Source organism: Piscinibacter defluvii (assembly GCF_004011805.1).
Taxonomy (GTDB): Bacteria; Pseudomonadota; Gammaproteobacteria; order Burkholderiales; family Burkholderiaceae_C; genus Piscinibacter; species Piscinibacter defluvii.
The window spans coordinates 225,935-283,605 of sequence record NZ_ML137197.1 but is presented as its reverse complement, the minus strand read 5'-3'; the positions used below and the strand labels follow the sequence as shown (position 1 = coordinate 283,605).

Sequence of the window (57,671 nt, the reverse complement as noted above, 5' to 3'; positions counted from 1 at the left end):
GCCGGTCGCGCGCCGCTTCACGATCTTCGTCGCGGTGTCGATGCTTGCCTTCAGCGCCCAGGACCTGATCCTCGAGCCCTTTGCCGGCGTGGTGTTCGGGCTCGGCCCGGGCGCGACGACGCAGCTCTCGGGCGTGCAGCACGGCGGTGTGTTCGCCGGCATGCTGGCCGCCGGCCTGGCCGGACGCCGCGCCTTCGGCTCGCTGCGCGCCTGGACGGTCGGCGGCTGCCTCGCCTCGGCGCTGGCGCTGGCCGGCCTGTGCATGGCCGGCTTCGTCGGCGGCGCGTGGCCGCTGCATGCGACGGTGTTCGCGCTCGGTGCGGCCAACGGCGCGTTCTCGATCGCCGCCATCGGTTCGATGATGCGGCTGGCCGGCGCCGGCCGGCGCGGTCGCGAGGGCACGCGCATGGGACTGTGGGGCGCGGCGCAGGCGATCGCCTTCGGCGGCGGCGGCCTGCTCGGCGCGGGGGCCAGCGACCTGGTGCGCCTGGCCGTGCCCGCACCCGGCGAGGCCTACGCGATCGTGTTCGGTGCCGAGGCCTTGTTGTTCGTCGTCGCCGCCCGGCTGGCGGCGGCCATCGAGCCCGCCGCGGCGGTGCAGGGAAAGGCAGGCGATCCATGGCAGCGACCGGTCACACCTACGATGCCGTCGTGATCGGCGGCGGGCCGTCCGGCGCGACGGCTGCGCACCAGCTGGCCCGGCAGGGCCGCAGCGTGCTGCTGCTCGACCATGCCGGCCGCATCAAGCCCTGCGGCGGCGCGATCCCGCCGCGGCTGATCCGCGACTTCCAGATCCCCGACCACCTGCTCGTCGCGCGCATCCGCTGCGCGCGCATGGTGGCGCCGAGCGACGCCCGGGTCGACATTCCGATCGAGGGCGGCTACGTCGGCATGGTCGACCGCGGCCCGTTCGACGAATGGCTGCGCGAGCGCGCCGCACAGGCCGGCGCGGTGCGTGTCACCGGCCGCTTCGAGCGCTTCGAGCGTGATGCCGACGGCACGGCGCGGCTGCACGTGCGGCGGCCCGACGGCAGCGCGGCGAGCGTGCGCGCACGCTGCGTGGTCGGTGCCGACGGCGCGCGCTCGGAGCTCGCGCGCCAGGCCATCCCCGGCGCCGAATGCGGGCGCTTCGTGTTCGCCTACCACGAGATCCTGCGCACGCCCGAGCAGCCGCCGGCCAGCTACGACGGCGCGCGCTGCGACGTGGTCTACCGCGGCGTGTTCTCGCCCGACTTCTACGGCTGGGTGTTCCCGCACGGATCGACGCTGTCGGTGGGCACCGGCAGCGCCGACAAGGGTTTCTCGCTGCGCGGCGCCACTGCCGCACTGCGCCGCGCCAGCGGCCTGGAAGGCGCGCAGACGCTGCGCCGCGAGGGCGCGCCGATCCCGCTGCAGCCGCTGCCGCGCTGGGACAACGGACGCGACGTGGTGCTGGCCGGCGATGCGGCCGGGGTCGTGGCGCCGGCCTCGGGCGAGGGCATCTACTACGCGATGGCCAGCGGCCAGCTGGCCGCCGAGGCGGTCGAGGCCTGCCTGCGCAGCGGCGACGCGCGCGCACTGGCGCAGGCGCGCAAGCGCTTCCTGCGCGCCCACGGCCGGGTGTTCTGGGTGCTGGGCCTCATGCAGCGCTTCTGGTACGGCAGCGACCGGCGCCGCGAGCGCTTCGTCGCGATCTGCCGCGACCGCGACGTGCAGCAGCTCACCTTCGAGGCCTACATGAACAAGCAGCTGGTGCGGGCCCGGCCGCTCGCCCACGTGCGCATCTTCTTCAAGGACATGGCGCACCTGCTGGGGCTGGCCCGTGTCTGACGACGGCCCCGGCGCACACCCGCAGCGGCCGCAGTCGAGGCGCGCCGTGCTGGTCGCGGCGCTGGCCGCGCTCGGCGTGGCCGTGCTCGGCGGACTGTCGACCGACCTGGGCGACTGGTACGCGCAGCTGAAGCAGCCGCCCTGGAAACCGCCGGATGCACTGTTCGGCCCGGCCTGGACGCTGATCTTCGCGCTCACTGCGCTGTCCGGCGTCATGGCCTGGCGCCACGCCGGCGCGCGGCAGCGCAGCGGCATCCTGATCGTGTTCGCGCTGAACGGCTTCCTCAACGTGCTGTGGAGCCTGCTGTTCTTCCGCCTGCGCCGGCCCGACTGGGCCTTCGCCGAGGTCACGTTCCTGTGGGCCTCGATCCTGCTGATGATGGTGGTGTGCTGGCGCAGCTCGCGCCGCGCCGCGCTGCTGCTGCTGCCGTACCTGGCCTGGGTGGCGTTCGCGGCGCTGCTCAACCTCGAGGTGGTGCGGCTCAACGGCCCCTTCTGACCATGCCCGACCGGTTCGACTGGCTCGACGCGGCACGCGCCGCCGACCTGATCGCGGGGCTGCTGCTCGTCGAGGCGGCCTGGCTGCTGTGGCGGCACCGGCGCACCGGGCGCGGACCGCGCGCCGCCGAGGTGCTGGCGATGCTCGGGGCCGGTTTCGCGCTGGTGATGGCGCTGCGCGGCGTGGCGAGCGGCCTCGCCTGGCCCTGGACCGCCCTCTGGCTTGCAGTGGCCGGGATCGCCCACATCTGCGACCTGATCCAGCGCATCGGAGGCTCACGACCCGGGGCATAGAATGCCCCGACGATTCCAGCTTCCGAGCCCGACACAGGAGACGGCGCGTGAACCAACGCTCGGGCACTACCAGCGACCTGGAGGCTTTGTCGCCCTGGGTCAACGAACTGGCGCAGACCTTCGTCTCCCTGTCCAGCGACATCGCCCTGGTGATGGATGCCAGCGGCGTGATCACCGGGGTGGCGCAGTCCGTCGGCACGCCGATGGCGCCGGAGGCCGCACAGTGGGTCGGCAGGTCCTGGGCCGACACCGTCACCGCCGAGACGCGGCGCAAGATCGAGCTGCTGCTGGGCGACGTCGCGAGCACCGGGCTGGCGCGGCGCCGCGAGGTCAGCCACCCGGGCGGCGCGGGGTCCGACATCCCGGTGGCCTATACCGCCATCCGGCTCGGGACCCGCGGGCCGGTGCTGGCGGTGGGGCGCGACCTGCGTGCGATCGCGGCCATCCAGCAGCAGTTCCTCGACGCCCAGCAGGAGCTCGAGCGCGGCTACTGGCGCGCGCGCCGGGCCGAGACACGCGATCGTGCGCTGCGCCAGGTGGTCACCGACGCGCTGCTGGTGCTCGACGCCGAGAGCGGCATCGTGCGCTCGACCAACGCGGCGGCGCAGCGGCTCGGCACGGACGAGTCGCCGCTCGGCCGACCGGCCGTGCAGCTTTTCGACGCCCATTCACGCGCCGCGGTGGACGAGTTGCTCGTCACCGCGCGCAGCGGCGGCCGCCCGGTCGAGTTGCGTGCCCGGCTCGCCGGCGCGCACGCCTACGTCAGCGTGGCGGCCACGCCGTTCCGGGTCGGTGCCTCGCAGCGGCTGCTGCTGCGCCTGCGCGACCCGACCGAAGGCGAGCCGTCGGCCGCCGAGCGCCGCCGCCAGGCCGACCCGGGCGACGCGGCGGTGGTGATCACCGATGCCGCCGGCCACGTGCGGGCCTGCGACGAATCCTTCGCCGCGCTGATCGGCCAGCCGGGCGAGGCCGCGCTGGTGGGCCGCCCGCTGTCGGACTGGCTCGGTGACGACCGGCAGCCGCTCGACGTGCTGCTCGCCGACACGCGCCGCGAGGGCCTGGCCGAGCGCGACGGCTTCGCGCTGCGCGGCAGTGCCACGGCGCACGGCGCGCACGTGTCGGCCAGCTGGCTCACCGAGGGCGACCAGGAAGGCATCGGCCTGGTCGTGCGCCCGGGCGACGCGAACGGCCTCGCGGCCGCGCCGCAGCGTGCCTTCCTGCAGGCCTGGGAGGCGCTGGACGGACAGCTGGGTCACACCAGCCTGACGCAGATGCTGCGCGAGGCGGCCGTGCTGGCCGAGCGCCACTTCATCCAGGCCGCGCTGCAGCGTTGCGGCGGCGACGCGGCGGCAGCGGCCGAGCTGCTGGGCGTCAGCCGCGACAATCTGGCCCGGCGCCGGCGTGGCCGGCGCACGCCCCGCAAGTCGTGAACGACCAGTCTCCCGCCTTCGGTCAGGCCGACCTGACCAACTGCGAGCGCGAGCTGATCCACCTCGCCGGCTCGGTGCAGCCGCATGGCCTGCTGCTGACGCTGCAGGAACCCGCGCTGACGGTGCTGCAGGCGAGCGCGAACGTCGCCGGGCTGCTCGGCGCACAGCCCGGTGACCTGCTGGGCCGCAGCCTGCGCGAGCTCGGGGCCGAGGTCGACGCGACCGTGCGCGAGCTGGCGCGGGACCCGCAGCTGGGCGAACTGGCGCCGCTGCGCACCACGCTGACGGTGCGCGGCACGCCGCAGGTCTTCGAGGGCAGCCTGCATCGCGTGCCGGGCCAGGGCCTGGTGGTCGAGCTCGAGCCCGAGCCGGGCGAGCCGGTGTCCGCCGACCTCGACGGCGCGCTCGCGCGGGCCCTGCAGCGTTTCAACGGCGCGGCCACCGTCGGCACGCTGGCCGACGCGGTGGTGCGCGTGTTCCGCGATCTGACCGGTTACGACCGGGTCATGGTCTACCAGTTCGACCCCGACGGCCACGGCAAGGTGATCGCCGAGGCACGCGACCCGCGCCTCGAGTCGCTGCTCGGCCATCACTACCCGTCCACCGACATCCCGCAGCGTGCCCGCGAGCTGTACCTGCGCAACCGCGTGCGCGTGCTGGTCGACGTCGACGCGCCGGCCGCGCCGTTGCAGCCGGCGCGGCTGCCGGAGGGGGCCGAGCTCGACATGTCGATGTGCAGCCTGCGCAGCATGTCGCCGCTGCACCTGCAGTACCTGCGCAACATGGGAGTCACCGCGACGCTGGTGGTCTCGCTGGTGCGCGAGGGACGGCTGTGGGGCCTGGTGGCCTGCCACCACTACGCGGCGCGGCGCCTGCCTTACGCGCTGCGCGCCGCCTCCGACCTGCTCGCCGAGGTCATCGCCACGCGCCTGGCGGCGATCGAGAACTACGCCTACGCGCAGGTGGCGATCCAGGTGCGCCGGCTCGAACAGCGCCTGATCGAGGCCACCTCGACCGAGGGCGACTGGCGCCTGGCGCTGCTGCGCAACCCGCGCACCCTGCTGCAGCCGCTGGACGCGAGCGGCGCAGTGCTGTTCCACGACGACGAGGTGCTGACCACCGGCGAGGTGCCGTCGACCCCGCAGCTGCGCGCGCTGCGCGACTGGATCGAAACCCGGCCGCGTGAGGACCTGTTCGCCTGCTCGGCGGTGGAACAGGCCAACCCGGCCCTGTCCGCGCTGACGCCCACCGCCAGCGGCGTGATCGCGGTGCGCCTGTCGAACCACCGGCCCGACTACCTGATGTGGCTGCGCAAGGAGCAGCTGATGTCGGTCACCTGGGCCGGCAACCCCGGCAAGCCGATGATCGACGACGATCCGCTGCAGCTCTCGCCGCGGCGCTCCTTCGCGGCCTGGTCGGAGATGGTGCGCGGCACCGCCGCACCCTGGACCGGCGGCGAGCTGGCGCTGGCGCGCGCCATCGGCACGGCGCTGAACGACATCATCGTGCAGGTCAACGCGGTGCGGCTGCTGATCGCCGAGCACCAGCTCGCCCGGCTGCGCGCGACGGTCGGCGGCGCCAACGAGGCGGTGATCGTCGCCGATGCCGACCACCGCACGCTGTTCGCCAACGAAGCCTTCCACCGCCTGACCGGGCGCGACGCGCGCGCGCTGCCCGACCTGGACGCGCTCGCGGCCTGCTTCGTCGAGGCCGACGCCGCGCGCCGCCGCCTCGCCACGCTCGGCAACGACGGGCGCTCCTGGCGCGCCGAACTGACCCTGGCGCTCGAACCGCCCGTGCCGGTGGCATTGCGTGTCGAGGTGGTGCCGGCGCGCGACGGCACCGTGCTCGGCCACATCCTGGTGCTGGAGAACCTGACGGCGACGCGCCGCGCCGCGCAGGCGCGCGAGCACCTGGAGCAGGCGCTGGCACGCGCCCGGCCGCTGGCCACGGCCGCCGGGCAGGACGAACTCGGCAGCGCCATCCTGGCCAACGCCAGCCTGGCGGCGATGGACATCGCGGACGGGCCGTCGGCGCCCTCGGTGGTGCCGGTGCTCGAGGAGCTCGAGGCCTCGACCCAGCGCGCCACGCTGCTGTACGAGCGCATCCGCCGCTTCCGGCGCGGCCGCTGAACGCGCCGCCCCGGGGCCCCGTTCAGCGCATCGCCTGCAGTTCGGCGAACAGGTGCTCGTGGCGCCCGAAGGCCGCCAGCGCCTCGTCCAGCGGGGCCTCGCGCTGCGGCGCATCCACCACCAGGGCGTCCAGTCCGGCGCGCAGCCCCTGCGCGAGCGAGTCGGGCGGCGCCTCGAATCGGTAGAAGCGCGTGCCGGCCTCTCCGGCCAGGCCGAGGCTGCGCTGCACGATGCGGCCGAGCACCTGGCCGCCGCTCAGGTCGCCCAGGTAGCGCACGTAGGCATGGGCGGCCAGCAGCAGCGGCTGGGCGGCGGCGAGTTCGCCCAGGCGCCGGGCGTAGCCGATCGAGGCGGGGCGCGGCGCCAGTTCCTCGCGCCAGCGCGGGCCGTGCAGCAGGACCAGGTCTTCGCCGAGCGCCTCACTGCGCGGCAGGGCGGGGTGGACCAGCGGCGCGAGCGCGGGCTGCGCGCCCAGCGCCGCCTCGAGCGCGGCGTAGACCTCGTGCAGGCTGCGCAACAGCAGCGTGTAGCCGGCCCGGTCCAGCCGCCCGGCCAGCAGGGCCCGCACGAAGGGCGTGCCTTCGACGCGCCGGTGGGCAGCGGCAGTGCGTTCGCGCAAGGTCGCGCTCAGGGAAGCCATGCGGGGATTGTCGGGCCAGCCGGACCGGCCTCCGCGGGGACCGGGAACGACCTTGTCGCAGGTCAGGTTGCCTTGAGCTCAAAGCGATTTGGAGGATAATCAAATCGCTTTGGCGACCGAACAAGACGGAGGAGACATGCTGGATCCGAAGCACGCGCAGGGCGCGGACTGGGTCGCGCCGGACGAACAGCTCGGCCGGCTCTGGCGCGCGCTGCGCGACCGGGTGGCACCCGACGGCGCTGTCCATTGGCCGGCCTTCGACGCGCGCCTGCGCCGCCATCTCGGCACGCTGCGCGACGAACTGGCGCGCCTGTACGGCCAGCGGCTCGATTTCGAGCCGGTGCTGGTCGACCTGCTGGCCGGCGTCTACGCCCAGTGGTGCGAGCGGCCGCCCGAACTCAAGGCGCTGGACGACACACGCGAGCACGATCCGGACTGGTTCCAGTCGCAGACGATGCTCGGCGGCGTCTGCTATGTCGACCTGTACGCGGGCCACTTCGCCGGCATCGCGGCGCAGATCCCGTACTTCCGCGAACTCGGGCTGAGCTACCTGCACCTGATGCCGGTGTTCAAGTGCCCCGAGCCGCACAGCGACGGCGGCTACGCCGTCAGCAGCTACCGCGAGACGCACCCGAAGCTCGGCACGATCGCCGAACTGCGCACGCTGGCCGGCCAGCTGCGCGAGGCCGGCATCTCGCTGGTGCTCGACTTCGTGTTCAACCACACCTCCGACGAGCACGACTGGGCCGTGGCCGCGAAGGCCGGTGACCCGGCCTACCGCGACTTCTTCTTCATCTTCCCCGACCGCACCGAGCCCGACCGCTACGAGCGCACGCTGCGCGAGATCTTCCCCGACGAGCACCCCGGTGCCTTCTCGCAGCTGGAGGACGGCCGCTGGGTCTGGACCACCTTCCACTCCTACCAGTGGGACCTGAACTACGCCAACCCGAAGGTGTTCGCGGCGATGGCCGGCGAGATGCTGGCCATCGCCAACCTCGGCGTCGAGTTCCTGCGCATGGACGCGGTGGCCTTCATCTGGAAGCGCCTGGGCACGTCCTGCGAGAACCTGCCCGAGGCGCACACGCTGCTGCGCGCCTACAACGCGCTGGCGCGCATCGCCGCGCCGGCGCTGCTGTTCAAGAGCGAGGCCATCGTGCACCCGGACGACGTGGTGAAGTACATCGCGCCGGCCGAGTGCCAGATCTCCTACAACCCGCTGCAGATGGCGCTGCTGTGGGAGAGCCTGGCCACGCGCCAGGTCGCCCTGCTGCAGCAGGCACTCGAGCGGCGCCACGCGCTGCCCGCCGGCACCGCCTGGGTCAACTACGTGCGCAGCCACGACGACATCGGCTGGACCTTCGCGGATGAAGACGCGATCCAGCTCGGCATCAGGGGCTTCGACCACCGGCAGTTCCTGAACCGCTTCTACGTCAACCGCTTCCCCGGCAGCTTCGCGCGCGGCGTGCCCTTCCAGGACAACCCGGCCACCGGCGACTGCCGCATCAGCGGCACCTGCGCCTCGCTGTGCGGGCTCGAGCAGCACGACCCGCATGCGGTGGCGCGCATCCTGCTGCTGCACGGCGTGGCGCTGGCGGCCGGCGGCATCCCGCTGATCTACCTCGGCGACGAGGTCGGCACGTTGAACGACCCCGGCTACGTGAACGAGCCCGGCAAGGGCGACGACAGCCGCTGGGTGCACCGGCCGCGCCGCGACGCGGCGCGCTACGCGCAGCGCCACGACGCGGCCAGCGACGCCGGCCGCATCTACGGCGGGCTGCGCCGGCTGATCGAGGTGCGGCGCTCGCTCGACTGCTTCGCCGGCAACCGGCTGATCGCGTTCTGGAGCAAGAACCCGCACGTGCTGGGCTTCATGCGCCCGGCGGCGCGCGGCAGCGTGCTGGTGCTGGCCAACTTCAGCGAGCAGCCGCAGCGCATCGAGGCGCATGTGCTCTCGGGCATGCCGGCCGCGGCCGAGGAGCTGATCGGCGGCGGCCACGCCGACCTGCGCCGCCCGCTCGAACTCGCGCCCTACCAGATGCTCTGGCTGGACTGCCGCACCGCTTGAGGCATGCTGCGTGCTTGACTGACGTCCGTCAGGCACCTTCGCGAAGGCATCTCATGACTGCATCCCCTCCTGCCCCGGCCGAGGCCGGCGGCCTGCACCGCATCGTCGTCGTCGGCGGCGGCGCCGGCGGTCTCGAGCTGGCCACGCGGCTGGGCAACCGGCTCGGCAAGCGCGGCAAGGCGCACATCACGCTGATCGAGAAGGCGCGCACGCATTTCTGGAAGCCGCACCTGCACGAGATCGCCGCCGGCAGCGCCGACCTGCATTCGCACGCCACCGACTACCTGGCGCAGTCGCACTGGCACGGCTTCCGCTACCGGGTCGGCGAGATGGTCGGGCTCGACCGCGAGAAGCGCGAGGTGATCGTCGCGCCGGCGATCGACGAGGAGGGCGAGCCGATCACCGTGCCCTACACACGCGGCTACGACACGCTGGTGATCGCCGTGGGCAGCCAGACCAACGACTTCGGCACACCCGGCGTGGCCGAGCATGCGATCGCGCTGGAGACGCCGGCCGATGCCGACCGTTTCCACCGCCGCCTGGTCAACGCCTGCTTCCGCGCCCATGTGCAGCGCGTGCAGGGCATCCCGCTCGAGCCGCGCCAGCTGCAGGTGGCCATCATCGGCGCCGGCGCCACCGGCGTGGAGCTGTCGGCGGAGCTGCACAACGCCACCCGCACGCTGGTCTCCTACGGGCTGGACAGCATCGACGCAAAGCGCGACATCCGGCTCAACCTGATCGAGGCCGGCCCGCGCATCCTGCCGGCGCTGCCCGAGCGCATCTCGGGCGCGGCGCATGCGCTGCTCGCCCGGCTCGGCGTGCAGGTGCGCACCGGCGCCAAGGTCACCGCGGTCGCCCCGGAGGGCGTGACGCTGGCCAGCGGCGAGCTGATCCCCGCCGAGCTGGTGGTGTGGGCGGCCGGCGTGAAGGCGCCCGACTTCCTGCGCGAGCTGGCCGGGCTCGAGACCAACCGCCTCAACCAGCTGGTGGTCGAGCCCACGCTCGCCAGCACGCGTGACCCGAACGTGTTTGCGCTCGGCGACTGCGCGGCCGCGCCCTGGCTCGGCCACCAGGGCAACGTGCCGCCGCGCGCCCAGGCCGCGCACCAGCAGGCCACCCACCTGGCCAAGCAGATCGAGCGGCGCCTGAAGGGCCAGGCACTGCAGCCCTGGACCTACCGCGACTTCGGCTCGCTGGTCTCGCTGGGCGAGTACAGCACCGTGGGCAACCTGATGGGCTCGCTGGTGGGCGGCAACCTGTGGGTCGAGGGCCTGTTCGCGCGCTGGATGTACCTGTCGCTCTACAAGCTGCACGAGCTGGCGCTGCACGGCTTCTGGAAGACCGCGCTGGGCTCGGCCTCGCGCATCCTGACGCGCGGTACCGAGCCGCGCGTGAAGCTGCACTGATGACCCAAGACGCCCTCGACACGCTGCGCGCGCAGGTCGACGACATCATCCTCGCGCGCCAGGACCCGGGCACCGGCCTGCTGCCGGCCAGCACCGCGGTGACGGTGCACGGCGACTACCGGCATGCCTGGGTGCGCGACAACGTCTACAGCATCCTGGCGGTCTGGGCGCTCGCGCTGGCGTACCGGCGCGCCGGGCGCGGCGCGGCGGCGGCGCCGCTGGAGGACGCCGTCACGCGCCTGATGCGCGGCCTGCTGGCGGCGATGCTGCGCCAGGCGCACAAGGTCGAGCGCTTCAAGCACACGCAGGATCCGCTCGACGCGCTGCACGCCAAGTACGACACCGCGCACGGCGAGCCGGTGGTGGGCGACGCCGACTGGGGCCACCTGCAGATCGACGCCACCGCGATCTTCGTGCTGATGCTGGCGCAGATGAGCGCCTCCGGGCTGCGCCTCGTGAGAACCGCCGACGAGCAGGCCTTCGTGCAGAACCTGGTGCACTACCTCGCGCAGGCCTGGCGCACGCCCGACTACGGCATCTGGGAGCGCGGCCACAAGCGCAACGAGGGCGTGGCCGAGCGCAACGCCAGCTCGATCGGCATGGCCAAGGCGGCGCTCGAGGCGATCGCCGGTTTCGAGCCGCTGCCCGGCGTCGCGCCGCCGGTGCAGGTGATGGCCGGCGACATCGCGCATGCACGCGACACGCTGGCCGCGCTGCTGCCGCGCGAATCGGTGTCGAAGGAGACCGACGCGGCGCTGCTGTCCATCACCGGCTACCCGGCCTTCGCGGTCGACGACCCCGAGCTCGCAAAGCGCACCCAGGCCACCGTGCTGGCCAAGCTGCAGGGCCGCTACGGCTGCAAGCGCTTCCTGCGCGACGGCCACCAGACCGTGCTGGAAGACCATGCCCGGCTGCACTACGAGCCCGGCGAGCTGCAGCAGTTCGAGCACATCGAGTCCGAGTGGCCGCTGTTCTTCACCTACCTGCTGATCGATGCCGCGCTGGCCGGCGATGCCGAGGCGGCCGCGCATTGGCGCACGCGCCTCGAGGCGCTGATGCAGGAGTGCGACGGCCAGCGCCTGCTGCCCGAGCTGTACGTGGTGCCGGCCGAGGCGGTCGAGGCGGAGCGGGCCAGCCCGCACAGCCAGGCGCGCGAACCCAACGCCAACGTGCCGCTGGTGTGGGCGCAGAGCCTGTACCTGGTGGGCGTGCTGCTGCACGAGGGCCTGGTGCACCCCGAGGACCTGGACCCGCTCGGGCGCCGCCTGGGCGACGCGGTGCGCCCCGAGGTGCGCGTGCAGGTGCTGCTGCTGGCCGAGGACGAGCTGGTGCGCTCGCGCCTGGCGGTGCAGGGCCTGGCCGCCAGCACCGCGGCCGAGCTGCAGCCGCTGGCCGTGATCGACGCCGCCGAGCTGGCGCAGGCGCTCGCCGGCCTGGGGCGCAGCGAGGCGCTCGGCCTCACGGGCCGGCCGCTGCACCCGCTGTCGAGCCTGACCACCGGCCAGCTGTTCGAGCATGCCGGCGGCCAGGCGCTGTGCCTGCCCCCGCTGTGCCAGCGAGGCGGCTTCTACCTGGCGCTGGACAACCGGCTGCTGGTCGAGCAGATCGGCTCCGAGCTGGCCTACCTGCACCGCCACTGGCGCGGCGACGGCCAGCCGCTGCTGCTGCTGCCGATCGGGGCCGAGCTGCTGGATGCTCCGGGCGCCGACGCGCTGCTCGGCTTCCTGCGCGAGCTGGCCGCGCGTGGCGAGGGCCCGGGCGGCGGGGTCGACCTGGCACCGCCCGCGCCGCAGCTCGCGCGCGCCGTGCGCTGTCGCCTGCCCGGCCTGCGCCTGGCGGCCACGGGCAGCGCGTCCGCCGACACCGGCGCCGGCACGTCGCCCGACTGGGACGAGGCGGCCACGCGTCCGCTGTCGGCACCGCGCGCCGCCGCCATCGCCGCCGAGACCGGCGCCGACCTGCTCTGGCGCACCTTCGCGCGCAGCCGCAATCCGTACGAGCAGGCCGAGGTGCTGGCGGCGCTGGCGCGCCGCGACGACACCGACCGCGAGGCGCTGCGCCGCCACGCCGAGGCGCTGTATGCCCGTGCGGCGCAGCGCCGCCGCTGGGGCTTGGTGCGGCGTGCCGCCGGCCTGCTGCGTCTGCACGACGACGCGCTCGAGGACGCCGTGGCGCAGCTGCTGGCCGCGGGCAAGCGAGTCGCGCTCGGGCGTGCCTATGGCGCCGGTGCGGTGGTCGACCGGCCGCTGTCGCGCAGCGAGCTGGTCGAACGGATCGAGCGCTTCGGCGGCGACGATCCGCGCGGCCGCGCGCTGATCGAGGAGGTGGTGCTGCTGCTGGGACTGCTGGCCAAGGCGGACGCCACGCTGTTCGAGGGCACGCTGACGCTGCGGCCCTGGCAGTCGGTGCGGCTGCTGACCGCCTGGCTGGCGCGCGAGCACGGCGTCGCCTCGGCCGAGGCCTTCGAGCACCTGCTCGAGCTCAGCCCGCATGCGGTGCTCGGCCGGTTGCGCGAGGTGTTCGCGCGCGAGCAGGAGATGGCCGCCAACGTGCTGCGCATGCAGTCGCTGCACCGTGTCGGCGGCGGGGCGGCGCTGGTGCACGTGCAGTTCCCGCCGGCCTTCGACCCGGCGCTGCCCGACGGCCCGGGCGAGGGCGGCTGGGCCGCCTGGCGCGAGACGGCCGGCGCGATCGGCCGCACGCCGGCCGACTTCCACGCCCGCGTCTGGGCGCTGCTGCAGCATTGCGGCGGCCTGGTGATCGGCGACCAGCTCGACCGCGCCAACCGGCTCGACAGCGCGCTGGCCCGCGCCGACAGCACACCCGGCGAACACGGCTTCGCGCTGCAGGTGGACGAACTGCTGCAGCGCATTGCCGCGCCAGAGTACCGCCAGCTGTGCATCGAGGCGCTGCTGGCGCTGTCCGACATCACCGAGGCCAATCCCGAGCTGCGCATCGGCGAGGCGCTGGTGCTGGACGTGCTGATCGGCATCGCCGTGCGCCTGGGCTGGCAGGAAGGCCGCGCCGACGCCGACTACAACGAACATGTCTCGCAGGCCTGGCAGGCGTTCTACGCGGCGCCGCCGCACCGCGTGGCCAACCTGGTGATGGCGGCGGTGGCGCATCTGCTCGAACCGGAGGCCGACACGGCATGAAGCCGAGGCCGCGGCTCAATGCGATCGCCGGGCCGATCCTCGGCGAGTTCCTGCTCGGCATGAGCGTCACGATGGCCGGGCTGTGGCTCGCCTCGCACACCTCCGATGCCGCGGCCGGTGCGTTCGGGCTGTCGCAGCAGGTCTACGAGACGCTGGTGGTCATCTTCCGCGTGCTGGCGATCGGGCTGGGCGTCGTGATCGGCCAGGCGCTGGGCGGCGGCGGCGACGAGTCGGCGCGCCGCACCGCGATGGTGGCACTCGGCGCCAGCAGCTGGGCCGGCCTCGCCGCGGTGGCCTGCGTGCTGTTCGGCGACGAGCTGGTGCTGGACCTGCTGAACGCGCCCCAGGCGGTGGTGCCGCTGGCCGCCCCCTACCTGCAGCTGCTCGCGCCGGTGCTGCTGCTGGAGGCCTACAACCTGAGCATGGCGGCGATCCTGCGTGCCCACCTGCACGTGCGCGATTCGCTGGCGGTGATGGTGGTGATGCATGGCCTGCACCTGCTCGCCGCGGTTCCGCTGATGCGCGGGGTGGGCGAGTGGGACGGCCTGGGCCTGAACGGTTACGCGGTGGCGATGCTGCTGAGCCGCGCGATCGGGCTGGTGCTGCACCTGTGGCTGTGGCGGCGCCGCATGCAGCTGGTGCCGCGCGCGCGCGACTGGTGGGCCGTGCCGTGGCCGCCGCTGGCGCCGGTGCTGCGCATCGGGTTGCCCGGCGCGGCGGTGGAGTTCGTCTACCGCGGCGCCTTCATGGTCTCGCTGGCGGCCACCGCGCGGCTCGGCGTGGAGGCGCTCGCCACCCACTCCTACACGCTGCAGATCCTGAAGTACGTGCTGCTGGTCAGCATGGCGATCGGCTGGGCCACCGAGATCATGGTCGGCCGCCTGGTCGGCGCCGGCGAGCTGCGTCAGGCCGACGCGCTGGTGCGCAAGGGCGTGCGCAACGGCCTGCTCGCCTCGGGCGGCTTCGCGCTGCTGGTGGCGCTGGGTGCACCCTGGCTGATGCGCGGCTTCACCCGCGACCCGGTCATCATCGAGGCCGCCCAGACGCTGCTGTGGCTCTCGCTGGCGCTGGAGACCGGGCGTGTCTTCAACCTGGTGCTCAACGGCGCGCTGCGCGCCACCGGCGACGCCATCTTCCCGGCGCTGGCCAGCATGGGCTCGCTGATCCTGGTGATGGGCGTGGGTTCGTTCTGGATGGGCCGCTGGCTCGGCCTGCCGGGCATCTGGCTGGTGTATGCGCTGGACGAGTGGATCCGCGGCCTGCTGATCCTGTGGCGCTGGACCAAACGCGGATGGCTCGAGCATGCGCGCGACACCCAGCGGCGGGTGCGTGGCGCCTCATAAATCATCTGCAAGAATCGCCGCCGTGGCCATCGACCTGAAACAGCTTTCCGCCCGCCTCGGCCTGTCGCCGACGACGGTGAGCCGCGCGCTGAACGGTTACACCGACGTCAGCGAGGCAACCCGGGCGCGTGTGATGGAAGCCGCGCGCGAGCTCGGCTACCAGCCCAACCTGGCGGCGCGCCGGCTCGCGCTCGGGCGCGCCGACGCGGTGGGCATCGTCTACCCCGTGGACACCGACTTCATGGGCAACCCGCTGTTCCTGGAGATGATCGCGGGGGTGTCCGACCGGCTCGACGACGCCGGCATCGACGTCCTGCTGGCCGTGGCGCGCGAGAAGACCGAGCTGCGCACCTACGAGCGCCTGGTGCGCGGGCGCCGCGTCGACGGGCTGATCGTCGCGCACACCCGGGTCGTCGACGAGCGCGTCGAGTACCTCAAGCGGGTCGGCTTCCCGTTCGTCGGCTACGGCCGCACCGGCTCGCCCGAGGGCTTCGCCTGGCTCGACTTCGACAACGAGGCCGGCAGCGTCGAGGCGGTGCGGCGCATGGTGGCGCTGGGCCACCGGCGCATCGCCTACGTGCACGCACCGCTGGCGATGAACTTCGCCGCCCAGCGCCATGCCGGCTTCCTGCGCGGCATGGCCGAGGCCGGCATCGCGGTGCGGCCCGAGTACGTCGTTCCCGGCAGCCTGGACCGGCGCGGCGGCTATGCCTCGGGCCGGCAGCTGCTGGCCATGCCCGAGCGGCCCACCGCCATCCTGGTGGACAACAACCTGGGCGGCGTGGGCGTCGTGCGCGCGCTGCTGCAGGCCGGCATCGCGATCGGCCGCGAGGTCTCGGTGGTGGTCAACGACGGCGTGCCGCCGGACACGCTGCTGATCGGACAGGACGTCGCCGGCGTCACCCAGCCCACCGCCTACGAGTCCGGCCAGACCATGGCCGGCATGCTGCTGACCTTGATCGACGGCAAGCCGCTGGAGCAGCCCCAGGTGCTGCGCCAGCCGGTCTTCGTCGACGGCACCAGCCTCGGGCCCGCGCCGGCGGCCTGATCACCCTTTCGATCTCTCGGGTACAAGCAGTTTCATGCCAAATCGCTTTGGGTAGTTTCCGAAGCGTTTTGAGAGGGCAGATAACCTCGCTCCGAACATGCCAGCGGGGAAAACACCGATGCCGCTGCGGGGCGATGCCCCTAGGCTTCAAAGCGCTTTCGGCGCAACCAAAGCGTTAAAGAAAACCGGCTCGGTCAGCCCTCGCGGAGAGCGCGGCCGGACCCCTGGATCACCAAGGAGACATGCGCATCATGACGTCCCGCCTCACCCGTCCGCTGGTCGGATTCGCCCTGTCCTTCGTCGCCGCGGCCGCCTGCCAGGCGGCCACGATCACGATCTCCTGCGGCAGCAACGCCGCCGACCTGGAGTTCTGCGGCAAGTTCGCCGAGGAGTGGGGCAAGAAGAACGGCCACGAGGTGAAGATGTACACCCCGCCGGCCAGCACCACCGACAACCTGGCGCTGCTGCGCCAGCAGTTCGCGGCCAAGTCCTCCGACGTCGACGTGATCATGATCGACGTCATCTGGCCGGGCGTCATCAAGGACCACCTGGTCGACCTGAAGAAGTACAGCAAGGGCGTCGAGTCGACCCACTTCCCGGCCATCGTGAACAACAACACGGTGGACGGCAAGCTGCTCGGCATGCCCTGGTTCACCGACGCCGGCCTGCTGTTCTACCGCAAGGACCTGCTCGAGAAGTACGGCGTCAAGCCGCCGCAGACCTGGGACGAACTGGCCGCCGGCGCCAAGAAGATCATGGACGGCGAGCGGGCCGCCGGTTCGGCCGACTTCCAGGGCTTCGTGTTCCAGGCCAAGGCCTACGAGGGCCTGACCTGCGACGCGCTCGAGTGGGTGCACAGCTTCGGCGGCGGGGAAATCGTCGACAAGGCCGGCAACATCACGATCAACAACCCGCAGGCGGCCAAGGCGCTGGACACGGCGGCCTCGTGGATCGGCACCATCGCCCCGGGCGGCGTGCTGAACTACGGCGAGGAGGACGCGCGTGGCGTGTGGCAGAACGGCAAGGCCGCCTTCATGCGCAACTGGCCCTACGCCTGGTCGCTCGGCCAGGCGGCCGACAGCCCGATCAAGGGCAAGATCGGCGTGGCCGCGCTGCCCGCGGGCACCGGCCCGGGCGCGAAGAAGGCCGCCACGCTGGGCGGCTGGCAGCTGGCCGTCAACAAGTACTCGAAGAACGTCGACGCGGCCGCCGCGCTGGTGATGTACATGACCAGCGCCGAGATCCAGAAGAAGCGTGCCGTCGGCGGCTCGTACAACCCGACCATCCCGGCGCTCTACAAGGACGCCGACATCCTGAAGGCCAACCCCTTCATGGGCGAGCTGCTGGACGTGTTCACCAACGCCGTCGCCCGCCCGTCCACCGCCACCGGGCTGAAGTACCCCGAGGTCAGCCAGACCTTCTGGGACGCCACCCACGAGGTGCTGTCGAAGAAGAGCAAGGGCGCCGACGCGGTGAAGAAGATGGAAACCAAGCTCAAGCAGGTCAAGCGCAACAAGTGGTGATCTGAGACCAGCGGGCCGGGGCCGCGCGACGCGGCTCCGGCGTGCCGGCCCGCGCCGGCCACGCCCAACCTCGCCTTCCCCTGGGGGTGCCCATGAAAGACCGGACCCGCATCGCGTGGATCTTCCTCGCGCCGATGCTGTTCCTGATGCTGCTGGTGGCCGGCTGGCCGCTCGGCCGCTCGATCTGGTTCAGCCTGACCGAGACGAACATCAACGACATGTCGGCCAGCACCTTCGTCGGGCTGGCCAACTACTGCGGCGAGTTCGGTCTGTTCTGCAACGAGGCCTTCTGGGACGGCGACTGGTGGATCTCGATCAAGAACACCTTCAAGTTCTCGATCGTCTCGGTCCTGCTGGAAACGCTGGCCGGCCTGGGCGTGGCGATGCTGCTGAACCAGGAGTTCAAGGGCCGCGCGATCGTGCGCACCGCGGTGCTGGTGCCCTGGGCGATCCCGACCATCGTGTCGGCCAAGATGTGGGGCTGGATGCTGCATGACCAGTTCGGCCTGATCAACCAGCTGCTGGTCGACTGGGGCGTGATCGCGCAGAAGATCGCCTTCACCGCCGACCCGGACTACGCGTTGTGGACGGTGGTGGCGGTGGACGTGTGGAAGACCACGCCGTTCATGGCGCTGCTGATCCTGGCCGGCCTGCAGACCCTGCCGAAGGACTGCTACGAGGCCGGGCGCGTGGACGGCGTGCACCCGCTGCGCATGTTCTGGAAGGTCACGCTGCCGCTGATCAAGTACCCGCTGCTGGTGGCGGTGGTGTTCCGCCTGCTCGACGCGCTGCGCATCTTCGACCTGATCTTCGTGCTGACCTCCAACAGCAGCAGCACGATCAGCATGTCCGGCTTCGTGCGGCGCGAGATGGTCGACAACGGCAACCTGGGCTTCGGCTCGGCCGCCTCGACCTCGCTGACGCTGATCATCTTCCTGTCGGCGGTGCTGTTCATGCGGGCTGCGCGGGTCAGGCTGTCGGAGGAATCATCGTGAACGACGCCGGGCCGTTCCCAAGACGTTCAATCCCCCTGGGGGGGACCGCGCGCAGCGCGAAGGGGGCCACATGAACCAGCAGCGTCCCCTGTGGGGCAACCTCGCGCTGTACGCCGCCGCGGTGCTGGTGGTGGTGATCTCCGTGTACCCGTTCCTGTACACGCTGGCCACCTCCTTCAAGACCGGCAACGACCTGTTCAGCACCAGCCTGCTGCCGACGCAGGCGACCATGAGGAACTACGTGCAGCTGTTCGAGGGCCGCCAGCCCTTCGGCCGGCACCTGCTGAACTCGATCATGGTGGCCACCGTCACCGTCGCGCTGGCGATGCTGATGGCGGTCACCGCCTCCTACGCGCTCGGCCGCATCCAGTTCAAGGGCAAGAGCGCGCTGCTGCTGGCCATCCTCGCGGTCTCCATGTTCCCGCAGGTCGCGGTGCTGTCGGGCATGTTCGAGCTGATGCAGGCGCTGGGCCTGTACAACCGCGCCATCGGCCTGGTCGTGCCCTACACGATCTTCACGCTGCCGTTCACGGTGTGGATCCTGACCACCTTCATGCGCGGCCTGCCCAAGGAGCTCGAGGAGGCGGCCATCATGGACGGCTGCGGGCCGCTGCGCATCATCTTCCAGGTGTTCATGCCGCTGCTCGCGCCGGCGCTGGTCTCCACCGGCCTGCTGGCCTTCATCGGCGCCTGGAACGAGTTCCTGTTCGCACTGACCTTCGTGACGGTGGACACCGAGCGCACCGTGCCGGTCAGCATCTCGCTGATCACCGGCGCCACGGCCTACGAGATCCCCTGGGGCTCGATCATGGCGGCCTCGGTGATCGTCACCGTGCCGCTGGTGCTGCTGGTGCTGATCTTCCAGCAGAAGATCGTCTCGGGGCTGACCGCCGGCGCCGTCAAGGGATGACGATCGTGAAGGCGCCCAACAGCGGCTGGTGGCGCGGCGGGGTGATCTACCAGATCTACCCGCGCAGCTTCGCCGACAGCAACGGCGACGGCATCGGCGACCTGCCGGGCATCACGCGCCGGCTCGAGCATGTCGCCAAGCTCGGCGCCGATGCCGTGTGGCTGTCGCCGTTCTTCAAGAGCCCGATGAAGGACTTCGGCTATGACATCAGCGACTACCGCGACGTCGACCCGATGTTCGGCACGCTGGCGGACTTCAAGGCCCTGGTCGAGCGTGCCCACGCGCTCGGCCTGAAGGTGATGGTCGACCAGGTCTACTCGCACAGCTCCGACCAGCACCCCTGGTTCGTCGAGAGCCGCGCGAGCCGCGACAACCCGAAGGCCGACTGGTACGTCTGGGCCGACCCCAGGCCGGACGGCACGCCGCCGAACAACTGGCTGTCGATCTTCGGCGGCAGCGCCTGGCAATGGGACACGCGGCGCCGCCAGTACTACCTGCACAACTTCCTTGCGAGCCAGCCCGACCTGAACTTCCACAACGAGCAGGTGCAGCAGGCCGTGCTCGACTGCGTGAAGTTCTGGCTCGACTTCGGCGTCGACGGCTACCGGCTCGACGTCGTCAATTTCTACTTCCACGACCGCGAGCTGCGCAGCAACCCGGCGCGCGGCGAACCCGACGGCAGCGACCCGGCCGTGCCGGCCACCAACCCCTACGGCTGGCAGTGGCACCGCTTCGACAAGAGCCGGCCCGAGAACCTGGTCTTCCTGCAGCGCCTGCGCGCGCTGCTCGACCAGTACCCGGACACCACCATGGTCGGCGAGATCGGCGACGACGACGGCCTGGCCCGCGTGGCCGAGTACACCGCCGGCGGCCCGGATGGCCAACCGCGGCTGCACATGGCGTACTGCTTCGACCTGCTCGGCACGCCGCACGACGCACCCTACCTGCACAAGGTGTTCTCGCGCTTCGCCGAGGTGGTGGGCAGCGGCTGGCCGTGCTGGGCCATCACCAACCACGACATCCCGCGCGTGGCCACGCGCTGGGGCGGCACCCATCCGCCGCCCGGCCTGCTGCGCGCCGCCGCCGCGCTGCAGCTGAGCCTGCGCGGCAGCGCCTGCCTCTACCAGGGCGACGAACTCGGCCTGCCCGAGGCCGAGATCGCCTTCGAGGACCTGCAGGACCCGTACGGCATCGCGATGTGGCCCGAGTTCAAGGGGCGCGACGGCTGCCGCACGCCGATGCCCTGGGAAGCCTCCGCGCCGGACCTCGGCTTCGGCAGCGGCGCCGCGCGGCCCTGGCTGCCGCTGGCCGAGGCGCACCGCGCGCTGGCGGTCGACCGCCAGGAGGCCGATGCGGGCTCGCTGCTGCGGCACTACCGTCAGCTGCTGGCCTGGCGCCGCACCCAGCCGGCGCTGCTGCACGGCGAGATGGACCTGTTGCCGGTGCACCCGCAGGTGCTGGCCTACGTGCGGCGTCACGCCGGCGAGCGCGTGCTGTGCGCCTTCAACCTGAGCGCCGAGGCGGCCGTGCTGCCGCTGCCGGCCGGGCACGCCGTGGCCGAGCTGCTGAGCGGCAGTGGCGCGCGCGGCGCCTCGGTGCAGGGCGCCGAGTTGCACTTCGAACCCCACGGCGTGCTGTTCGCGCGGCTCGCCTGACCACCACCCACCCACGAGCAGCCTGCCATGTCACAGATCGATTTCAAGAACATCTGCAAGCGCTACGCCCCGGGCCTGCCGTGGACGATCAACAACGCCAACCTGACCATCGGGCGCGGCGAGTTCTGCGTCTTCGTCGGGCCCTCGGGCTGCGGCAAGTCCACGCTGCTGCGCATGGTGGCCGGGCTGGAGGACATCACCTCGGGCGACCTGTTCATCGGCGGCAATCGCGTCAACGACCTGCAGCCGGCCAAGCGCGGCGTCGCGATGGTGTTCCAGAGCTACGCGCTGTACCCGCACATGACGGTGGCGCAGAACATGGCCTTCGGCCTGCAGGTGATGGGCGCGGACCGCAACGCGATCGACCAGAAGGTCAGGAAGGCGGCGGAGATCCTGCAGCTCACGGCGCTGCTCGACCGCCTGCCCAAGCAGCTCTCCGGCGGCCAGCGCCAGCGCGTGGCGATCGGCCGGGCGATCGTCAAGGAGCCCGACGTGTTCCTGTTCGACGAGCCGCTGTCCAACCTCGACGCCGCGCTGCGCGTGCAGACGCGGCTGGAGATCGCCAAGCTGCACCACGACATCGGCAAGGCCAGCATGATCTACGTGACGCACGACCAGGTCGAGGCGCTCACGCTGGCCGACAAGATCGTGCTGCTGCGCGCCGGCAAGGGCGTGCAGGACGAAGGCAGCGTCGCGCAGTTCGGCTCGCCGATGGACCTCTACCACCGGCCGCAGAACCTGTTCGCGGCGGAGTTCATCGGCAGCCCGAAGATGAACGTGCTGCCCGGCAAGCTGGTGCGCGCCGAGCCCGACCATGCGGTGGTCGAGGTGCACGGCGAGCAGGTCAAGGTGGCGGTGGACGCGCGCGCCGCGGCGGCCGGCGCGGCGGTCTCGGTCGGCATCCGCCCCGAGCACCTGCTGGCCGGCGACGAGGGCGATGACAGCAAGCTGCACGTCACGCTGCAGCAGATGGAGCGGCTGGGCGACGAGTCGATGCTCTACCTGATGATCGAGCCCGGCCTGCCGCTGGTGACGCTGCGCCTGGAAGGCCATGCGCCGCACGCCACGGGCGAGAAGATCACGCTGCGCATCCGCCCCGAGCAGTGCCACCTGTTCGACGCTGCCGGCAAGGCCTTCCGCCGCACGGTGGACCTGCCGGCCTGAACTCCACCCGCCGAGGGGCCGTCATGAACAGGAGCTGGTGGAAGGAGAGCGTGGTCTACCAGATCTACCCGCGCTCCTTCCAGGACAGCAACGGCGACGGCATCGGCGACCTGCCCGGCATCACCTCGCGCGTCGGGCACCTGAAGACGCTCGGCGTCGACGTGGTCTGGCTCTCGCCGGTGTACCGCTCGCCGAACGACGACAACGGCTACGACATCAGCGACTACCGCGACATCATGGCCGAGTTCGGCACCCTGGCCGACTTCGACGCCATGCTCGCGGCCCTGCACCGCCACGGCATCAAGCTGATGATGGACCTGGTGGTCAACCACAGCTCCGACGAGCACGCCTGGTTCCGCCAGGCGCGCGCGAGCCGCGACAACCCGTACCACGACTACTACATCTGGCGCGCGCCGGCCGAGGGTGGCGGGCCGCCGAACAACTGGGAGGCCGCCTTCGGCGGCTCGGCGTGGGAGTGGAACGAGGCCACCGGCGAGTACTACCTGCACCTGTTCTCGAAGAAGCAGCCCGACCTGAACTGGGAGAACCCGCACCTGCGCTCGGAGGTGTACGACCTGATGCACTTCTGGCTCGGCAAGGGTGTGGACGGCTTCCGGATGGACGTGATCAACATGATCTCCAAGCCGTACGGGCCCGACGGTCGGCTGCCCGACGCGCCGGTGGTCAAGGCGGGATTCCTGCAGCCCTGCTTCGGCGCGGTCACCAACGGACCGCGCCTGCTCGAGCACCTGCGCGAGATGAAGCGCGAGGTGCTGCGCCACTACGACTGCATCACCGTCGGCGAGGCGCCCTGCGCCACCACGCGCCAGGGCATGGAGCTCACCAACGAGCAGGGCGGGGCGCTGAACATGCTGTTCCAGTTCGAGCACATGGAGCTCGACAGCGTGCCCGGCCACCCCTGGGGCAAGTGGGGCTGCAAGCCCTTCGAGCTGCGCGACCTGAAGGCCAGCATGACACGCTGGCAGGACGAGCTGGTCGGCCGCGGCTGGAACAGCCTGTACCTGTCGAACCACGACCAGCCGCGCCCGGTCTCGCGCTTCGGCGACGACGGCGCGCAGCGCGTCGTCTCGGCCAAGATGCTCGCCACCTTCCTGCACGGCCTGCAGGGCACGCCCTACGTCTACCAGGGCGAGGAACTGGGCATGACCAACTTCCCGTTCCGCGGCCCGGAGGACCTGCGCGACATCGAATCGATCAACTTCTGGCGCGAGGCGGTGGACGGGCGCGGCGAGGACCGCGCCGCCGTGCTCGACGCGATCCGTCGCAAGGGCCGCGACAACGCGCGCACGCCGATGCAGTGGGACGCGACGCCGAACGCGGGCTTCACCAGCGGCACCCCGTGGATCGCCGTGAACCCGAACCACGCCGAGATCAACGTGGCGGCGGAATACGATGATCCGGACTCGGTGTTCCAGCACTACCGGCGCCTGATCGCGCTGCGCCGCAGCCAGCCGGCGCTGGTGTACGGCCGCTACCGGCCGATCCTCGCCGAGCATCCGCAGATCTATGCCTGGTTGCGCACGCTCTACGACGACCGGCTGCTCGTGGTGTGCAATTTCACGGCCTCGCCTGCGGAATTCCGCCTGCCCGACGAGCTCGACGTGGTGCGCTGGCCGCTGCTGATCGCCAACTACGCGGTCGACCCGGCACAAGACCTGCGATGCTTCGCGCTCCGCCCGTACGAGGCCCGCATCCACCGATTGCAATGAACGCCACCGCCACCGCCCGCCTGCTTGCCGACATCGGCGGCACCAATGCCCGCTTCGCCTGGCAGAACGGACCCGGCGCGCCGATCGAGGCGCCGCACACCCTGCCGGCCGCCGAACACGCCACCCTGGCCGAGGCGATGCAGCAGTACCTGCTGCGCATCGGGCGCGCGGCGCCGCCGGCCTGCTCGATCGCGATCGCCAACCCGGTGGTCGGCGACCGGGTCGCCATGACCAACCACCACTGGACCTTCTCGATCGCCGAGCTGAAGGCGCAGCTGGGCTTCGCGCAGCTGCTGGTGGTCAACGACTTCACCGCGCTGGCGCTGGCGTTGCCGGCGCTCGCGCCCGACGAGCTGCGCCAGGTCGGCGGCGGCGCGGCACGGCCCGAGCATGCGATCGGCCTGATCGGCCCGGGCACCGGCCTGGGTGTCTCGGGCCTGCTGCCCGACGGCCGCGGCGGCTGGCTGCCGCTGCAGGGCGAGGGCGGCCACATCACGCTGGCCGGCACCACGCCGCGCGAGCACGCGGTGCTGGAGGCGATCGGCGCGCGCTACGGCCACGCCTCGGCCGAACGCGCGGTGTGCGGCCAGGGCCTGGTGGACATCCACCTGGCGCTGGCCCAGATCGACCGGCCGCAGGCCGTGCCGCCGACCGTCGCGGCGCCCGAGATCACCGCCGCGGCGCTGGACGGCAGCGACCCGTCCTGCGTCGAGGCGCTGACGCTGTTCTGCGCCTTCCTGGGCAACGCCGCCGGCAACCTGGCGCTGACGCTCGGCGCCAAGGGCGGCGTCTACATCGGCGGCGGCATCGTGCCGCGCCTGGGCGCGTGGTTCGACGCCTCGCCGTTCCGCGCCCGCTTCGAGGCCAAGGGGCGCTTCCGCACCTACCTCGAGGAGATCCCGGTCTACGTGATCCATGCCAAGCGCTCGCCGGCCCTGCTGGGGGCGGCGAACGCACTCGAATCCTCGGCGCCGTTCGCGGGCCGGGCCGACTGAGGGAGTCCGACGATGCTGCACCCCGATGCCGTGGCCGCGCTGATGGCCGGCGACCATGGCGAGCCCTTCGCCGCGCTCGGCCAGCACCAGACCGAGGACGGCTGGGTGCTGCGTGCGCTGCTGCCCGGCGCGGTGTCGGTGGCGGCGGTCGACCGCGCGGCCGGCCACACGCTCGCGAGCCTGGAACGCATCCCCGGCTCCGACGTGTTCGAGGCCAGGTTCGCGCAGCGCGCCGACTACCGCTTCGAGGTCGACTGGGGCACGCACCGCCAGGCGCTGGAAGACCCGTACCGCTTCGGCCTGCTGCTGGGCGAGATGGACATCTGGCTGCTCGGCGAGGGCACCCACCACCGGCCCTACGAGCAGCTCGGCGCGCACCCGATGACGTTCGACGGCGTGGCCGGCACGCGCTTCGCCGTCTGGGCGCCGAGCGCACGGCGCGTCTCGGTGGTGGGCAGCTTCAACAACTGGGACGGCCGGCGCCACGGCATGCGGCTGCGGCGCGAGTGCGGCGTGTGGGAGATCTTCCTGCCGCATGTCGGCCCGGGCGACCTGTACAAGTACGAGATCAAGGGGGCGGATGGCGGCCTGCACCTGAAGGCCGACCCGGTGGCCTTCCGCGCCGAGCTGCGTCCGCAGACCGCCTCGGTGGTGCATGCGCTGCCGCCGGTCGTGGCGCCCGACACGGCGCGCCGCAACGCCAATGCGTTCGACGCGCCGATCAGCGTCTACGAGGTGCACCTCGGTTCGTGGAAGCGCGTGCCGGAGGAGGGCGCCCGCTGGCTCAGCTACCGCGAGCTGGCCGAGCAGCTGGTGCCCTATGCCAAGGACCTGGGCTTCACCCACCTCGAGCTGTTGCCGGTCAACGAGCATCCGTTCGACGGCTCCTGGGGCTACCAGCCCACCGGCATGTACGCGCCGACCTCGCGCTTCGGCACGCCGGAAGACTTCCGCGCCTTCGTGCAGGCCGCGCACGAGGCGGGACTGGGCGTCATCGTCGACTGGGTGCCCGGCCACTTCCCGATGGACGCGCACGGCCTGGGCCGCTTCGACGGCAGCGCGCTGTACGAACACGCCGACCCGCGCGAGGGCTTCCACGAAGACTGGAAGACGCTGATCTACAACTACGGCCGCACCGAGGTGCGCAACTTCCTGGTCGGCAACGCGCTGTACTGGATCGAGCGCTACGGCGTCGACGGCCTGCGCGTGGATGCGGTGGCCTCGATGCTCTACCGCGACTACAGCCGCAAGGAAGGCCAGTGGATCCCGAACCGCTTCGGCGGGCGCGAGAACCTGGAGGCGATCGACTTCATGCGCCGCATGAACCGCATCGTCGGCACGCAGCGGCCCGAGGCCATCACCGTGGCGGAGGAATCCACCGCCTTCCCCGGCGTCTCGCGCCCGCCCACCGAGGACCTGCAGGGCGGCGGCCTGGGCTTCCACTTCAAGTGGAACATGGGCTGGATGAACGACACGCTGTCGTACATGCAGCAGGACCCGGTACACCGCAAGTACCACCACAGCAAGATGACCTTCGGGCTGGTATACGCTTTCACCGAGAACTTCATGCTGCCGCTCTCGCACGACGAGGTGGTGCACGGCAAGGGCTCGCTGCTGCAGCGCATGCCGGGCGACGAATGGCAGCGCTTCGCCAACCTGCGCGCCTACTTCGGCTTCATGTGGGGCCACCCGGGCAAGAAGCTGCTCTTCATGGGCGGCGAGTTCGCCCAGTACGACGAGTGGAACGCCGAGGGCAGCCTGCGCTGGCACCTGCTGCGCTACCCGCTGCACGCCGGCGTGCAGCGCCTGGTGCGCGACCTCAACGCGGTGCTGCGCGGCACCCCCGCGCTGCACCAGCGCGACTTCGGCCCCGAAGGCTTCGCCTGGATCGCCCACGACGACGCCGAGAACTCGGTGATCTCCTTCGTGCGCTTCGCCGCCGACGGCAGCCCGGTGGTGGTGGTGAGCAACTTCACGCCGGTGCCGCGCCACGCCTACCGCATCGGCGTGCCGCGCGCGGGCGCCTGGCGCGAGCTGATCAACACCGACCTGGCCGTCTACGGCGGCAGCGGCGTGAGCAACGGCGCGCTGCACACGCAGGACGCGCCGGCGCACGGCCAGGCGCAGTCGCTCGAGCTCATCGTGCCGCCGCTGGGCACCGTGATGCTGGTGCCGGCCTGAAGGAAGAACCATGGCGATCGTCTCCGTCCCGACCCAGCCCTATGCCGGCCAGCAGCCGGGCACCTCCGGCCTGCGCAAGAAGGTCACCGTCTTCCAGCAGCCGGACTACCTCGAGAACTTCGTCCAGTCGCTGTTCGACTGCCTGCCGAACACCGCCGGCCAGACCCTGGTGCTCGGCGGCGACGGCCGCTTCCACAACCGCGTGGCGGTGCAGACCATCCTGCGCATGGCTGCCGCGCACGGCTTCGGCCGCGTGCTGGTGGGCCAGCGCGGCATCCTGTCCACGCCGGCCGTCAGCTGCGTGATCCGCAAGCACCACGCCTATGGCGGCATCGTGCTGTCGGCCAGCCACAACCCGGGCGGCCCGGACGGCGACTTCGGCATCAAGTACAACGTCGGCAACGGCGGCCCGGCGCCGGAGAAGCTCACCGAGGCGGTGTTCGCGCGCACCAAGGAGATCAAGTCCTACCGCATCAGCGACCAGGGCGCGCCGGACTTCGACCGCCCCGGCACGCACCACCTCGAGGCCCTGCTGGTCGAGGTGATCGACCCGGTGGCCGACTACGCCGCGCTGATGCGCGAGACCTTCGACTTCGACGCCATCGCGCGGCTGTTCCGCAGCGGCTTCCGGGTGCGCTGCGACGCGATGAACGCGGTCGGCGGGCCGTACGCCAAGGCGATCCTCGAGGGCGAGCTCGGCGCGCCGGCCGGCACGGTGGTCAACGCCGAGCCGCTGGAGGACTTCGGCCACCTGCACCCGGACCCGAACCCGGTCAATGCCGAGGACCTGATCGCACACATGAGTGCGGCCGACGCGCCCGACTTCGGCTGCGCGACCGACGGCGACGCCGACCGCAACATGATCGTCGGGCGCAACTTCCCGGTCGCGCCCTCGGACAGCCTGGCGCTGCTGGCCGCACACGCCACGGTGGTGCCGCGTTATGCGAAGGGCCTGGCCGGCATCGCACGCTCGATGCCGACCTCCACCGCGGCCGACCGCGTCGCGAAGGCGCTGGGCATCGCCTGCTACGAGACCCCGACCGGCTGGAAGTTCTTCGGCAACCTGCTCGACGCCGGCCGCGCCACGCTGTGCGGCGAGGAGAGCTACGGCACCGGCTCCGACCACGTGCGCGAGAAGGACGGCCTGTGGGCCATCCTCTTCTGGCTCAACGTGCTGGCGGTGCGCGGCGGCTCGGTCGAGTCGCTGGTGCGTGCGCACTGGGCCACCTACGGCCGCAACTACTACTCGCGCCACGACTACGAGGCGGTGGACAGCGCCGGTGCCAGCACGCTGATGGCCGAGTTGCGCGCACAGCTGCCGCGCCTGGCCGGCCAGAGCCTGAACGGCATGCCGGTGGCGCAGGCCGACGACTTCGCCTACACCGACCCGGTGGACGGCTCGACCTCGTCGAAGCAGGGCGTGCGCGTGATCTTCGCCGACGGTTCGCGCATCGTGTTCCGCCTCTCGGGCACCGGCACCGAGGGCGCGACGCTGCGTGTCTACCTCGAGAAGTACGAGGCCGACCCGGCGCGCCAGGACGTGCCGACGCAGGTCGCGCTGGCGCCGCTGATCGACGCCGCACGCGCGCTGGCGCGCATCGAGCAGCACACCGGCCGCACCGAGCCCAGCGTCGTGACCTGAACCCAGCCCACAACGACAGGAGACATCCATGAGCATCGACGGGGCCCGCGAGGCCATGCAACTCGGCCGGCGCACCTTCGCGCTGGTGCTGGCGGGCGGGCGCGGCTCGCGCCTGATGCAGCTGACCGACCGGCGCGCCAAGCCGGCCGTGCACTTCGGCGGCAAGTTCCGCATCATCGACTTCGCGCTGTCGAACTGCCTGAACTCCGGCATGCGCCGCATCGCCGTGGTGACGCAGTACAAGAGCCACTCGCTGCTGCGCCACATCCAGCGCGGCTGGAGCTTCCTGCGCAGCGAGCTGAACGAGTCGGTCGAGCTGCTGCCGGCGCAGCAGCGTGTCAACGAGGAGCAGTGGTACCGCGGCACCGCCGATGCCGTGTACCAGAACCTGGACATCATCCGCGGCGAGATCCCGCCCGAGTACATCGTCGTGCTGGCCGGCGACCACATCTACAAGATGGACTACTCGATCATGCTGGCCGACCACGTTCGCCAGGGCCGCGGCGTGACGGTCGGCTGCCTGGAGGTGCCGCGCGAGGAGGCCAAGGCCTTCGGCGTGATGGCCATCGACGAGCAGCGCTTCATCACCAGCTTCGTCGAGAAGCCGGCCGACCCGCCGGCCATGCCGGGGCGCAGCGACGTCTCGCTCGCCAGCATGGGCATCTACGTGTTCACCGCGAGCTACCTGTACCGGCTGCTCGAGGAGGACGTGGCCAACCCGGCCTCGAGCCACGACTTCGGCAAGGACATCATCCCGAGGGCCGTTGCCGAGGGGCAGGCGCAGGCGCACCCGTTCTCGATGTCGTGCATCCCCAACCCGCCGCACACCGAGCCGTATTGGCGCGACGTGGGCACGGTCGATGCCTTCTGGGCTGCCAACCTCGACCTCGCGTCGACCGACCCGGCGCTGAACATGTACGACAAGAACTGGCCCATCTGGACCTACCAGGAGCAGCTGCCGCCGGCCAAGTTCGTGCACGACGAGCAGGACCGGCGCGGCAGCGCGATCAACAGCCTGGTCTCGGGCGGCTGCATCGTCTCCGGCGCCGAGGTGCGCGACTCGGTGCTGTTCTCCAATGTCGTCGCGCACTCGTATGCGCTGGTCGAGCAGGCGGTGGTGCTGCCGGACGTGACCATCCGGCGCGGCGCGCGCCTGAAGAAGGTGGTGATCGACCGGCGCTGCACCATCCCCGAGGGCCTGGTGGTGGGCCAGAACGCCGAGGAGGACGCGAAGCGCTTCTACCGCACCGACAACGGCGTCGTGCTGATCACGCGCGAGATGCTCGCCAAGCTGTAATGAGAGTCCTGCAAGTCTGTTCGGAGATCTACCCGCTGCTCAAGACCGGCGGTCTCGCCGATGTCGCCGGCGCATTGCCGCAGGCGCTGCACCGGCACGGTTGCGACGTGCGCGTGCTGCTGCCGGCCTTCCCGGCCATCCGGCGCGGCGTCGCGGCGCAGCAGCACCTCGCGGGCCACCCGGCGCTGATCCGCGGCCAGCTGCCCGACGGCACCACCTGCTACCTGATCGACGCGCCCGAGCTCTACGAGCGCGAGGGCAACCCGTACAGCGGCCCGGACGGCCGCGCCTACGAGGACAACCACCGCCGCTTCGCGCTGCTCGGCCGCGTCGCCTGCCTGCTGGCCGAGGGCCGCGACCCGGACTGGTCGGCCCAGATCGTGCACGGCCACGACTGGCATGCCGGCCTCGCGCCGGCCTACCTGAAGGCGGCCTGGCGCACGCACGGGCGGCGCGTGGCGGCCTCGGTGCACACGGTGCACAACCTGGCCTTCCAGGGCACCTTCGGGCTGAACGTGCTGGGCGAGCTGCAGCTGCCGGCCGACTTCTACCAGCAGCACGGCCTGGAGTTCCACGGCCAGGTGTCGTACATGAAGGCCGGGCTGCACTACGCCGACCGCGTCACCACCGTCAGCCCGACCTATGCGCGCGAGATCCAGGGCGAGGAGCAGGGCTGCGGCCTGGACGGCGTGCTGCGTGCGCGTGCGGCCGATCTCTCCGGCATCCTCAACGGCGTCGACGACCAGGTCTGGAACCCGCTGCGCGACCCGCTGATCCCGCACCGCTACGGCGCCGGCGACCTGGCCAGCAAGCGCCTGTGCCGCAGCGCGCTGCAGCAGGAGTTCGGCCTCGCGCCGCAGGCGCAGGCGCCGCTGTTCGGCATCGTCAGCCGGCTCACCGAGCAGAAGGGCGTCAACCTCGTGCTGGCCGGCCTGCCGGACCTGCTCGCGCGCGGCGGCCAGCTGGTGGTGCTGGGCAGCGGCGAGCCGGCGCTGGAGGGCGGCCTGCGCGAGGCGGCGGCGGTCCATCCGCGCTCGGTGGCCGTGCGCGTGGGCTACGACGAGAACCTGGCGCACCGCATCGTCGCCGGGGCCGACGTGCTGATGGTCCCGTCGCGCTTCGAGCCCTGCGGGCTGACCCAGCTGTACGCGCTGAAGTACGGCACGCTGCCGCTGGTGCGGCGCGTCGGCGGCCTGGCCGACACGGTGGTCGACAGCGCGCTCGAGAACCTGGCCGAGGGCAGCGCCACCGGCTTCGTGTTCGAGCGCTTCGAGCAGACCGACTACGTGGCCGCGCTGCGACGCGCCTTCGCGCTCTACCGCCGCGAGGGCGAATGGCGCGAGGTGCAGCAGCGCGCGATGGCGCAGGACTTCGGCTGGAACGCCGCGGCCGCGCAGTACGCGACCTTGTACCGGCGCCTGCTGCCCTGACACACCGGCACGCCCGAGCCCGTCGCGCGACGCGTTAGCATCGCGGCAAACGCGGCAGGCTCGGGGAGGGCGGCATGGCAGGATGGTCGGGATGGCGGCGCGTCGCGCTGCTGGTGACGTTGTCGACGACGCTGCTCGGTGCCGGCCACGCGGCGCCGCCGCCGATCGAGCATTACACCCGCACGCCGGAGCTCGACGATGTCGTCGTCTCGCCGTCCGGCAAGCGCGCCGCGCTGCTGGTGTACGGCAAGAACGGCCGGCGCCGCGTCGGCGTCATCGACCTCGATCCGGTCGGGCAGCCGCGCATCGTCGCGGGCTTCGACGATGCGGATGTCAACGAGGTGATGTGGGTCGACGACAATCGCCTCGCGCTCGAAGCCGCCGAACCGGCCTACTACGTGCGGGACGGCGGGGCCGGCAGCTTCGCCGTCGACCACGACGGCTCGAACCTGCGTCAGCTGATCGCCTGGCGCTACACCACGCAGCGCGCCGGTTCGTTCGTGACCAGCCGCGTCCTGCCCTACAGCTGGGAACTGCACTCCGCCACCCATGACGGCAGCGGCGACGTGTTCGTCCAGCAGTCGCTGTTCGACGCGAAGGGCGACCTCGACCGGGTGCAGCTCGCCCGGCTCAACACCCGCACCGGCGAGTTGCGCAACCTCAGCCTCGGCATCCCCGAGGGGGTGAGGCGCTGGTGGCTCGACGTCGCCGGCGAGCCGCGCATGCTGTCGGCCTACCGCGACGGGCGCACGCGCATCTACCGGCGCACCAGCGACGCCGCGGCGCCGTGGGAGAAGATCGCCGACTACGACGCGCTGAAGGACCCGGGCTACAGGCCGTGGCACGTGGAGCGCGACGGACGCACGCTGGTGCTGGCGCGGCGCGGCGCCGGCGCGGCGCTGTACGAGCTCGACCCGAAGAGCGGCCAGCCGGGCACCGAGCCGCTGCTCGCGGCCGGCATGTTCGACATCGTGCCGAGCAAGATCATCGATTCGCGCAGCGGGCGGCTGCTCGGCGTGCACTTCGTGGCCGACCGGCCGATGAGCGTCTGGTTCGACGAGGGCCTGCAGCGCCTCCAGCGCAGCCTCGACGCCTCGCTGCCGGGGCACAGCAACGTGATCTCCTGCGGGCGCTGCGAGTCGGCGCGCCACTTCATCGTGAGCTCCAGCTCCGACCGCCATCCCGGCGAGTTCCTGCTGTTCGACCGCGAGAAGCGCACGCTGCTGCCGCTCGGCGTCGCGCGGCCCTGGATCGACGCGGCGACGCAGGGCAAGCGCAGCCTGCACCGCGTCGAGGCACGCGACGGGCTCGTGCTGCCGGTCTACGTGACGCGCCCGGCCGGCGCGGCCGAGGGGCAGGCGCTGCCGACGGTGGTGCTCGTGCATGGCGGCCCGTTCATCCGCGGCAGCAACCTGGGCTGGGAGGCGCAGGCGCAGTTCCTCGCCTCGCGCGGCTACCTCGTGCTCCAGCCGGAATTCCGCGGCAGCGAAGGCTACGGCTTCGCGCTGTTCCGGGCCGGCTGGAGGGAGCGCGGCCGCGGGATGCAGACCGATCTCGAAGACACGCTGCGCTGGGCCGCGAAGACACAGGGCGCCGATGCGGGGCGGGCGTGCGTGGTCGGCGGCAGCTACGGCGGCTACGCGGCGCTGATGGCCCCGATCGCGACGCCCGGCGTGTTCCGCTGCGCCGCGAGCTTCGCCGGCGTGACCGACCTGATCCTGCTCTACGACATCACGTGGAGCGATTTCAGCGACGCCTACAAGACCTACGGCATGCCGGTGCTGTTCGGGCCGCGTGAGGACACCGCCGGCCTCGACGCCGTCTCACCGCTGAAGCGGGCGGCCGAGATCAAGGTGCCGCTGTTGGTCGGCCACGGCGCCGGCGACCGCCGCGTCCCGATCGACCATGCGCGCCGCTTCATCGCCGCGGCGCGCAGCGCCGGCGTGGAGATCGAATCGGTGATCTACGACGACGAGGGGCACGGGTTCAACAAGCCCGGCAACGAAGCCGACTGGTACGGCCGCCTCGAGCGCTTCCTGGCACGAGCGCTCGATGCCGCGCCGGCGTCCGCCTCGAAGTAGGGCGGCTCTCACACCTTCTCAGCGCGGCGCGCCGCTGCGCGCGAGCGTGAAGCGCACGGCCTGCACCGTCACGCCCTCGACCTCGCGGGTGCTGCTGCCGGCGATCGTGCCGCCGAAGACGTAGGGACGCAGCCGTGCCGGATCGGTCTGCGCCGGCACCGCGTAGTGCAGGGTGGCCGGTTCGCCGCGCAGGCCCTGCGCGGCGAGGTAGCCCACGAGGGCGTGCTCCAGCGAGTGGTAGCCGTTCTTCCAGTGGTGCTGCTTGAGCGCGTCCGGGGGCACGCTGCCGTCCGGGGCGACCCAGCCCCAGACCTCGCCGCGGCGCCGGTCCGTCAGGCGCTCGAGCCAGAAGCGCCAGCTGCGTTCGAGCCGCGCCGGATCGTCACCCTGCTCGAGCGCGAGCGTCGCCAGCGCCTGGTCGAGTTCGGCGTAGATCCACCACTCCTTGCCCTCGTCGAGCTCGTTGCGGCCGAGCACGCGCGAGGCCCAGCTGCCGCTGCGCGCCAGCCAGGCCGCGTCCAGCGTGCGGCGCATGCCCTCGGCGGCGAAGCGCTCCAGCGCCGCGTCGCCGTTCTGGCGTGCGCCGAGGTAGATCATCCAGTAGGCCTTGACGCTGTGGCCGAAGTCGTTGTGCCGCCCGCGCGGGCCCTCGCTGTCGGGCCGGCCGCGCGTGCCGACGAAGCGGCTGCCCGCCGCGTCGTGGTAGCGCTCCACCAGCGCCTCCGACAACGCGGCGATGTCGCGTCGCCAGGCCGTCTTCAGCGCGCCCTCGGGCAGCGCCGGCGTCACCAGGATCAGATAGGCGTTGAGCTGGTCCAGCGTCGCCACCAGCTCGTCGCGCTTCGCCTCGCCCGAGCCGTCGTCGTCGGCCACCCAGCGGATCAGGCCGCTGCGTTCGTCGCGGTAGCGCGCGAAGACATGGTCCTTCAGGCGCACCAGGTCCTCGAGCAGGGTGTCGTCGTGGGTCACGTAGTACAGCGCGGCCAGCGCGAGGCCGGCGTAGGCGAGGTCCTGCGCGGTGCGGCGGCCCAGCGCCGGCTGCGGCCGCCCGGCCTCGAACCAGCTGGCGAAGCTGCCGCTGTCGGGGTCGCGCGCGCGTGCCCGCAGGTCCTGCACGCCGGCCTGCGCCAGGCGCAGCAGCGCCACGTCGCCGCTCAGGTGGAAGCCGATCGCGTAGGCATAGACCTGGCGCGCCTGCATGCGCACGTAGTCGCGCCCGAGCTCGGCGCGGATCCAGTCCGGCGCGTTCTTCAGCTCGGCGCAGGGCTTGGCGGCGTCGTAGGGCGCACCGTCGTTGCAGCGGAAGGTCGGGAAGCGGCCGACCGGCTGTCCCTGCGCGCCCGGGTGGCGCCACCACGGCAGCAGGTCGCGCTGAACATGGTCCAGCCAGACCTGGCCCGCGGGCAGCTCGGCCCGTGCCGGCGTGCCGCCGAGCAGCAGCAGGGCGAGCAGCGCAGCAAGGAGCCGACGCATCGCTGTCCGGGGCTCAGACCCCGGCCTCGTCCATCTCCCGGTAGACCTCGCGCAGCCACATCTTGACGCGCTGCCGGTCCATCAGGCCGAGCGCGGCGGAGTAGCCCTCGGCGGTGCTGGCGTTCCAGAAGCTGCTGCTGGTGGCGTCGATCTTGTTGATCGCGCTCTCGTGCAGCTTCTTCACCGAGACCACCTTCGCGCCCATGCCGAGCGCACGCGCCTGCTCGCCCGACTGCTCGAGCACCGCGAAGTCGTTGCCGCGCACCTGGTTGCGCACCAGCACGTACTTCAGGCTGGTGCCGAAGCGGTCGAGCAGGCGGCGCAGCAGGTCGACCGAGTCCTTGCCGGTGTCCATCACGTGCCAGTAGAAGATCTCGACGCCGGTCTCGTCGGCCAGGTTGAGCACGCCGGAGTCGTCCATCCACTTGACCAGCGGGTCGTGCGTCTGCGCCGCGAGGTCGACGATGATGCGCCGCTCGGGCTGCTCGACCGCGGCCTCCATGATGGCGTCCAGCGCCTCGTAGCGGTCCACCACCACCGGCGAGGCATAACCCGCGTAGAAGCGCATCAGCGCGCCGTGCGAGCGGTCGGTGTCGAAGCCGAGGAAGGGCGCGCCGCGGTCGATCAGGTACTGCGCCAGCACCCGGGCCATGAGCGACTTGCCGACGCCGCCCTTCTCGCCGCCGATGAAGTGGATCTTCGCCATCGCGCTGCCTCCTTGTCGAGCGCCGGATTGTGCACGCATCGATGACGGTCGCCGTCACGCCGCGGTCACGCGCCTGTCATGCGGTCTCGCGAGACTGCGCGGCGTCACACCACGCTTCCGACGGGAATTCCGCATGCACGACGACGACATCGACCTGAACAGCTCGGCCAACCCCCGCTTCAACGAGGTGCTGGACGCACGCCTGAGCCGGCGCGGCCTGCTGCGCGGCGGCGTCGGCGGCGTGGCCGGGGCCATGCTCGGCTGCCTGCCGCTGGCCGGCTGCGGCGGCGGCGAGGCGGTGGCGGCCGAGTCGGCCACGCCGGCAGGCGTGGACAAGCAGGCCCAGCACATCGGCCCCGGCCGCGGCGAGAAGCTGCTCAGCTTCCCGGCCGTGCCCAAGAGCGTCGAGGACCTGGTGACGGTGCCCGAGGGCTACACCGCGACGGTGCTGTTCGCGCTCGGCGACCCGCTCGACGCCACCACGCCGGCCTACCGCAACGACGGCAGCGACGCGGCGATGGAGCGCCGCGCCGGCGACCACCACGACGGCATGGCCTACTTCGGGCTCGACCCCGCCGGCCGCCTGCGCGACCGCCTCGGCGCCGCGCGCGGCCTGCTCGCCATCAACCACGAGGCCACCAGCCAGGGCGGCGGCGAACTCGCCTCGGCCTTCGTGCACGTGAACGGCGGCACCAACACCCTGCCGCGGCCGGCCGCGGAGATCGACAAGGAGGTGCCGCTGCACGGCATCTCGATCGTCGAGGTGCGCGCGAAACGGCGCCGCTTCGAGGTGGTGCCGGGCTCGCGGCACAACCGCCGCATCACGCCGCTGACGCCGTTCGAGATCGCCGGTCCGGCGCGGGGGAACGCGCTGATGGTCACGGCCTGGTCGCCCGACGGCACGGCCACGCGCGGCACGCTGAACAACTGCGGCAACGGCGAGACGCCCTGGGGCACCTACCTGAGCGGCGAGGAGAACTGGGCCGGCTACTTCACGCGTGGCGCGGCCGACAACGCGGCGCGCACGGCCGCCGGTGACGCGAAGAGCGTGGCCTCGCTGAACCGCTACGGCCGCTCCCAGGGCGCGGCGAGCCGCCACGGCTGGGAGAGCGGCGGCGCGGGCGAGCCCTATGCGCGCTGGGACCTCTCGGTCAAGGGCGCCAGCGCCGCGCAGGACTACCGCAACGAGCTGAACGGCTTCGGCTGGATCGTCGAGGTCGACCCCTACGACCAGCGTGCCGCGCTGAAGAAGCGCACCGCGCTGGGCCGCTTCGCGCACGAGAGCGCGGCCTTCGGCCTCGTGAAGGAGGGGCGGCCGCTGGCGGTGTACATGGGCGACGACTCGCGCGGCGAGTACATCTACAAGTTCGTCTCCGCCGCCAGCTGGCGCGAGCGCGACGCCTGGCGGCGCGACAGCATCGCGGTGGGCGACAAGTACCTCGACCACGGCAAGCTCTACGTCGCGCGCTTCAACGCCGACGGCAGCGGCGACTGGATCGAGCTCGACATCGCGAACCCGGCGATCGCCGGCTACGCGGGCTACGCCTTCGCCGACCAGGCCGACGTGCTGGTCAACGCGCGCCTGGCCGCCGACGCGGTGGGCGCGACGAAGATGGACCGCCCCGAGTGGTGCGCCGTGCACCCGCGCACCGGCGAGATCTACTACACGCTGACCAACAACAGCAACCGCAAGGTGCAGCCCTCGAGCAGCTCGCAGGCCGTGGTGGACGCGGCCAACCCGCGCTCCTACAGCGACTCGTTCGCCGGCGGCCCGGCCGGCTCGCCGGGCAACGTCAACGGCCACATCATCCGCATGGCCGAGACCGACGGGCGCGGCGACGCGGTCTCGTTCCGGTGGGACGTCTACCTGTTCGGCGCGCAGGCCGATGCCGACCCGGCGACGATCAACCTGTCGTCGCTGACCGACGACCAGGACTTCTCCAGCCCGGACGGCCTGTGGTTCAGCCCGAGCACCGGCCTGGCCTGGATCCAGACCGACGACGGCGCCTACACCGACCGCACCAACTGCATGATGCTGGCCGGCATCCCGGGGCGTGTCGGCGACGGGCAGGCCGTGCGCCTGAGCTACACGAAGAGCGACGGCACGACGCTGGACGTGGACACCTACGTCGGGAAGAAGCCCGATGCGGGCACGCTCAAGCGCTTCCTGGTCGGGCCGAAGGACTGCGAGATCACCGGTCTCGCCGAGACGCCGGACGGCCGCGCGCTGTTCGTCAACATCCAGCACCCGGGCGAGACCATCCGCTCGGCCGACGTGGGCGATCCGTCGAAGTACCTGAGCCACTGGCCGGGCAATGCCGGCTACGGCGCGGGCGGGGCGACGGCGCGGCCGCGTTCCGCGACCATCGTCATCACCAAGGACGACGGCGGGCGCATCGGCACCTGAGGCGGCGTCAGGGCCGGGCCGGCAGCGACCAGGACCAGACCAGATCGCCGTCGCGCCGCTCGCCGGCGGCGCGGCCGTCGGCGGTCAGGGTGCCGGAGACCTCGAGCCGGCCCGGCACGCGCATCGGCACGCTGGCCGTGCCGGGCAGGCCGGGGCAGCCGCCGCTGACCGTGGCATCCCAGGGCTGGCCGGCGCGCAGCGTGTAGCGCGGCGGGCTGCTGCTGCGGTCGATCTCCAGCCAGGCGTCGGCCAGCGGCTGCTCGGCCGGGCTGGCGGTGGGCGTGCAGCGCAGCCAGACGACCGACAGCACCTGCCGGCCCACCAGGCGCCAGCGGGTGGCCGGCGCGGCCGGGTCCGGCTCGAGGCGCACCTGGCCGTCGACCAGGAACTCGATGTCACCGCCCGAGGCGGCGGCGAGCCGGGCGCGGAACCAGCCCTCGGGCGCCGAGGCGGGCGGGGCGGTCGCGATGGCCTCGGCCGGCGCCTGCGGCGCGGCCGCCACCGGGGCGTTCGCGATCGACCCCGAGGGCGCGTCCCCGCAGGCGCAGAGCAGGGCGAGCAACAGTGGCAGGAGCGTCTTCTTCATGCCGCCATGCTAGGCAGGGCGGCACCTTCGCACATGCGCCGAAGGAGCCATGCGCGGCGCTCAGGCCTCGATGCGGAAGCCGACCTTCAGCGTCACCTGGAAATGCGCCACCTTGCCCTCCACCACGTGGCCGCGGGTCTCGACCACCTCGAACCAGTCGATGTGCCGGATCGTCTTGGCGGCGCTGGCCAGCGCGTTGCGGATCGCATCGTCGGTGCCGGCGGGCGAGCTGCCGACCAGTTCGACCAGCTTGTAGGTGTGTGCTGCCATCGCGGTCTCCGTGCGGTTGTGCGTGGACGGCCAGCCTACACCGCGCGGCGCGGAACGCGAAGCGCGCGACAATCCCGGTCGTGATGGACAAAGTCCTGGCCGGGTTGCTGTTGGCGGTGTGCCTGGTGCTGGCGCTGCGCATGGTGCTCGGCACGCAGCGGCGCCGGCGCCTGGACGACTGGTTCGCCTCGCTGTCCGCGCGCGCGCGCCGCCTGCGGCACTGGCGCGCGGACCGCGAGCAGGCGCGGCGCGTGGCCGACGAGGCGATCCGCCGAGCGCGCGGCGAGGAGGTCGAGCGCGAGGGCAACGTCTACCGGCCGAAATCCTTCAAGAAGCCGCCGCGCGACGAGATGCACTGAGCCCGGCGCTCACCCGCGCCCGACGAACGGCATGTCGGTGGCCATCACCGTCATGAACAGCACGTTGGCCTCGAGCGGCAGGCTGGCCATGTGCACCAGCGCATCGGCCACGTGCTTCACGTCCATGCGCGGCTCGACCTTCGTCTCGCCGTGGGCCTGCAGCACGCCGCGTGTCATGCGTTCGGTCATCTCGGTGGCGGCATTGCCGATGTCGAGCTGGCCGCAGGCGATGCGGTAGGGCCGGCCGTCCAGCGCGGTGCTGCGCGTCAGGCCGGTGATCGCATGTTTGGTCGAGGTGTAGGGGGCGGACAGCGGGCGCGGCGCATAGGCCGAGATCGAGCCGTTGTTGACGATGCGACCGCCCTGCGGCGACTGCGCCTTCATCATGCGGAAGGCTTCCTGCGTGCACAGGAAGGGCCCGGTCAGGTTGACGCTCACCACCGCCTGCCACTGCTCGAAGCTCAGCGCCTCGATCGGCACCGCGGGCGCGCCCATGCCGGCGTTGTTGAACAGCAGGTCGAGCCGGCCGAAGCGCTGCGCGACGGCAGCGAACAGCGCCTTCACCGAGGCCGGGTCGCCGACGTCGCTGGGCACCGCCAGCAGCCGTTCGCGGCCGGAGGGCGCGGCGTCGATGGTCTGCTGCAGCGCCTCGGCGCGCCGGCCCGCCAGCGCCACGTGCCAGCCCTCGGCATGCAGGGCGAGGGCGCAGGCGCGGCCGATGCCGCTGCCGGCGCCGGTGACGAGGGCGACACGGAGGGGGGTACTCATGGGGTCTCCTGCGGGGGTGGGGCATCGTCCGGCCCGAAGCAGCCGGCGAAGCTGAACCAGATCGACACGTAGAACACGGTGGTCAGCAGCAGCGTGACCGGCACCGCGGCGAAGGCGAGCAACTGCGGCATGCCCAGCAGCGCAGCCACCACGTTGGCCAGCAGCGCGAAGCCCAGCACGATGGCGCCCCACACGAGCGCGAACACGCTGAACGCGCCCTTGTTGCGCCAGCAGGCGACCCAGCTCGAGAACAGCGACTGCGCCACGCCCTGGCCGGCCCAGTGCACCAGCGCCGGCGCGTGCCAGTAGGGAATGGCCAGCAGCGTGGCGAGGCCGAAGCGCAGCAGCACGCCGAGCTCGAGCCGCGGGTCGGCCAGCGCCTGGCGCAGGTCGTCGGCCGCGGCATTGCTGTCCGACAGGGTCTGCATCAGGCGCTCCAGCGCGCCGCCGTCGGCGGCGTCGCTGAGCCAGATGATCCCGATGCTCGAGGCCGCGTAGACCAGGCCCAGGCGCAGCAGCGCGAGGCGCCGCTCGCGCGGGCCGCGCAGCGGCTCGATGAACACCCGCGGTGCCGGCATGCGCCCCTGCAGCGCCTCGCGCGTGGCGATCATGAAGCCCAGCGAGCCCAGCGGCAGCAGGGCCAGCAGCACCAGCGCGCCGACCAGCGGCACCAGCGTGAGCGCGAACACCAGGAACAGGAACACGCCGAACACCGCGGAGAAGGGCAGCGGATGGCGCAGGAACACCTGGAAGCCGCGCCGCACCCAGGCCGCGCCTTCGAGGGCATTCACACGCAGCAGCTTCATGCGCGCACGTAGTGCCAGGGAGCCTCGCGGCGCGCCCGCAGCACGCGCTCGAAATGGCCCGGGTCGTGCGGCACCAGCAGCTCGGCGTCGCGCGGCAGGTGCAGGTCCCACAGGCGCGAGACCCAGAAGCGCAGCGCCGCCGCGCGCATCAGCGCCGGCAGCGCGCGCAGCTCGCCGCCGCCGAGCGCACGCACGCCGTCGTAGGCGGCCACGAAGGCCAGGGCGCGTGTCTCGTCGAGCCGGCCCGAGGCGAGGTCGATGCACCAGTCGTTCAGGCACACGCCGATGTCGAACAGCAGCGTGTCGACGCCGGCGAAGTAGAAGTCCATGAGGCCGGTCAGCTCGATGCCGGCGGGGCCGTCGTCGAACATCACGTTGTCGCGGAACAGGTCGGCATGGATGGGCCCGGCGGGCAGGCTGCGGCAGGCCGGCGTGGCGGCGAACTGGCGCTGGAACGCAAGCTCGTCGTCCAGCAGCGCGGCCTGCTCGGGGCCGACGAAGGGACGCACCACCGGCACGGTCTCCTCCCACCAGGCCAGGCCGCGCAGGTTGGGCTGCACCAGCGGGAAATCGGCCGCGGCCAGGTGCATGTGCGCCAGCGCCTGCCCCACCAGCGCGCAGTGGGCCGCGTCGGGGGCCAGGTCATGCCGGCCGCGCAGCCGCTCGACCACCGCCGCCGGCTTGCCCTTGAGCGTGTGCAGGATCTCGCCGGCCGCATCCGCCTGCGGCCCCGGCACGCGCAGGCCGCGCCGCGCCAGGTGCTGCATCAGGCGCAGGTAGAACGGCAGCTGCGCGTGCGTCAGGCGCTCGAACAGCGTCAGCACGTAGCGGCCGTGCGTGGTGTCGGCGAAGTAGTTGGTGTTCTCGATGCCGCCGCGGATCGGCTGCAGGGCCGTCAGCTCGCCGATGGACAGGCGCTCGACCAGCGCGGCAGCCTCGTCGAACGAGACCTCGGTATAGACCGCCATTCAGAACGACAGCACGTGCCAGACCCGCTTGCCGGCCGCCCCGCGCGAGGTGTTGGCGCCTTCGCCGAGATCGCGCGAGCCGTCGCCGGTGATGATCTCGTAGCCCTTCTTCGGGCCGACCTTGGGCGTGACGACGATGCGCTGCACCGCGCCGCGCACGCGCAGCTCCTCGATGCGGCTGCCTTCGTCCTCGTGCACCAGGCGCTCGACCCGGGGCTCGGACGCGGGGGCTGCCGGGACGGCCTCCTGGGCCAGCGCGCCGGTGGCAGCGAGGGCGAGGACGGTGGCGGCGAGCGGCTTCATGCGGCCATTCTAGGCCGCGGCGCTGCGCCACAATCCCCGCATGACGACCAAGACCCTGCTGCTGGTGGACGGCTCGAGCTACCTGTATCGCGCCTACCACGCCCTGCCGGACCTGCGCAGCCCGGACGGCTTCCCGACCGGCGCGCTGCACGGCATGGTCGCGATGCTCAAGCGCGCGCTGCAGGACGTGCAGCCCGAACACGCGGCCTGCGTGTTCGATGCCAAGGGCGACACCTTCCGCAACGAGTGGTACCCGGAGTACAAGGCGCAGCGCGCGCCGATGCCGGAAGATCTCGTCAGGCAGATCGAGCCCATCCACGAGGTGGTGAAGCTGCTCGGCTGGCCGGTGCTCGTGGTGCCCGGCATCGAGGCCGACGACGTGATCGGCACGCTGGCGCGCCTGGGCGCGGCCGGCGGGCACGAGGTGGTCATCTCCACCGGCGACAAGGACCTGGCCCAGCTGGTCGACGAACGCGTCACGCTCATCAACACGATGAGCAACGAGCGGCTCGACCGTGCCGCGGTGCTGGCCAAGTTCGGCGTGCCGCCCGAGCGCATCGTCGACTACCTGACGCTGATGGGCGACACGGTCGACAACGTGCCCGGCGTCGAGAAGGTCGGGCCCAAGACGGCCGCCAAGTGGATCGCCGAGCACGGCTCGCTGGACGGCGTGATCGCCGCGGCCGGCAGCATCAAGGGCGTGGCCGGCGAGAACCTGCGCAAGGCGCTCGACTGGCTGCCGATGGGCCGCCGGCTCGTGACGGTCAAGCGCGACTGCGACCTGGTCGGGCATGTCGACGGCTTTCCCTCGCTCGACGCCCTGGCGCTGCGGCCGGTGGACCGCGCCGGGCTGCTCGAGTTCTACAACCGCTTCGGCTTCAAGACCTGGAAGAAGGAGCTCGAGGCCGATGCCGCGCCGGCCGCCGCCGACCCCGCTGCGCGCGGCGACGACCCGCCGCCGCGCGCTGCCGCGCCGGCGCGCGAGAAGCGCTACGAGACGGTGCTGACGCGCGAGGCGCTGCAGGCCTGGATCGAGCGCATCGCGCAGGCCGAGCTGACCGCGATCGACACCGAGACCGATTCGCTCGACCCGATGCGCGCGCAGATCGTCGGCCTGTCGCTCGCGGTGCAGCCCTACGAGGCGGCCTACATCCCGCTGCGCCACAGCTACGCCGGCGCGCCCGAGCAGCTGCCGCTGGACGAGGTGCTGGAGCGCCTGCGGCCCTGGCTGGAGGATGCGAGCCGGCCCAAGCTCGGCCAGAACATCAAGTACGACCTGCATGTGCTGGCCAACGCCGGCATCACGGTGCGCGGCTACGTGCACGACACGCTGCTGCAGAGCTACGTGCTCGAGGCGCACAAGCCGCACAGCCTCGAGAGCCTGGCCTCACGCCACCTCGGCCGCACCGGCCTGTCCTATGAAGACGTGTGCGGCAAGGGCGCCAGCCAGATCCCGTTCGCGCAGGTGGAGGTGGCGCGTGCGTCGGAGTACTCCTGCGAGGACAGCGAGATGACGCTGCAGGTGCACCAGACGCTGTGGCCGCAGCTGCTCGAGCAGCCCGGTCCGCGCCATGTGTACGAGGCGATCGAGATGCCCAGCGTCGCGGTGCTGCAGCGCATCGAGCGGCACGGCGTGCTGATCGACGCCGGCGTGCTGGCGCGCCAGAGCCACGAGCTGGCCGAGCGCATGATCGCGCTCGAGCGCGAGGCCTACGAGCTGGCCGGCCAGCCCTTCAACCTCGGCAGCCCGAAGCAGATCGGCGAGATCCTGTTCGGCAAGCTCGGCCTGCCGGTCAAGAAGAAGACCGCCAGCGGCGCTCCCTCCACCGACGAGGAGGTGCTCGACGAACTCGCGGCCGACTACCCGCTGCCGGCCAAGCTGCTCGAGCACCGCAGCCTCGCCAAGCTCAAGGGCACCTACACCGACAAGCTGCCGCAGATGGTGAACCCGGCCACCGGGCGCGTGCACACCAACTATGCGCAGGCGGTGGCGGTCACGGGGCGGCTGGCGAGCAACGACCCGAACCTGCAGAACATCCCGATCCGCACGCCCGAGGGCCGGCGGGTGCGCGAGGCCTTCGTCGCGCCGCCGGGCCACGCGATCGTCTCGGCCGACTACTCGCAGATCGAGCTGCGCATCATGGCCCACATCAGCGAGGACCCGGGCCTGCTGCGCGCCTTCGCGGAGGGCATGGACGTGCACCGCGCCACCGCCAGCGAGGTGTTCGGCATCGCGCCCGAGCAGGTGAGCAGCGAGCAGCGCCGCTACGCGAAGACCATCAACTTCGGACTGATCTACGGCATGGGCGCGTTCGGGCTGGCCGCCAGCCTGGGCATCGAGCGCAGCGCCGCCACGGCCTACATCGAGCGCTACTTCCAGCGCTTCGCGGGCGTGAAGCGCTACATGGACGAGACCCGTGCCTCGGCCAAGGCCAAGGGTTATGTCGAGACGCTGTTCGGGCGGCGCATCTACCTGCCCGAGATCAACGGCGGCAACGGCCCGCGCCGCAGCGCCGCCGAGCGCCAGGCGATCAACGCGCCGATGCAGGGCACCGCGGCCGACCTGATCAAGCTGGCGATGATCGCCGTGCAGGCGCAGCTCGACCGCGAGGCGCGCGGCACGCGCATGGTGATGCAGGTGCACGACGAACTGGTGTTCGAGGTGCCCGAAGCCGAGATCGCCTGGGCGCGCGAGACCGTGCCGCGCGTGATGGCCTCGGTGGCCGAACTGAAGGTGCCGCTGCTGGCCGAGGTGGGCGTGGGGCCGAACTGGGATCAGGCGCATTGAGACGGGTTCGACCGCGGGGATCGGGTCGACCTCGTGACCGACGGGCAATCTCAAGCGGTGCCAAGTCGCGGCACAGCGGGCCGAAGGCCCGAGCCGATAGCCAAGAGCGGCCAGCCACTTCCTGAAGCTTGGTCATCGAGAGTCTTGTGCCGCTATTGATCGGGGACAAGATGGATCGGGCTTGGCTCCGCAATCGAATGCGGTGGTGACTTCTCCGAAGCGACCATCCACCTGCGATGTCAGCAGGCAACAATGGTTGACTGACCGCATGTCTGGGGGTGGAGCGATCGGACAGGAACCGATCGCCCTGGCTGACGCGTCTTCGTTTGAGCAAAATGTCGTCACCACTCCCAAGCGTATTGTGACCAAGCGCTATCGATTCGACAGCTTTGAGGCTTGCCCCACCGAGCGCGTGCTCAGGCGGGGAGCCGAAATCATTCCGCTTGGGGCCCGCTGCGCCGAACTGCTGTTTGCGCTCCTCGAAGGACACGAGCGATTGCTATCGAAGCACGAGTTGCTGGAGCGTGTCTGGCCCGGTCTCGAGGTGGAGGAGGGCAACCTCGCGACGCAGATCTCCGCGCTGCGACGCGTAATAGGGGCGGACGCGATCATTACGGTGCCGAAGCTCGGGTATCGGTTTGCACTCAGGGTCGATACGGAGACTCGCGCAACGTCAACCCGCGTAGAAGCGCCGAGCGTACTCGGAGTGCAAGCGGGCGTGTTGCGCTTCGGCGCGTTGGAGTGGCGGCCATCACAACGTCTTGCCCTGCTTGAGGGCAAGAGCCTCGAACTTGGCTCACGCGCCCTCGATCTGCTCGGTGTGCTCATCGATGAACGCCAGCGAATCGTAGCCAAGCGCGAACTGCTGAAGCGAGTGTGGCACGGCCTCGTAGTTGAAGAAAACAACCTGCAGGTACAAGTATCCGCGTTGCGCAAGGCGCTTGGGCAATCCGCAATTGCCACCATTCCGGGGCGCGGTTACCGCTTCACACTTGCGCAGTCCACTGACTCCCCGATTGCACCCCATCCTGTGACAGTTGCGCTGCCGCAAAGACGGCAACGCTCGACCAACGTGCCTTTGATGGCGGAGGCGTTGATTGGGCGTTCCGAGGAACTTGGCGCGCTCGACCGTTTGTTGACCAAGTGCCGCTTGGTGACCATCGTCGGCGGCGGGGGCGTTGGCAAGACAGTGCTTGCGCAGACATTCGCGCGCTCCATGGTAGGTCGGTTCGCGAACGGAGTGTGGTGGGTGGACCTTGGCGCGCTGTCTTCCGCCGAGCAGATAGTGCCTGCGATCGCCTCCGCTTCCGGCCTGCAGCTTGGCCGAGGCGTTCCGGTGGAGCAACTTGCACTTGCCCTTGAATCGCGGGATGTGATGATCGTACTAGACAACTGCGAGCACTTGGCTCCGCCGTTGGCGGATATCGTGTCAAGAATACTGTCCGTTGCCGACCGACTCCGGCTATTGGCGACGACTCAGGAGCCGTTGCGACTTCAACAGGAGCATTCGTTCCGCCTCGACCCGTTGAGCCTGCCGCCTATCGGGTGCTCGCATCAGGACGCGACGTCCTGCAGCGCCTTTACCTTGTTGGAGCACCGTGCCCTGGCCGTGGATAGTCGATTCGTGATCACTGAAGCCACGCTGCCTGCTGCAATCGAAATTTGCCGGCAACTCGACGGCATCCCACTCGCCATTGAAATGGCGGCTGCACGCCTTCCTCAGGTCGGCACTTCAGTGTTGCGACAAGGCTTGGCCGAACGGTTGCAATGGCTGAGGAACAGCACACGTAGAGCGCCTTCCCGGCAGCGGACCCTGCGCGCCACCCTCGATTGGAGTCACTCCTTGCTTGACGAGCAGGAGCGCACCGTGCTTCGACGCCTCAGCGTCTTCCGCGGTACCTTTCAATTGGAGTCTGCCCAGCGAGTAGCCAGCGACTCAGTACTCGATCGCTGGGATGTGACCGAGGCCCTCGCTACGCTAGTCGAGCGTTCTCTAATCCAACTGGTCGAGGGCAATCCGCCACGCTACCGCCTGCTCGAGTCGACCCGACTGTATGCCTCCGAGCAACTGGCCGCCCATACGGAGACCGACGTCGCCCAGGACTCACACATGCGGCTGATGGCCTCGATCGCAGTTGCGGCCGAACAGGACTATTGGGTCTGTGATGATGAATCCTGGCTCGCTCGTTATGCAGATGACTACGACGACCTGCATGCGGCATTCGACCGGGCATGCACGTTGACAGACATTTCTGCGGCTGCGCAGACACTCGATGCGCTGTATCGACTCGATGAACTTCGGGAGGTCTGGGCTGCGCTGGTTCCACGTCTTGCGGCCGCTTCTCGATTGCTGCCGAAGGGCCAGGCTGACGTCGAAGCCAGCCTGCGTATTCGACTTGCGATTGCATCCCAACTCGTCGCGGCTGCGCCAATAGAGGGCGTATCAAAGCTTCATGCAGCACAGACGGCTGTCGTGCAGGCGCAGTACCTAGCCGACACACGGCGCTTGTACCGAGCAATTGCGCATGTGGCACTTCACGCGACGGCGGCAGGAGACGAGTCGATTGCAGCCGATGCCATGGCGCAACTAACGCAACTCGAGAATCTCGATTGGCCCGCCCGTCTGCTATGGGTTGGCGCCATTCATCGGAGCATGCACTTCGCGCTGAGAGGTGAAGCCCAGTGTCTATTGGCGTCTTTGCGCCTCGAACTTGCCCTCGCCCAGCGTGCTGGCTCGCCGATGCAGGCGGCCAATGCCCGAGCCGGACTGGCCGACGCCGCGCTCATGTGCGGTGATGCTTCCGAAGCCATTCGCCTGGGCCGCGAGGTTGTCGCAGAAGCGCGAGCGGTGGGTCGCACGCTGATACTGGTCACGTGCGTCGCCAATCTGTTCGGCGCACTGATCGCCGGGGGCGCACTGCAAGATGCCAGCGAAATTGCCGCCGAGACGATCCAATTGGCATGGCGCTACGAGCGTATCGGCTATGCCGTCGACAATCTTGCATCACTTGCTGCACGGATGGGCCGGTTCGAGGACGCCTGTACGTTAATCGGAGTCGCCGACGAATGGTGGACGCGAGTCCAGTATGGGCGCGAGGGCAACGAAGCGGCTGCGGTCCGTCATGCGATCGCGTTGAGCGAACGCGCGCTCGGGAAGGCTAGGGTGGCGCAACTTCGTGCACAGGGCAGTGAGTTGGACGGCAATGCGGCGAAGCGATTGGTCGACCAGATCGTCGGCCCGGCTCCTGCGGCACAGATCCGCCGGGTTCAGTAGAGCAGTCCGACGGCGATCGTGCAATCTGGCCCTGCTGCAGGGGGGGTGAATGGGCCGCACTGCATTCTCTACAGCTCACTTGGCCCGGTAGCGGACCCCGAAGAAGAGCGCCCTGCCGATCGCACCGGCCTGATGAAGTGTGGGGTTGTAGTTGATCCCGCCATAGGTGACTGTGTCGAGTGGCGCTGCACGATCGAATAGATTGTCGATGTGGGCAATCCACTCCCAAGAGTCGCTGGAACGCCATGAAGCGAACAGGTCCACCGTCGTGAGCGAACCAACGCGGCAGCGCGCATTTGCCTCCTGAGCGAGGCAGGTTGAACCAAGGGTCGGATCTGTCGCCCGCATGGCGCCGACGTACTGAATGTCCGTGCCGGCCTGGTGACGACCTCTCTGCCAGATGAGCGACAACTGTGCGCGGTTCGTTGGGGTCCCGACATTGCCGGACAGCGCGGTCGGCCCGTGGGTTCCCGCGTATTCGAAGCGAGCGTCCCCGACAGTGGTAGTCAGGTCAATCAGGCGCGTGTACTGAAGCCTCCCCGTCAGTTGGCCAAACCTCCCGAGCAATTGACGATGGCGGAGGTCGACATCGAAGCCGGAGACCAGCGTCGCGGTGGAGTTGATGAACGGCAACGAGAATCCGACGATCGGCGGAGGCAGGTCCGGGTGACTGAGGTCCGGTCCGCCATAGATCGGAGTGCCGCTCTCGAAGGGAGCGATGACGATTTCCCGTGATCGCTCGATGCGGAAGTAATCCACGGATAACTTTGTCGACTCGCCCGGATCGGTCACAACACCCAAGGTCCAGTTTCTGGAAGTTTCGGGTTTCAGCGATGGATTACCAGACAGCGACAGTCGGATAGTCCCCAGGCAGTCGGACGGCAGCTTGGTGACCGGGCATCGGGCAGGATCTGTGTAGGAGATGTAGGCGTTCAACACGGAATCGCCGGACTCCGTGACAGAGGGGACGCGAATCCCCTGCGACCGGGTCGCGCGGACTGCGAGGCCAGATGCAAGCTGCCAGCGCGCTCCTAGTTTGGGTGTCGTCGACGTGCCGAGACCTTCGTAGCGTTCGTGGCGCATTGCGAGGTCAATAGAAACGTCTCGCGTTGCGGGCACTCTAATCTCCGCGAAGACCGAATGAACCGAGCGGGATCCTCTTGAGGTGACGGTCGTGTTTCCGAGCACATCGCCTTCCAGCGCGTACGGCTGGCCTGGGTTGTCGACGCGTTGGCGTCGCGCCTCGATACCCGCGCCGAGTGTCAACGGTCCCCCTGGTAGGGGCCAGAGGTCGCGCGACATCCGAAGATCGGCAAATGTGAGCTGCGAACTCGCATTGTTCACTGTCGTCGGCGAGAGTTCGGCGTAGATGGAGGGATCGTTGAGACTAGCGTTTGCGCCGATGCGGTAGCGGCCGCTGGCCAGCATGGCCGCCAGTACGCTGGTCCTGACGGTACCTTCGTATCGGACGCGGGTCTCTGCCCGCGCCGCTCCGAGGGCCGCGTCCACGTCCCAACCGTTGAAGTGACCCTCGAGTGAGAACACCGTGCGGAGTAGACGCGTTCGGTAGGTCGTGTGCCTGGGCCCGACGTCACCGAAGGTGTAGTACAGAAACGCGGCTCGATCCGGACCGAACGGATTGTCGGGATGGCTCGGCGGCAGGACGACGTTGGAGGTCGTCGGATCTGTCTGCGTGGGTTGCGGCACATAGGTGCTTCCGAACATCTGCTCCGACCATGATGTTGCGGCTTGCACAGCAGCGTTCAGATGCCAGCCGCCTTCGAGCATTGTCAACAGACGCGCATTGAGGTTGAGGTTCCGAGTTTCAGGCTGGATCTGTGTGAAGCGTAAGGTGTCCCAACTGCAACCGCCGCTGTAGTTCAGCTCGGCCGCCCGGCATCCGGGCAACAGCTGGAACGGCCCGACCTGGGCATTGGTATCGTCCAGCGGAGCAACCATACCCACAAGCGTCTGGGTGAAGTTGCCGGGCGCCGTGTTACCTGGTTGGACAACGCCGCCGCGCAGATCCGGCCCTCCAAGCGAACGAAGATCGAGGTTTGAGAGCGTCCCTCCCCGATTGCGCTGGAGTATCGCGCCACGGGTGCGGGCTTCGACGTTCAGGTAAGCCGTCCGACCCTCTTCGACCAAGTTCCCGAATCCGTAGGTCCCGGACCAGTGCGCGTGCCTACCATCCCCTCTTGAGGTTGCGCCCGCGCCGGCAAACATCTCAACTCCCGAGAATTCTCGGCGCAGGATCACATTGACCACGCCGGCAATCGCGTCCGAGCCATAGATTGCCGAAGCACCGTCCTTGAGCACCTCGATGCGCTCGACAATCGCTAGCGGCAGGCTCGACAGATCGACGAACGCGCGTTGCCCGTCGTCGGCCAGCGGGTAGACAGTCGTGCGTCGCCCGTCAATCAGTACCAAGGTCGAGTGGACCGACATGCCGCGCAGGGAGATGCCGCTGGCCCCGCCTGCGATTGCTCCAGCGAATGCTTGTGTCAACGATCCGTTGTTGTCAACGGTTAGTCCACGCAGCAGATCCGAGAGGTTGGTACGGCCGCTGCGCTCGATGTCTGCGCGTGTCAACACGAGCAACGGCGCGGCAAGCTCGTCGCCGATAAATCCAAAATTCGACCCCGTCACGGCCACCCGCGGTAACGTGACCGCGTCTGCTGCCCAGCTAGCGCCCGATCCGGCAAGGCCCGTCGCCAAGACCGCCAACCCGATCCGAGCAACAAGGGAACTGCGCCAGGCGACATCGCAAATCAGGGCCATTGGAGTCTCCCCGGGCAACTTGCGTAGGCGAACGATGTTAGCGAATACACCGTGCTTGCCACATCCCGAACATCACTGTCAGCGGACCTACCGCCGTCGCCAAGCGCCCCAGCGCGGCACGGCCGCAGCAACTTGATTCTTGTACTGACGATACGCGGTGCCAAGCGAACTGCGGAGAATCAATCGTTCCTCTTGCCGAGCAGCTACGGCGTAGAGGCACCCCATCCACAATGGCACCGCCCAAGTCCAGACTTCACCCGTCAGTGCGGCGCCGCCTGCAAAGCCAAGCACATATGCCACGTAGAACGGATGACGAATCAGGCCATACGGGCCGGCGGTGACCAACGTCTTGGGCGCGCGGTCTGCGAATGCTGCCGACGGTCTGTTAGCTCCATGGGCAACCACGGCCGCCCAGAACGTGCCCTGTGCAAGAGCAAACAGTGCACACCCGATCCCAAGGGAGAGCCCGTCGACCGATTCAAGCTGGAATAGCCGCCCATAGATGACCCCTAGTCCAATCGTCATGCCAGCGACCAGCAGCAAGCGAAGCGAACTTGAGCCCGGGCGCCGACGAAAGAAGGTGAGCATCGAGGCCAGGAAAATGAACGTCATGGAGATCAGGGACGCCATCCCCAACAACCAGTGCATGTCAACCATATGCCGCCTCCAGCTTCACGAACTCCCGACGAAGGCTGAAGCCGATCTCATCGATCTGCGCATCAACTTCGGGAGTAACGGCGCGAGGATCGATTGACATGACAGACACCTGGCTGTCGTGGAATCTATCAATCAGAGGTTCGAGCGGACCGGGTGAACTTCGAATCGGAGAGCAACCCAATCGCCGCCCAATGTCCGCGCTACCGGATTCAACGGCCGCGAAGACTAGTCCGCACGATGCGCCAACGAATCGAATTAGCGCATTCCCCGCCATGCATAGAGCCGCCGCGATCCCGCTTCTGCGCACCGCGCCGTCCACAGCTAAGCCACCGGCTTGAACCATCGGGCCGCCAACCGAAGCCCAACGCGTGCTGGCATAGCCCGCGATCGCCTCCACGCAGCGACGGCGATCACCTTCGGAAAAGATGCAGCGGCTGTTGGCAAGCGCTGCGGCAGGGAAGCGCTCCAGTTCACAGATGTCGAACACATGAAAGCGGATGCAGCCCAGCAATCGTTCGCCATCTGCGGCTATCAAGTGCCATGCCGTCAGGTCGGCTTCGTCCAACGCTAAGTCGCCCGACCGCAATGCGCCCCGCTGTGCATACACGCGAGAACGAAATCGGACGATAGATTCCAACATCCAGCGGGAATCCGAGGGATTCACGAGATGTAGTTCCAGAGTCTGGAACCGGTGCATTGGCAGGTTCATCATGATTGGTTCCTTTGTATGAATCGAATGCGTCCTGGTGCCGCTGCCTTCGGAGCGACGGTGGCACCGTCACACATTCAGGCGTGGTGCAGGTCGGGACAGCGGCATCCATCCGCCCATCCACGCCAGCGCGTAGGCGAAGCGCTCGCGCCAAACTTCGACCTGCCGGCTGCGGCTGACACCCGAGCCACACCATTCACAGAAGTGCTCGCAGTTGTTCGACCAGATGCTGTACTCGGCTTCGCCGAGCCGCGAACGCGCGCGATTCACGATCTCCTCGACGGCGAACGAGGATGGCGGCCAAGCTAACGTTTCCATGCCGCGGCCGCGACAGAAGCGATCAAGGGTGGTTTCCTGCACCGGGCCGCGCCGCCAAGTCCCACTGAAGCCTGCGTAGTGGATGACTTTCCCGTTCCCGACATGGATTCCGTGATGCACATAGCCGCGCCGTGGGGTCGCCAAGTGAGCACCCGGCGGCGGGATCGCCGATTCGACATGGCTCACTGCGCTCGCGCCCGTGCGCGTGCAGGCTCGCTTGAAGTAGATCAGTCTCATGGGGGCCGCCATTGGGGGCTTGGTCAAGTGATTGCTGAGACGTCGAGTCCGCGTCGATTTCGCTCAGCTCGGCCTGGGCACGGCAGGCATTGACGGACCTGGTTGATCGAGCACGCCGGGATTCAGGCCGTCGCAGGCGAAAGGCTGCACCGCAAGTTCGGCCATAGGGCGGGCCCGACCGGCAGCCATCGGATCCATGCCGCTAATGCACGAGGGTGGCTGATGCGTGTCGTCAGGATCTTCCGGTTCTTGGCCGCCACCGCCACCGCCACCGCCACCGCCGCCGCAGGCGCAAAGAAGCAATGTGCAGTCGAATGCGAGTGGACCGGGAGAGGCGAAGGTGTGGCGTTGAACTGAACCGACGTTCATGGTGGTTCCTTGCTCAAGCTCTGGACCGGATGGGACGCGACTCAGGGTCACTTCGACTGGACGGCAACGGCCAGCGTCGTGCTTGACGGCCCGGCATCGCACTTGGCGGACTGAACTCCTGCCGGCGGTTCGGCAAGGGACACGACCGCAGAGAACAGGCCATAGGTGATGGTCCCGGAGGCGACGATGCCGACTAGGCGGCGCAACAGGCTCGGCTTCACAGTGACTCCTTGCACGGACCGCCGCATCGGGGTCGATGCATCTCGGCTGGGGAGTACTTTCGGTGTCGGAGCCTGATGGCGTCTTCAAGCGCGTTCAATCGTCGCTGAAACGTCCTGAAATCACCACGCATCGATCACAATCCGACCAAGGCCAGTCCCGGAACCTGTTGCGTGACTCAGCGCTATCGATTCGGCGAATTCGAGGTTTGCCCCACCGAGCGATTGCTCCGACGGGAGGCCGCCGCCGTCAACGTCGGTGCGCGCGCCTTCGAATTGCTGCTGGCGTTGATCGAGGGACGCGATCGCCTGCTGTCCAAGCAGGAACTGCTCGAACGCGTCTGGCCGAGCTTGGACGTGGAAGAGAACAATCTCGCCACCCAGGTGTCGACGTTGCGCCGCATCCTTGGGCAGGCGGCGATTGTCACCGCGCCCGGGCTCGGCTACCGCTTTGCAGCCAGCGTCGAGGTGGTCGACGAGACCTTGCCGCATGCCGGGCAGGAATCTAGCGAGCCGACACTGCGGCTTGGCGGTCTCGAATGGAGGCCGGCTCAGCGGGCCGCGCTGCTCCACGGCAAGGCGCTCGAACTGGGCTCACGTGCCATCGACCTGCTGGGGGCGCTGATCGAGGAGCGCCACCGGGTGGTGAGCAAGCGAGAATTGATTGCGAGGGTCTGGCCTGGGCTGGTGGTAGAGGAGAACAACCTCCAGGTGCAGATTTCCACTCTGCGCGGGAAGCTCGGGCAAAGCGCCATAGCGACCATTCCGGGTCGTGGGTACCGGTTTACTCTCAGTGATGCAGCGGTCACGGCAGCGGCGCCGCCTTCCGAAACTCCAGCAGCACCCGTCCAAAGGCGACTGACCAACTTGCCGTTGGCCGCCGAGGCGCTGGTGGGCCGTGGAGATGACCTCGAGGTCCTCAGCCGGCTGGTGGACTCGAATCGCTTGGTCACCCTCACCGGCGCCGGTGGCATGGGCAAGACTTCGCTCGCGCAGGCACTGGGGCGTACGCTGCTGAAGCGCTTTCTGGATGGGGTCTGGTGGGTTGACCTGGCGGCTCTCTCGGCTCCTGGAGAAGTCGTCCCTGCCGTCGCCGCCGCGGCGCGCCTGCAGCTCGGCGGCGGAGACGAGGCATCACACCTAGCTCAGGCACTGGAAACGCACGACACCCTGATCATTCTCGACAATTGCGAGCACCTGGTCGAGCGCGCGGCGCAGATCGCTTCTTCCATACTGCAGGCAACGGAAAGACTGCACCTGTTGACCACATCGCAGGAGCCGCTGCGTGTCACGGGCGAGCGGGTGTATCAGCTCGGGCCGCTGCTGTTGCCGCCGGCTGGCGCGCCGCCGGACGAAGCTCGCCGCTGTGGCGCTTTGGCATTGCTCGAACGGCGTGCTCAAGCAACGGAAGTGCGCTTCACGATTGGAGACGAGGTGCTTCCCGCGGCCATCGATATGTGCCGTCAGCTCGACGGCATCCCGCTGGCAATCGAAATGGCTGCGGCTCGGCTTCCGCGGGTTGGTTTCGCCGCTCTTCAGCGCGGCGTATGCGAGCGACTAGAGTGGTTGAGATCGGGGCTGCGACAAGCACCTGCACGACAACAGACCTTGTATGCGGCGCTGGACTGGAGCCATTCGCTGCTCTGCCCCGCCGAACAAATCGTCTTGCGTCGACTGACCGTCTTCTCAGGCAGTTTCGTACTGGAATCGGCGCAACAGGTGGCAACTGATCATGCGATCGACGCTTGGGATGTTGCCGAGGCGATGGCCATTCTCGTGGAACGTTCGCTCATTCAGGTCGACGGCAGCGACCCACCGCGCTATCGATTGCTGGAGACGATGCGGCTATATGCCGGTGCGGAACTCGTCAAGCACGGCGAGGTGGAGTCGACACGCGGCAAGCATATGCATGTCATGGCCGCGCTCGGCTCGGCAGCCGAGGAACAGTACTGGATAACGCCCGACGACGATTGGCTCGGGCGCTATGCGCCGGAATACGATGACTTGCACGCGGCATTCGGCTGGGCTTGTGCTGTTAGAGATTCGAGCGCCGCGGCGCAAACGCTCGACGCCCTCTACCGACTCGACGAATTGCGTGAACTCGTGCAGGCGCTGGAGCCGCGACTGAAACTTGCGCATCCGCTGGCGAGTTCTGTGACCCCCGGCGCCGCGATTCGCATCGATCTAGCGGTTTCCTCCCTCTTCGCCGTGTTCGCCCCGCTGGGCGGCGTTGCCAAGCTCAATGCTGCGCGGCATGCAGTCGAATGTGCTCGGACCCTCTCCGATGCAAGGCTGCTGTATCGCGCTTTGCTGGCCAAGGCGCTCCATGCCACAGTGTCCGGTAGCAACCGCGAGGCCGCTGCGGCATTGACGGAAGCCAATGTCGTCGAGGACCCTGCCTGGCCGGCGCGATTGCTCTGGTTCGGAGCAATCCACCGCACCTTTGTGGCCGCATTGCGCGACGACGCACCCGAACGGCTGCGCTGGTCTTCGGCGGAGTTGAACTATGCGCTGCGCTCCGGGTCACCGACCCAGGCACTGAATGCTCGCCTGAACGTTGCCGACGCCACCTTGATGTGTGGCGACGCCCGTGAGGCCGTGCGCTTGGGTTCCGAATGCGTTGCCGACGCGCGCGCCCAGGGTCGAACAGCGAGCTTGGCGACGGGAGTCACCAATCTCCTCGGGGCACTTGTCGCCGCCGGAGAACTGGAGCGTGCGGTGGTCCTGAGCTTCGAGGCGATCGAGCTTGGGTGGGCATACCAGCGGATCGGGGCCGTGCTGGATCACCTGGGGCTTCTGGCGGCTCAAAGGCAGCACTTCGAGGACTCTTGCCGCCTCGTCGGAAGCTCTGACGCGTGGTGGACGAAACTCCAGTACCGGCGAGAGGGAAACGAGGCAGTCGCAGTGGCCCGGGCGATGGCGATCAATTCAGAAGCACTCGGAATGGAAGCTGCAGCGTGCCTTCGCGCAACGGCCGGGTCAATTGACGATGCCGAAGCCAAGCGCCTCGCACTGACTATCTTTCCTCCACCTATGGCGACAGCGCTAGGTCCCCGGTTGTCTCGGTCGGGGCGATGAAACGCTGACCACTGTGCGTGCAGTCGGTGTCGCAGGCCCTTTCGCAATGAACTGATTGACTCGGGGCGGCCAAGATCGCAGGGCGAATCTCGGCCCTTTCAAACCGACGTTTCAGAACCCTTCAGGTTCGATTGATCGTGATTGAGGACTCGTCGGGATTGACGAGCGGACAGTAGGTCCCAGCCGCGGCGCAATCCTTGGGGCCGCGGGTCACGGTCAAGACGCCAATCTGAGGTGCCACGCCATGAGTATTGCCTGCGGTCGTAGCTTGCCGCCCCCTTCATTCGCCTTCATCAGCAATTCTCAGTCGGCCGACACCGGACGCTGGGAGCCTAGCGAGGAGGTCCGCACTCTTCGTTCGGGGAACGCTGGCCATCGAATACAACGAATTCACCGTACGTGAATCGATCGGCACGCAGAGGCCTGTCCATATTCAGCTCAATGACATCAGGAGAACTCTCATGAATTCGCATGACTTCGAGATCAATCACACCCGGCCGACGTCATCTGGTGCTGGAGGCATCCTCACCCTGCTGTGCGCCATCGTCACGGCGATGGCCGGCGGCGACGCAGTGGCTCAGGCGCTGCCAGCCTGTGCGGGGAATAGCAGCAGCGACGAAATGGTTCGCGTCGGTCCGATATGCGTCGACAAGTTCGAGGCTTCGGTGTGGGATCAGGCCGGGGGCAAGGGCAACCAGTATCCGAAATCCAGTCCGCGCTACCCTAGTTGGTTCCCAACGAACGGGAACTGGACTCGACCACTGTATGCAGCGTCTGTTCAGGGGGCCTACCCGGCGGCCTTCCTGACCTGGTTCCAGGCGCAACAAGCGTGTGCACTTTCAGGGAAGCGGTTGTTGACGAACGCCGAGTGGCAGATGGCCGCGGCCGGAACACCGGACCCGGGATTGGCCGGTGACGGCGTCGTCCAGTGCAACACCAACACCGGCGGAGTGCTGCCCGCGGGCCAGGCCAGCACCTGTTTCTCGCGATGGGGCGCGCACGACATGGTGGGCAACCTACAGGAGTGGGTGGCCGACTGGATCCAGGGTCCCGGAATCAATCCGTCCACCGTCAGCAACCTGTTTGCGCCGGCACTGTATCTGCTCTCGACCAAGGAGTACGGCACCGATGCAATCAATGGCATCAATGAAGCCTTCCATCTGGATGCACCGC

The 57,671-nt window shown here is 69.9% G+C and carries 43 protein-coding genes (2 of these 43 running past the window's edge); 29 read left to right on the top strand and 14 right to left on the bottom strand.

The features are described 5' to 3' along the window. The 6 genes in view from D9C15_RS05020 to D9C15_RS04995 are tightly spaced (at most 47 nt apart) and all read left to right on the top strand, a layout consistent with a single transcriptional unit that may run on beyond the window. On the top strand, window positions 1–655 hold the 3' portion of the coding sequence (locus D9C15_RS05020; RefSeq protein WP_240668292.1) for a BCD family MFS transporter. 665 nt of this gene lie to the left of the window's left edge; the window shows 655 of its 1,320 coding nt (coding positions 666–1,320); the start codon falls outside the window, past its left edge; its stop codon occupies window positions 653–655. Further along, on the top strand, window positions 619–1,809 hold the full coding sequence (locus D9C15_RS05015; protein ID WP_127996344.1) for a geranylgeranyl diphosphate reductase: 1,191 nt from the start codon (window positions 619–621) through the stop codon (window positions 1,807–1,809). The genes D9C15_RS05020 and D9C15_RS05015 overlap by 37 nt, the downstream gene beginning before the upstream one ends. Then, complete coding sequence (locus tag D9C15_RS05010) at window positions 1,802–2,308, top strand: TspO/MBR family protein (protein WP_205854722.1); 507 nt, start codon at window positions 1,802–1,804, stop codon at window positions 2,306–2,308. The genes D9C15_RS05015 and D9C15_RS05010 overlap by 8 nt, the downstream gene beginning before the upstream one ends. Window positions 2,309–2,310: 2 nt before the next feature. After that, window positions 2,311–2,601, top strand: coding sequence for a hypothetical protein (locus D9C15_RS05005; protein ID WP_127996343.1), 291 nt, complete (start codon window positions 2,311–2,313; stop codon window positions 2,599–2,601). A gap of 47 nt (window positions 2,602–2,648) precedes the next feature. After that, window positions 2,649–4,031, top strand: coding sequence for a PAS domain-containing protein (locus tag D9C15_RS05000; protein ID WP_127996342.1), 1,383 nt, complete (start codon window positions 2,649–2,651; stop codon window positions 4,029–4,031). After that, window positions 4,028–6,163 (top strand): GAF domain-containing protein, encoded by a 2,136-nt coding sequence (locus D9C15_RS04995; protein ID WP_127996341.1) that lies wholly within the window; start codon window positions 4,028–4,030, stop codon window positions 6,161–6,163. Before D9C15_RS05000 ends, D9C15_RS04995 begins: the two co-directional genes overlap by 4 nt. 22 nt (window positions 6,164–6,185) lie before the next feature. Here D9C15_RS04995 and D9C15_RS04990 read toward each other — a convergent pair whose 3' ends face one another. Continuing rightward, the gene (locus tag D9C15_RS04990; RefSeq protein ID WP_127996340.1) at window positions 6,186–6,803 is read right to left on the bottom strand and encodes a biliverdin-producing heme oxygenase; all 618 of its coding nucleotides are present in this window, start codon (window positions 6,801–6,803) and stop codon (window positions 6,186–6,188) included. A gap of 136 nt (window positions 6,804–6,939) precedes the next feature. On the opposite strand from D9C15_RS04990, the gene D9C15_RS04985 reads away from it, so the two are divergent. From D9C15_RS04985 to D9C15_RS04905, 17 genes are all read left to right on the top strand, one after another. Next, window positions 6,940–8,868 carry an amylosucrase gene (locus D9C15_RS04985; protein WP_127996339.1) on the top strand — a complete coding sequence of 643 codons (1,929 nt, stop codon included), beginning with the start codon at window positions 6,940–6,942 and terminating at the stop codon, window positions 8,866–8,868. A gap of 92 nt (window positions 8,869–8,960) precedes the next feature. Then, window positions 8,961–10,274, top strand: coding sequence for an NAD(P)/FAD-dependent oxidoreductase (locus D9C15_RS04980; RefSeq protein ID WP_310734459.1), 1,314 nt, complete (start codon window positions 8,961–8,963; stop codon window positions 10,272–10,274). Further along, a complete protein-coding gene (locus D9C15_RS04975) occupies window positions 10,274–13,429 on the top strand; it encodes a glycoside hydrolase family 15 protein (RefSeq protein ID WP_127996337.1) in 3,156 nt (1,051 codons plus the stop codon). Before D9C15_RS04980 ends, D9C15_RS04975 begins: the two co-directional genes overlap by 1 nt. Beyond that, complete coding sequence (locus D9C15_RS04970) at window positions 13,426–14,772, top strand: MATE family efflux transporter (protein WP_127996336.1); 1,347 nt, start codon at window positions 13,426–13,428, stop codon at window positions 14,770–14,772. The genes D9C15_RS04975 and D9C15_RS04970 overlap by 4 nt, the downstream gene beginning before the upstream one ends. A 22-nt stretch (window positions 14,773–14,794) precedes the next feature. Beyond that, complete coding sequence (locus D9C15_RS04965; RefSeq protein ID WP_240668291.1) at window positions 14,795–15,820, top strand: substrate-binding domain-containing protein; 1,026 nt, start codon at window positions 14,795–14,797, stop codon at window positions 15,818–15,820. A 251-nt stretch (window positions 15,821–16,071) separates the two neighbouring features. Next, window positions 16,072–17,343: an ABC transporter substrate-binding protein gene (locus tag D9C15_RS04960; RefSeq protein WP_127996335.1), complete on the top strand. Its 1,272-nt coding sequence runs from the start codon at window positions 16,072–16,074 to the stop codon at window positions 17,341–17,343. A 92-nt stretch (window positions 17,344–17,435) separates the two neighbouring features. After that, window positions 17,436–18,338: a carbohydrate ABC transporter permease gene (locus tag D9C15_RS04955; RefSeq protein WP_127996334.1), complete on the top strand. Its 903-nt coding sequence runs from the start codon at window positions 17,436–17,438 to the stop codon at window positions 18,336–18,338. Between the two features lie 70 nt (window positions 18,339–18,408). Further along, window positions 18,409–19,248 carry a carbohydrate ABC transporter permease gene (locus tag D9C15_RS04950; protein ID WP_127996333.1) on the top strand — a complete coding sequence of 280 codons (840 nt, stop codon included), beginning with the start codon at window positions 18,409–18,411 and terminating at the stop codon, window positions 19,246–19,248. Continuing rightward, on the top strand, window positions 19,245–20,903 hold the full coding sequence (locus D9C15_RS04945) for an alpha-glucosidase family protein (protein ID WP_127996332.1): 1,659 nt from the start codon (window positions 19,245–19,247) through the stop codon (window positions 20,901–20,903). The genes D9C15_RS04950 and D9C15_RS04945 overlap by 4 nt, the downstream gene beginning before the upstream one ends. A gap of 27 nt (window positions 20,904–20,930) precedes the next feature. Continuing rightward, window positions 20,931–22,067 (top strand): ABC transporter ATP-binding protein, encoded by a 1,137-nt coding sequence (locus D9C15_RS04940; protein ID WP_127996331.1) that lies wholly within the window; start codon window positions 20,931–20,933, stop codon window positions 22,065–22,067. 23 nt (window positions 22,068–22,090) lie between these two features. After that, the gene (locus D9C15_RS04935; protein WP_127996330.1) at window positions 22,091–23,797 is read left to right on the top strand and encodes a glycoside hydrolase family 13 protein; all 1,707 of its coding nucleotides are present in this window, start codon (window positions 22,091–22,093) and stop codon (window positions 23,795–23,797) included. Continuing rightward, a complete protein-coding gene (locus D9C15_RS04930; protein WP_127996329.1) occupies window positions 23,794–24,792 on the top strand; it encodes a glucokinase in 999 nt (332 codons plus the stop codon). The genes D9C15_RS04935 and D9C15_RS04930 overlap by 4 nt, the downstream gene beginning before the upstream one ends. Before the next feature lie 12 nt (window positions 24,793–24,804). After that, window positions 24,805–26,973, top strand: coding sequence for a 1,4-alpha-glucan branching protein GlgB (glgB, locus tag D9C15_RS04925; protein WP_127996328.1), 2,169 nt, complete (start codon window positions 24,805–24,807; stop codon window positions 26,971–26,973). Window positions 26,974–26,983: 10 nt separating this feature from the next. After that, the gene (locus D9C15_RS04920) at window positions 26,984–28,615 is read left to right on the top strand and encodes an alpha-D-glucose phosphate-specific phosphoglucomutase (protein ID WP_127996327.1); all 1,632 of its coding nucleotides are present in this window, start codon (window positions 26,984–26,986) and stop codon (window positions 28,613–28,615) included. Between the two features lie 28 nt (window positions 28,616–28,643). Next, a complete protein-coding gene (glgC, locus tag D9C15_RS04915; protein WP_127996326.1) occupies window positions 28,644–29,912 on the top strand; it encodes a glucose-1-phosphate adenylyltransferase in 1,269 nt (422 codons plus the stop codon). Then, on the top strand, window positions 29,912–31,342 hold the full coding sequence (glgA, locus tag D9C15_RS04910) for a glycogen synthase GlgA (protein WP_127996325.1): 1,431 nt from the start codon (window positions 29,912–29,914) through the stop codon (window positions 31,340–31,342). Before glgC ends, glgA begins: the two co-directional genes overlap by 1 nt. A 74-nt stretch (window positions 31,343–31,416) precedes the next feature. Beyond that, window positions 31,417–33,423, top strand: coding sequence for an alpha/beta hydrolase family protein (locus tag D9C15_RS04905; protein WP_127996324.1), 2,007 nt, complete (start codon window positions 31,417–31,419; stop codon window positions 33,421–33,423). An 18-nt stretch (window positions 33,424–33,441) separates the two neighbouring features. Here the strand turns inward: D9C15_RS04905 and D9C15_RS04900 are convergent, their stop codons facing one another. Beyond that, the gene (locus D9C15_RS04900) at window positions 33,442–34,896 is read right to left on the bottom strand and encodes an AGE family epimerase/isomerase (RefSeq protein ID WP_127996323.1); all 1,455 of its coding nucleotides are present in this window, start codon (window positions 34,894–34,896) and stop codon (window positions 33,442–33,444) included. A gap of 13 nt (window positions 34,897–34,909) precedes the next feature. Continuing rightward, complete coding sequence (locus tag D9C15_RS04895; protein ID WP_112190422.1) at window positions 34,910–35,602, bottom strand: nucleotide-binding protein; 693 nt, start codon at window positions 35,600–35,602, stop codon at window positions 34,910–34,912. 133 nt (window positions 35,603–35,735) lie between these two features. Between D9C15_RS04895 and D9C15_RS04890 the strand changes: the two genes are divergently transcribed. Next, a complete protein-coding gene (locus D9C15_RS04890; RefSeq protein ID WP_127996322.1) occupies window positions 35,736–38,009 on the top strand; it encodes a PhoX family protein in 2,274 nt (757 codons plus the stop codon). 7 nt (window positions 38,010–38,016) lie between these two features. Here the strand turns inward: D9C15_RS04890 and D9C15_RS04885 are convergent, their stop codons facing one another. Both D9C15_RS04885 and D9C15_RS04880 read right to left on the bottom strand, forming a co-directional pair. Next, window positions 38,017–38,595, bottom strand: coding sequence for a hypothetical protein (locus D9C15_RS04885; RefSeq protein WP_127996321.1), 579 nt, complete (start codon window positions 38,593–38,595; stop codon window positions 38,017–38,019). Between the two features lie 60 nt (window positions 38,596–38,655). Continuing rightward, entirely contained in the window at window positions 38,656–38,865 is a 210-nt protein-coding gene (locus D9C15_RS04880) for a dodecin (RefSeq protein WP_127996320.1), read from the bottom strand. A gap of 80 nt (window positions 38,866–38,945) precedes the next feature. Here D9C15_RS04880 and D9C15_RS04875 point away from each other — a divergent pair, with 80 nt between their 5' ends. After that, entirely contained in the window at window positions 38,946–39,224 is a 279-nt protein-coding gene (locus D9C15_RS04875) for a hypothetical protein (protein ID WP_127996319.1), read from the top strand. A 9-nt stretch (window positions 39,225–39,233) separates the two neighbouring features. Here D9C15_RS04875 and D9C15_RS04870 read toward each other — a convergent pair whose 3' ends face one another. From D9C15_RS04870 to D9C15_RS04855, 4 genes are read right to left on the bottom strand one after another with little or no spacing between them, the layout of a single operon-like run. Then, window positions 39,234–39,992, bottom strand: coding sequence for an SDR family oxidoreductase (locus D9C15_RS04870; RefSeq protein WP_127996318.1), 759 nt, complete (start codon window positions 39,990–39,992; stop codon window positions 39,234–39,236). After that, complete coding sequence (locus D9C15_RS04865; RefSeq protein ID WP_127996317.1) at window positions 39,989–40,798, bottom strand: BPSS1780 family membrane protein; 810 nt, start codon at window positions 40,796–40,798, stop codon at window positions 39,989–39,991. The genes D9C15_RS04870 and D9C15_RS04865 overlap by 4 nt, the downstream gene beginning before the upstream one ends. Continuing rightward, window positions 40,795–41,766, bottom strand: coding sequence for a homoserine kinase (locus tag D9C15_RS04860; protein ID WP_127996316.1), 972 nt, complete (start codon window positions 41,764–41,766; stop codon window positions 40,795–40,797). The genes D9C15_RS04865 and D9C15_RS04860 overlap by 4 nt, the downstream gene beginning before the upstream one ends. Continuing rightward, entirely contained in the window at window positions 41,767–42,069 is a 303-nt protein-coding gene (locus D9C15_RS04855; RefSeq protein ID WP_127996315.1) for a hypothetical protein, read from the bottom strand. A gap of 40 nt (window positions 42,070–42,109) precedes the next feature. On the opposite strand from D9C15_RS04855, the gene polA reads away from it, so the two are divergent. Together polA and D9C15_RS04845 are read left to right on the top strand one after the other, a co-directional pair. Beyond that, window positions 42,110–44,857, top strand: a complete 2,748-nt coding sequence (gene polA / locus D9C15_RS04850) for a DNA polymerase I (RefSeq protein WP_127996314.1) — start codon at window positions 42,110–42,112, stop codon at window positions 44,855–44,857. Window positions 44,858–45,062: 205 nt separating this feature from the next. Next, the gene (locus D9C15_RS04845; protein ID WP_127996313.1) at window positions 45,063–48,131 is read left to right on the top strand and encodes an ATP-binding protein; all 3,069 of its coding nucleotides are present in this window, start codon (window positions 45,063–45,065) and stop codon (window positions 48,129–48,131) included. A gap of 75 nt (window positions 48,132–48,206) precedes the next feature. On the opposite strand, the gene D9C15_RS04840 is transcribed toward D9C15_RS04845, so the two are convergent. The 5 genes from D9C15_RS04840 to D9C15_RS33320 form a co-directional block, all read right to left on the bottom strand. Further along, window positions 48,207–50,912, bottom strand: a complete 2,706-nt coding sequence (locus D9C15_RS04840) for a TonB-dependent receptor (protein ID WP_127996312.1) — start codon at window positions 50,910–50,912, stop codon at window positions 48,207–48,209. 87 nt (window positions 50,913–50,999) lie between these two features. Continuing rightward, entirely contained in the window at window positions 51,000–51,569 is a 570-nt protein-coding gene (locus D9C15_RS04835) for a methyltransferase family protein (RefSeq protein ID WP_127996311.1), read from the bottom strand. Then, window positions 51,562–52,281 carry a GNAT family N-acetyltransferase gene (locus tag D9C15_RS04830; protein ID WP_127996310.1) on the bottom strand — a complete coding sequence of 240 codons (720 nt, stop codon included), beginning with the start codon at window positions 52,279–52,281 and terminating at the stop codon, window positions 51,562–51,564. Before D9C15_RS04830 ends, D9C15_RS04835 begins: the two co-directional genes overlap by 8 nt. Window positions 52,282–52,347: 66 nt before the next feature. Next, window positions 52,348–52,833, bottom strand: a complete 486-nt coding sequence (locus D9C15_RS04825) for a lecithin retinol acyltransferase family protein (RefSeq protein WP_164886646.1) — start codon at window positions 52,831–52,833, stop codon at window positions 52,348–52,350. 416 nt (window positions 52,834–53,249) lie between these two features. After that, window positions 53,250–53,423, bottom strand: a complete 174-nt coding sequence (locus D9C15_RS33320) for a hypothetical protein (protein ID WP_164886645.1) — start codon at window positions 53,421–53,423, stop codon at window positions 53,250–53,252. 171 nt (window positions 53,424–53,594) lie between these two features. On the opposite strand from D9C15_RS33320, the gene D9C15_RS04820 reads away from it, so the two are divergent. Then, a complete protein-coding gene (locus tag D9C15_RS04820) occupies window positions 53,595–56,498 on the top strand; it encodes an ATP-binding protein (RefSeq protein ID WP_127996308.1) in 2,904 nt (967 codons plus the stop codon). A 461-nt stretch (window positions 56,499–56,959) separates the two neighbouring features. Then, window positions 56,960–57,671 carry the 5' portion of a formylglycine-generating enzyme family protein gene (locus D9C15_RS04815; protein ID WP_127996307.1) on the top strand. Its footprint extends 161 nt past the window's final position, so only the first 712 of its 873 coding nucleotides appear in the window; the start codon lies at window positions 56,960–56,962; its stop codon lies off the right edge, out of view.

Bases quoted from the DNA above. Each gene is read 5' to 3' on its own strand.
- D9C15_RS05015 (WP_127996344.1), top strand. From the start codon at position 619: ATGGCAGCGACCGGTCACACCTACGATGCCGTCGTGATCGGCGGCGGG.
- D9C15_RS05005 (WP_127996343.1), top strand. From the start codon at position 2,311: ATGCCCGACCGGTTCGACTGGCTCGACGCGGCACGCGCCGCCGACCTG.
- D9C15_RS04990 (WP_127996340.1), bottom strand. From the start codon at position 6,803: ATGGCTTCCCTGAGCGCGACCTTGCGCGAACGCACTGCCGCTGCCCAC.
- D9C15_RS04985 (WP_127996339.1), top strand. From the start codon at position 6,940: ATGCTGGATCCGAAGCACGCGCAGGGCGCGGACTGGGTCGCGCCGGAC.
- D9C15_RS04975 (WP_127996337.1), top strand. From the start codon at position 10,274: ATGACCCAAGACGCCCTCGACACGCTGCGCGCGCAGGTCGACGACATC.
- D9C15_RS04970 (WP_127996336.1), top strand. From the start codon at position 13,426: ATGAAGCCGAGGCCGCGGCTCAATGCGATCGCCGGGCCGATCCTCGGC.
- D9C15_RS04960 (WP_127996335.1), top strand. From the start codon at position 16,072: ATGACGTCCCGCCTCACCCGTCCGCTGGTCGGATTCGCCCTGTCCTTC.
- D9C15_RS04955 (WP_127996334.1), top strand. From the start codon at position 17,436: ATGAAAGACCGGACCCGCATCGCGTGGATCTTCCTCGCGCCGATGCTG.
- D9C15_RS04950 (WP_127996333.1), top strand. From the start codon at position 18,409: ATGAACCAGCAGCGTCCCCTGTGGGGCAACCTCGCGCTGTACGCCGCC.
- D9C15_RS04945 (WP_127996332.1), top strand. From the start codon at position 19,245: ATGACGATCGTGAAGGCGCCCAACAGCGGCTGGTGGCGCGGCGGGGTG.
- D9C15_RS04940 (WP_127996331.1), top strand. From the start codon at position 20,931: ATGTCACAGATCGATTTCAAGAACATCTGCAAGCGCTACGCCCCGGGC.
- D9C15_RS04935 (WP_127996330.1), top strand. From the start codon at position 22,091: ATGAACAGGAGCTGGTGGAAGGAGAGCGTGGTCTACCAGATCTACCCG.
- D9C15_RS04930 (WP_127996329.1), top strand. From the start codon at position 23,794: ATGAACGCCACCGCCACCGCCCGCCTGCTTGCCGACATCGGCGGCACC.
- glgB (WP_127996328.1), top strand. From the start codon at position 24,805: ATGCTGCACCCCGATGCCGTGGCCGCGCTGATGGCCGGCGACCATGGC.
- D9C15_RS04920 (WP_127996327.1), top strand. From the start codon at position 26,984: ATGGCGATCGTCTCCGTCCCGACCCAGCCCTATGCCGGCCAGCAGCCG.
- glgC (WP_127996326.1), top strand. From the start codon at position 28,644: ATGAGCATCGACGGGGCCCGCGAGGCCATGCAACTCGGCCGGCGCACC.
- glgA (WP_127996325.1), top strand. From the start codon at position 29,912: ATGAGAGTCCTGCAAGTCTGTTCGGAGATCTACCCGCTGCTCAAGACC.
- D9C15_RS04905 (WP_127996324.1), top strand. From the start codon at position 31,417: ATGGCAGGATGGTCGGGATGGCGGCGCGTCGCGCTGCTGGTGACGTTG.
- D9C15_RS04900 (WP_127996323.1), bottom strand. From the start codon at position 34,896: ATGCGTCGGCTCCTTGCTGCGCTGCTCGCCCTGCTGCTGCTCGGCGGC.
- D9C15_RS04895 (WP_112190422.1), bottom strand. From the start codon at position 35,602: ATGGCGAAGATCCACTTCATCGGCGGCGAGAAGGGCGGCGTCGGCAAG.
- D9C15_RS04890 (WP_127996322.1), top strand. From the start codon at position 35,736: ATGCACGACGACGACATCGACCTGAACAGCTCGGCCAACCCCCGCTTC.
- D9C15_RS04885 (WP_127996321.1), bottom strand. From the start codon at position 38,595: ATGAAGAAGACGCTCCTGCCACTGTTGCTCGCCCTGCTCTGCGCCTGC.
- D9C15_RS04880 (WP_127996320.1), bottom strand. From the start codon at position 38,865: ATGGCAGCACACACCTACAAGCTGGTCGAACTGGTCGGCAGCTCGCCC.
- D9C15_RS04870 (WP_127996318.1), bottom strand. From the start codon at position 39,992: ATGAGTACCCCCCTCCGTGTCGCCCTCGTCACCGGCGCCGGCAGCGGC.
- D9C15_RS04865 (WP_127996317.1), bottom strand. From the start codon at position 40,798: ATGAAGCTGCTGCGTGTGAATGCCCTCGAAGGCGCGGCCTGGGTGCGG.
- D9C15_RS04860 (WP_127996316.1), bottom strand. From the start codon at position 41,766: ATGGCGGTCTATACCGAGGTCTCGTTCGACGAGGCTGCCGCGCTGGTC.
- D9C15_RS04855 (WP_127996315.1), bottom strand. From the start codon at position 42,069: ATGAAGCCGCTCGCCGCCACCGTCCTCGCCCTCGCTGCCACCGGCGCG.
- polA (WP_127996314.1), top strand. From the start codon at position 42,110: ATGACGACCAAGACCCTGCTGCTGGTGGACGGCTCGAGCTACCTGTAT.
- D9C15_RS04840 (WP_127996312.1), bottom strand. From the start codon at position 50,912: ATGGCCCTGATTTGCGATGTCGCCTGGCGCAGTTCCCTTGTTGCTCGG.
- D9C15_RS04835 (WP_127996311.1), bottom strand. From the start codon at position 51,569: ATGGTTGACATGCACTGGTTGTTGGGGATGGCGTCCCTGATCTCCATG.
- D9C15_RS04830 (WP_127996310.1), bottom strand. From the start codon at position 52,281: ATGATGAACCTGCCAATGCACCGGTTCCAGACTCTGGAACTACATCTC.
- D9C15_RS04825 (WP_164886646.1), bottom strand. From the start codon at position 52,833: ATGAGACTGATCTACTTCAAGCGAGCCTGCACGCGCACGGGCGCGAGC.